The sequence below is a fragment of the Enterococcus sp. BWB1-3 genome (assembly GCF_016745275.1).
Classification (GTDB): domain Bacteria; phylum Bacillota; class Bacilli; order Lactobacillales; family Enterococcaceae; genus Enterococcus_L.
In genome coordinates, this window is the sequence record NZ_JADOEP010000011.1 from 1 (window position 1) to 57,671 (window position 57,671).

A 57,671-nucleotide genomic window follows, 5' to 3' on the forward strand; every position below is an offset into this window, starting at 1 on the left:
AATTGATCAAAACGCCCTACACATTTGGTTTGTCTTACTTTGTTCAGTTTTCAAAGGTCTACTTTGTCGCCTTGCAGCAACTTTTATATCTTATCAAATCGAGAAGCGCTTGTCAACTCTTTTGATAAAATTTTGAAAAGTTTTTTCTGCCTGCAACTTGTTGTTCTTGTTCCATAACAACTTCCTTAGTTTACCAACTTCTTTGTTATTTGTCAACAACTTTTTTGTTGGTATTTTAAGTTTTAGAAGCATCTTTTTTTAAATGCTTTGTTATCTTATCATGAAGAAACAACGTTCGTCAAGATAAAAATGAAAACTTTTTTCTGATATAATTTAGAACAATCAGAACATGTATTAATATATCAATTCTTCTATTAAAATGCAACTATTAATTTGCTTTTTTATGAGCTTTTTTTTGATAGCGAACGAATCGTTTGTTAAGAGTTTCAGCATTCGTTTTTTCTCTTACATTTTTCAATTTTTGTCTGATATTATTCGCTATGAAGCAGCAAATGGCGGTTACTTATATTCTAACAATTTCTGATCATTCATTTCTCTTTCCCTACTCTGCGTAATACTTATTAGGCTGCATGGAGTTTAAAAACGAAAAAGATCTGGAACAGCCGATTACTCAGCCTTGTTCCAGATCTTTTTTAGTTACATCTTTAACGATTGGAAGATAGATACGGAAAATGGTCCCCTGATGAAGTACACTTTCAGCATCAATACGTCCTTTGTAACTTTCCACTAATTGTTTTGCAATGGAAAGTCCTAATCCATTACCACCTTTATTTCTTGCCCTGGCTTTATCCACACGATAAAAACGATCAAATATCCTATTCAGTTCTTCCGGGCTGATCCCTTCACCAAAATCCTGTATGGCAATTTCAAATTCTCCAAATGTACGAGAAATAGAAAGATGAACTTCTTTTCTGTCTGTAGAATATTTTACTGCATTATCCAGTATGATTATCAGCAGCTGCTCAAAATGATTTCGATAAATCCCCAAGACAAGCTCATTTGAAAGATCATCATCTAAAGTCATTTGGAAATCGGGATAAAGAATTTTAAAATTATTGAATACCTGATAAACCACTTCTTTGGCATTGGATGTATGATTAGCATACAGAGTATCCACCTGTTCCACTCTGGACAGATCCAGCATTTCCTGCACAAGGCTCTTCATGCGAACAATTTCCTGAAGACTTGCATTGAGGGATTCATCAAGAATCTCAGGGTCCTCTTTCCCCCAGCGGTTCAGCATATTCAAATGTCCTTCAATAATCGCTACAGGTGTTCTCAGTTCATGAGAAACATCTTCCACAAACTGTTCCTGCTGTTCAATGTATCTGCGGATTCTATCCAGCATCTCATTAAAGATTCCCGCCAAATCTGCTAGTTCATCTTTTGAATTAATCGCAGGAACCTGAGCATCCGACTGAGGATTCTTTCTGACAATTTCCATTGTATCTCTTAACAGCTTCAACGGTTTCAAGAAATAAGAAGAAAGAAGAAATCCTAAAACACTACTCAAAATGAGAGAGACTGCTTCTAAAACAATTAGAGTAAACAGCAGCCGATTCTTTATCTCATAAAAAGAGGAAAGCTCATAGAATGCCTGAACATAACCGACATTTTCCCGTGCACTTTTGGATTGCACTGGTTGAATCATTAAAAAGCCGGTTTCATCTCCAATGGTCGTGATTTGCGCCTCCTGCTTTTCCTCACTTATCAACTCAGCATTTTTCGACTGTGTTTCAAAAAGCAAAACTCCATCTGTATTATAGATAGAAAGAAGAAGCGAAGGTGTTCCCAGTTCGGCAATCACACTATCCATTTCCAGAATGGAACCAACAGCTGTCCTTTGACTGTAGCCACTGGTTTGTTCAGCTGGTGTTGGAGTTTTAAGTGCCTCAAAAACCTTAGTAACCGTTAACTCATCATCAACATTGGACAAACGATTGGTAACCTCGACTACAATGCGTTCGACATTTTCCCGCTCTTTTTCTACAAATAACTTTACAGATGTTTTGTAAGTAATCACAGCAAATATCGTAAAAACGAAAAATATAAAGAAAGAACTTGCAAGGGCCCACTTCACAGTGAGAGAGGGTCCCTGCAGTTCTTTTTTTACAATATCTCTAAATCTTGTTCGTTTCACGAGCGCATCACATAACCTGTTCCCCGAACGGTTTGAATATAGCTTTCTTCCCCGGGAACATCAATTTTGTTGCGCAGATAGCGGATATAAACATCAACAACGTTTGTTTCAACTTCAGTTTCATATCCCCATACTTTATTCAAAAGAACATCCCTTGCCAACACTACATTCACATTTTCCATTAATGTAAGCAGCAATTCATATTCTCTTTTTGTTAGTTCAATCATTTCCGAGTTGCGTCGAACCACACGATTTTCTTTTTCGATTGTTAAATCACGATAAGTAATCGTTGTTTGTTTGGCAATATTTTTATCGCCTTCAATATCAATTCGTCGAAGCAATGCGCGTAAACGTGCCAGCAGCTCTTCGATGGCGAAAGGTTTCACGATATAGTCATCTGCTCCATGATCCAATCCAGAAACACGATCAATTACTGAATCCCGCGCAGTCATCATAATAATAGGAGTATTTTTTACTTGGCGCACACGACGACAAACTTCAAGACCATTTAATTCAGGCAACATCAAATCTAATAAAATGGCATCCCATTCATTGTTCAAAGCAGCCTCTAATCCTGTCCGTCCATTATAATGAACTTCAGTTCTATAACCTTCGTGTTTCAATTCGAGCTCAACAAAACGCGCTAAGTTTTTTTCATCTTCAATAATTAGAATATTGCTCATTGATTCATCATCCTTTCTCCTATCGTAGTCTTTTTCAACTTTCCCATTATACCGACTTTCCTTTTAAAAAGCCAGTAAAATTTGATTCTTGCTGTTCTGAGAAAGACTGTCTGTTTCAACTGAAACAGAGAGCTGCGGCTTATTATTAATAAATTGAACAGTTCAACACTAGTTGCAGTGTATAAAATTGCCATCTATTTTCTCAGCTTACTCTTCATGGTACCAGCTGTAGTGATAAATGCCTTCTTTATCTGTTCTTTCATAAGTGTGCGCTCCAAAGTAATCACGTTGAGCCTGAATTAAATTTGCAGGCAAGCGTTCTGAACGATACGAATCGTAATAAGCAATAGCAGATGAGAATGTTGGTACAGGTACACCGGCCTGAACAGCAATTGCAACTACGTCACGGACTGCCTGTTGATATTTTTGGGTAATTTCCACAAAGTAATCATCCAGCAGCAGATTTTCGATATCAGGATTTTTATCATAAGCATCTGTAATCTTTTGCAGGAACTGCGCACGAATAATACACCCTGCTCTCCAGATTTTTGCAATCTCTCCAAATGGAAGATCCCAATCATATTCTTTTGAAGCAACACGCAGCTGTGCAAATCCTTGAGCGTAACTCATGATTTTGCTGAAGTACAGCGCTTCACGAATCTTTTCAACTAATTCTTTTTTATTTCCTTGATAATTGTAAGTATCAGGCTTAGCCAATATACCAGATGCTTTCACACGTTCTTCTTTATAGGCAGAAATAAAACGGGCAAAAACAGATTCTGTAATCAATGGCAGCGGAACTCCCAGATCCAATGAGCTTTGGCTTGTCCATTTACCAGTACCTTTATTCCCTGCAGCATCAAGAATGACATCAACAATCGGTTTTCCAGTTCCTTCGTCATCTTTACGAGTTAAAATATCTGCAGTAATCTCAATCAGATAACTGTCAAGCTCACCTTTATTCCATTCCTTGAATGTTTCAGCCATTTCATCAACAGAAAGACCAAGAATATTTTGCATTAAATCATACGATTCAGCAATCAGCTGCATATCGCCATACTCAATCCCGTTATGAACCATTTTTACATAATGTCCGGCTCCGTTTGGTCCAATGTAAGTCACACAAGGCTCGCCATCCTCAGCTTTTGCAGAGATTTTTTCTAAAACAGGAGCAACCAGTTCGTAAGCCTCTTTTTGTCCGCCAGGCATGATTGAAGGTCCTTTCAATGCGCCTTCTTCTCCGCCTGAAACACCTGTCCCGATAAAATTAATGCCGGAATTCGCAAGCTCTTCATTTCTGCGAATTGTATCTTTGAAAAATGTATTTCCGCCATCGATCAGGATATCTCCTTTGTCTAAATGCGGCAGCAGTTCTTGAATAGTCGCATCTGTTGCAAAGCCAGCCTTGACCATCAACATAATACGTCGAGGTTTTTCAATCGAATCAACAAACTCTTCAATTGTATAGGTTGCTTTAAAATTCTTATCCGGGTGCTCTTCAACAACTTCTGTTGTTTTTGAACCTGTTCGGTTAAACAACGAAACTGAATATCCTCTGCTTTCAATATTTAAGGCCAGATTTTTTCCCATAACGGCCATTCCTACTACTCCAAATTGTTGTTTTGTCATCATACATCCTCCCAATTACTAAAAGACCTTGAAACTTCTTAAGAATCTATTTCATTATAGCTTAGTTTACCCTTAATGGAAACAAAATCGTTTGATTTTCATAGGTTCTTTCGCATTTTCTATTTCCTTTTCCTGAGAATAAATTGACTGCCGGCTTCTATTTTGACTGACACGCGGCAAAACAAAAAATCCCCTAGGCTCCATGGTTAGCCTGAGGGATTTTAACATTTTCAAAAAAATGTTTTATGCTTCTTTTGACATTACATCTTTACCATCGTAATGACCACATGCTGGACATACGTGATGGCTCTTTCTCATTTCTCCACAGTTTGAACATGCATTCAAACCTTTGATTGTCAATTTGTAATGTGTACGGCGCTTTGCCTTCTTAGCTTTAGAAGTTCTTCTAGCTGGTACTGCCATTGTTGTTCCACCTCCTTGTAAAAATCTGTGCATAAAGTATACACAATATATTCCAATCTTAACCGAACACTTTATTCCGAGTCATCATTTAACAACTCAGAAAGTTTGGCAAGACGAGGATCAATTGTTTCTGCTGCTTCGCTTTTACGCTGATGAATATAGTCTTCTTCAGAAATTACTTTCCAGTCGCTTCCTTTGGGCATCTCATTGCTGTTCTTCTCTTCTTCAGTTAAAATCTGAATCGGAATTGCCAGTAAGATATTGTCTTCAATTGATTCAAGCAAGTCGATTGTCGGCTTTTCCAAAACAATTATTTCTTCCTCTGGAACTGTTTCATCTCGATCAGCAAATTGTTCTTCTGTCATAAATATTTCCTGAACATCAAGTTCAAGAGCAAAATCAACTGGTTCAAGTGAACGGGAAGAGGGAAGAGTAAGTATGACAGAAAGCTTGTAATATAATAAGTAATCTGTCTTTTCTGCAACAATAGCGCCGGTTACTTCAACTGGACCGACATTCAATAGTTGTTTCTCTCTCTCCATCAATGATTTTTTTATATCAAAGGTTTCTGAAAATTCGTTTGGTTCTTTGTTATATTTATTAAGTTCTAATAAAGACCATTTCATTAATTATCACCTCTAAGCAACAAAAGCAATTATACAGGGGTATAAAGGGTTTGTCAATGAAATTTTCTTGACAGCTTTCGGTATCTTCAATTATTTTTTCTTTCTGCATTGAGAATTATTTAATGCTACACTATAGAAGAAGGAGGTTATTTATATGTCAATAGTAAGACTTGAAAAAGTAGGATTCACTCGGGATAAAAAAAGACTTTTAAATGACATCAGCTGGTCTATCCAAAAAGATCAGCATTGGGCCATTTTAGGACTAAACGGAGCCGGAAAAACACTGCTGCTCCAGATTATTTGCGGCTATCTCTGGCCTTCTGACGGAACAGTTGAAGTTCTAGGTCAGACGTTTGGTAAAAGCTCAATCCCAGACTTGCAAAGACGAATCGGCTGGATCAGCACAGCATTGCAATATCGAATTAGAGGGAATGAAACAGCAGAAAAAATTGTTTTATCTGGAAAATTTGCAAGTATTGGCATTTATCAAAAGTATACAGACAGTGAGCTGAATAGAGCCAAAGGTATATTGGCACAGGTAGGCGGAGAACACTTAATTGGGAAGAAGTATGATGTGTTATCTCAGGGAGAACGTCAGCTCATTCTAATTGCACGGGGGTTAATGACGGAGCCTGAGCTGCTTATTCTTGATGAGCCCTGTAATGGCCTGGATTTATTTGCAAGAGAAAAACTGCTGAAACAGATTGAAGGAATCGCTCAAAGTACAGTGAGCCCGACAATCGTTTATGTTACCCATCATACAGAGGAGATTTTACCCTGTTTTGAAAATCTGCTGCTTTTAAAAGATGGACAAATTACAGCCAAAGGTCAAAGAGAAAATTTATTTACTGAAGAAATTCTGACCAATTTTTATTCTGAATCAATCCAGCTGCTGCCGTTGAAGAAAGATCGATTTGCTGTATATCCAAAATAAATAACTAAAAAGTCTTTCTAGTTGAGGCTGTGACAAACATTCATGAGTGTTTGTCACAGTCCCATTTTTCCTTTAAGCAGGAGGAATATTCTACTGATTTATTTTGCAAAAATTTTTTACTGATAAGCAGCAGCAATCCAGAAGTTTCAAAAACTTTTTCCATATCAGCTGCCAATCTCTTTCAGCTTACTATCGTCAGTCACTCTCTCTTTTCGCCACTCCATTCAAACCTCTCTCATAAAAGACAACAAAAAAAGAACAGAAGCGAATTTGCCTCTGTTCTCAATTATTCTCGTTAGATTGCTGTTGTAGCTCCACGATAAACGATTCCGCGTCTCGGATCAACAGTGATCAATTCATCCGCAACAACAAGATTTGTCGCATCCGCTGCTCCAACAATTACAGGAATATCTTTAGCAATTGCCACAACTGCGGCATGAGAAGTCAAACCGCCTTCCTCAACAATCAGTGCAATAGCTTTATCAATAGCCGGCATATAATCTTTATCTGTTGTTTTCACAACGAGAATAGAGCCGTCTTTCATTTTAGCATGTGCTTCTTCTGCAGTTTTAGCAACAACAGCTTTAGCAATAACTGAATTTTCTCCGATTCCTTGTCCTTGAACAAGCTTTGATCCAATCATTTGAATTTTCATCAGATTTGTTGTTCCTTTTTCACCTACCGGAACACCAGCAGTAATAATGATCAAATCACCTTCACTTGCAAAGCCGTTTTCCTGAGAAATTTCAGCAGCAAGGTTGAACATTTCATCAGTACTTGATGGTCTTTCAGCAACTGTTGCGTAAACCCCCCATGAAAGAGATAGGCTGCGGGCTTTTTGTTCAGAGAATGTAATTGCAACAATATGCGCTCTTGGGCGATATTTAGAAATCATGCGGGCTGTATGTCCAGACTCAGTGGCAGCTACAATTGTTTGAATACCCAAGTTGCGGGCTGTATGTCCAACTGACTGACCAATTGCTTCTGTCATATCTGTTTTGCTGTATAGCTTCAATGCAAATGCATCCTGATCAACCAACGCTTCTTCTGTACGGACAGCAATACGCGACATTGTCTGAACAGCTTCCAAAGGATAATCTCCGGCAGCAGTTTCGCCTGAAAGCATTACTGCATCTGTTCCGTCATAAATTGCATTAGCCACGTCATTTGCTTCTGCACGAGTAGGACGAGGGTTACGCTGCATAGAATCAAGCATTTGAGTTGCTGTGATAACTGGTTTACCCAAAGCGTTACACTTTTTAATTAAATCTTTTTGTGCAACTGGTACATCTTCTGTTGGAATCTCAACCCCCAGATCACCACGAGCTACCATTAAACCATCAGAAACTTTCAGGATTTCATCAATATTGTCGATTCCTTCCTGATTTTCAATTTTAGGGATGATTTGAATGTGTGTTGCATTTTCTTCTTCAAGAATTTTAGTGATTTCCATTACGTCAGTTGCACGGCGAACAAAGCTTGCTGCAATAAAATCAACCCCTTGTTCGATCCCAAAGCGAATATCCGCAGCATCTTTTTCAGTAATTCCGGGAAGATTAACAGCCACACCAGGGACGTTAACCCCTTTTTTATTTTTCAGAACACCTTCATTTTTAACCACAGTCACGATTTCATCTGCAGCACGATCAATGTCTGTTACTTCCAAATCAATCAACCCATCATCTAACAGGATGTGTGAACCAATCTGTACATCGTTAATTAATTCCGGATAAGTAATAGAGAATTTTTCGCTTGTTCCCAAAACTTCTTTTGAAGAAATACGTGTAATATCACCAATTTTGAGCGTAATTGCACCATTTTCCATATCGTTCGTACGAATTTCAGGGCCTTTTGTATCTAACAAAATGGCCACTCTTTTTCCGGTAATTTTCATAGCCTCATGAATGTTTTTAATCCGGTTGCCGTGTTCTTCGAAATCTCCATGCGAGAAATTCAAACGACAGACATTCATTCCTGCATTCATTAGGTCTACCAGCATTTCAACAGATTCACTTGCTGGTCCAATCGTACATACGATTTTAGTTTTTTTCATTTACTAAACGCTCCTATTCGATTTTTTTATACAAAAGCTTAACAGCCTATATACAGTATTCCACCTTAATTAAAAGGAAATTTCTTTATTTAAATCATAAAGAGACAAATCAGGTTTATGTTTGTTATTTTCCAGAGTATCCACGATATCAGCTGCTACGACTTTATTGTCAATCATACCGACACACAGACCGCCTTTACCTTCTTTCAACAATTCAACAGCATAGCCGCCAAATTTACTTGCAAGAACACGATCACGCGCGCTTGGAGATCCCCCACGGACAACGTGACCTAAAATAGAGACACGTGTATGGAAATCGCCGAATGCTGAAAGTTTTTCAGCAAACTCATTTCCGCCCATAACACCTTCTGCAAGAATGATCAGGCAATGTTTTTTTCCGCGGTCGCGGCCGTCTCTGATACGCTGAGCCACTACGTTTAAATCAAAATCATGTTCAGGAATGATAATTTCATCTGCACCACCGGCTACACCAGACCAAAGCGCAATATCTCCGGCATCTCTGCCCATCACTTCAATAATGAATGTACGTACATGAGAAGTCGCTGTATCACGGATGCGGTCAATTGATTCCAGAACAGTGTTGATTGCAGTATCAAATCCGATTGTAAAATCTGTCCCCGGAATGTCATTGTCAATTGTTCCTGGAACTCCGATTGCCGGATAGCCCCGTTTTGTAAGAGCCATGGCACCATGATAAGAACCGTCTCCGCCAATCACAACAAGACCTTCAATACCGAATTTTTTCAATTGTTCAATCCCTTTCAACTGGCCTTCTTCGGTAGCAAACTCAGGATAGCGTGCAGAATAAAGGAATGTTCCGCCACGCTGAATTTTATCGCCTACATCTGAAATATCCAGACGACGAATATCTCCGGCAACCAATCCTGCAAATCCGTAATTGATTCCGTATACTTCAATCCCATCGTATATTCCTTTTCGCACTACTGCACGAATCGCAGCGTTCATTCCCGGAGCGTCTCCTCCGCTGGTTAAAATACCGATACGTTTCATTCGTTTTTTCACCTCATAATAAATTTATACTTTTGATAAACTAATCTTGTTTCATCTTTATTTATGCAAAAATACCACGTCATTCATTTTACCATTAATAGTGGAAAATGTCTTGACAAAGCGTTAAAAAATTCGGAAAAAATGAAAACAATTAGCATTTTTGCTGAAAGTCATTTGAAAACGACATTCGTTTCTCCCAGAAGCGCTTTAAATTGCTGTTGAACCTCTGTATTTTCTGTAATCCAGTAGTTATTATCCAAAATAATTTTCTTTTTCTGGTCTGCATAAAATAAAACAACGGGTATGCTCCCAGGGTAATGCTGAATAATTCTTCTGATCTCCTGAAGTGTCTTTTGAGCACCTTCCGATTCCTCAATTTTCAGATAACAGGTTTTTTCGCTGATCCCCTTTTCGATTGGAGCTGCTTCGGTAATTTCATTTACCAAAACCTGAAGTTCCTGATTATACGTACTTTTTTCCACTTTTCCCTCAACATAGTATACCTGATTTAGGTGAACAGTCTGTCTCAACGAACGGAAGACGGTTGGAAACAGCGTAAGAGAAATCGATCCGGTGCTGTCATCCCCCTCAACAAAAGCCATCTGCTCGCCTTTTTTAGTTCGTATGGTACGTACATTTTTTACATAAACCAGTATACGAACTGTTTGTTTTTCGACAACATCGCTGATCGGGATAATTTGCTTAAGCTTAGCCAACTTTGTAAATTCTTCGGTTGGGTGCCCGGAAAGATAGACCCCTAAGTATTGCTCTTCCTGAGCCAATTTATCCTCAAGTGAATAATCCTGAACCTCTTCTTCCTTCAACTCCAGTGTTTCAAATAAGTCTGAACTGCCTCCGCTGTATAGAATGTTCTGAATCTTGCTTTCCAGCTGCATATCCAACTGTCTGCGGTTTGGAGAAAGTTCATCAAATGCACCGATGGCAATAAGTGGTTCAATCGTTTCTTTTTTTCTCCATTTAGATGAGATACGGAACAGAAACTGATCAAAGCTCTGATAATGTCCATTCTCTTTCCGCTCGGCCAGGATATCCTGAATAAAATCTCTGCGAATTCCTTTCAGAGAGCTGAATCCAAACGTAATTTCATTCGCATCTTTGAGCAGAAAGCTATAGTGACTGTGATTAATAGATGGTGGAATGATCTTAATTTCATTTTTCTTTGCTTCACTGATATATTCTTTGATTTTGTTTGGATTGTGACGAACAGAATGGAGCAGTGCAGCATAAAAGGCGGCTGGATAATGAACTTTTAAATAGGCCATTTGAAAGCCGATAAAGGAGTAGGCAAACGCATGGGATCTGTTGAATCCGTAGTTTGCGAAACGTTCGATATAATCATAAATCATATTGGCTGTTTCTTCTGTATACCCCTGTGCCAATCCCCCCTGAACAAAATGGCGGCGTTCCTGATCCAGTATCTCTTTTTTCTTTTTGCTGATGGCTCTTCTGAGAATATCTGCCTGACCCAGACTAAAACCGGCCATTTTTGCTGCAACCTGCATAATCTGCTCCTGATAAACAATGACACCATACGTATTTTCTAAAATAGGCTGTAGAGAAGCATCCGGGTAGTCTATCGGCTCAAGCCCCTTTTTTCGCCTGATAAACAGATCAATATTTTGCATGGGGCCCGGGCGATACAATGCATTCACCGCAGCAATGTCTTCAATACTTGTTGGTCCCAGCTTTCGCAAAACATTTCGAATTCCAGCTGACTCAAATTGGAAAACCCCACTGGTCTCCCCTCTTTGAAACAGTTCTAACGACTTTTCGTCATCCAAAGGGATTTCGCTGAGCTTCAGCTCTTCTTTGTATACTCTTTTAACAGACTTTAACGTATCATCTATAATCGATAGATTTCTCAATCCCAGAAAATCCATCTTCAGCAAACCGATCTTCTCAACATCATTCATTGTGAACTGAGTTAAAAGAATATCATTGGTCCCTGTCTGAAGCGGCACCAGCTCCAGTAAATTTTGATCGGTAATCACCACTCCAGCCGCATGTGTGGACACATGTCGCGGAAGTCCTTCCAGCCGGACAGCTGTATCAAACAGCAGGCGGTTTGTATCAGAGCTTTCTACCAGTTCCACCAATTTTTTAGATTCCTGATAAGCCTGCTTCAAAGTAATTTTAAGTGTATTCGGCACTGCCTGCGACCAGCGATTTGATTCACTTTGTGATAAACCGAACACTCTGGCGGCATCTCTTAGAACCATCTTGGCCGCCATTGTACCAAATGTAGCGATTTGGGCCATATGAAAATGCCCATATTTTTTTTGTACATAAGCTAAAACCTGTTCCCGACGATTATCAGGAATATCCAAGTCAATATCAGGCATCGAGTATCGTTCCGGGTTTAGAAAACGTTCAAACAGCAGATTATACTGAATAGGATCAACATCTGTAATAGATAAGACATACGAAACAAGTGACCCCGCAGCAGAACCCCTGCCGGCTCCGGTGACAATTTTCTGCTGATGGGCAAAAGCCATCACGTCCCAGACAATCAGAAAATAGTCATCAAAGCCCATGTTATGAATGATCGTCAATTCTTTTTCCAGTCGTTCCTTATAGACTTCAGCAGCCTCCGGGACTCTATCTGGCAAACGCTCAAAACACAATTTTCTAAGATATTCTCCTGCTGATAACTCATTAGGTACTGGATAATGCGGCAGCAGCTTCTGATGCAAAGGGAGCTCAAACTGACAGCCTTCAGCAACTCGAACAGCATTGTCTACAGCTTCTGCACCCAGAAGCTCATTTAAGCGAATTTGCGTTTCTCCAGGCTTTCTCAGATAATAAGGTCCATCAATCTCTGTTTCCCTCAAATCAAGCTGCATAGCTGTGCCCGCTTCAATATGTTCCAGTACCCGCAGTGCAAAACCGTCTTCCCGGATTAGATATCTGGTTTCCTGAAGTGCAAGCAGAGAGTATTTTTGTTTTTTTATATAGTCGAATAACGGTGCATCTGTTGATGGATTGCACATAAAAGAAGCCCCGATAAAGAAAGAATCTTTGTCGGCCTTCCTTAAAAGTTCGGACATTTCCTTCTCAGTCTCTTCACTGCTTCGCCCAGGCAGATCATTAATAATTCCTTTGTCTGCAGGCATAATAACAAATAAATGACTTAAAAATTTTGAAAACTCTTCTACCTTCAGCTGACCGTTCTTCGTCATCCTAAGGCTGGAAATCTGCATCAAATTTTGATAGCCTGTGTGATCTTTTGCATAAAAAATCAGCTTTTTCGTCTGATCTGTCGTCTCGGGAGTATAGTCCAGTGTCATTCCTATAATCGGCTGAATCCCTTCCGACTGACAGGCTTCATAAAATTCAACTGCACCATGTAAAACATTTATATCAGCAATACCCAGTTGTTCATAGCCAAACTGTTTTGCCTTCTTAACGAATTCTGCTATTCTGATTGTACTGGAAAGTAATGAGTATGAAGTAATGGTGTATAATTGCGGAAACATAAGAACCCCTCCTTTAAAGCTGGATTTCCCTATCTCTGCTCAATTCTTTACAATAAAAAAAATTGTGCTAAACTATAGCTAGAAAAGAGGTGCTATCCATGCGTTACATCATTATATTATTTTGGTCCTTCTTGTTGGGACAAATCGTGGGATATATTGGCGGTGCCTTGAATAACGGCAGTTACGACTTTATGTGGACAACCATCATATCGCTTATCGCCGGTGTACTTATCATTTCGATCGGACATTTTGCTCTGCCTGAAGAAAAGAGTTCTCAAGCATAACGGCAACAGCAAAAACCAGCTACATTAATTGTAACTGGTTTTTTTTTGTTTTCAACTGTTTATATCCTTTTCCTTAAAATTTTTCTGAAGTTGAATGCAGACAGACAGATATTCCCAAATACAAAGCAGGCAGTCGTAATAAATACTGCACTGTAACTAAATCCATGCGCTACAGTGGAACCGATCATCGGTCCTAAAACCTGACCAAAGTTGCTGAACATCTGATTATAACTGTATATGCGGCTGACTCCCTCGAGCGGGGTCAGCTTGCCGATCAGCGTATTGATTGAAGGCATTAATGCCCCAGTCGAAAAGCCAAGCATAAAGCGCAAAGCACCCAGTTGAAAAGGAGTATTTACAAAAGCCATTGGTATGTAGCAGAAGAAAGACAGCAGCAAACCTGCCAGCAGAACCTTATGATTTCCTATTTTATCTCCGAGTTTTCCAAGCATCGGAGAAGAAATAATAGCAGAAACTCCGGCAACAGACACAATTAAGCCGCTGACAAAGAGAATATTCCCATGATCTCCGCTTAACGAACGAATGTAAAGAGTCAGAATCGGACTAATACTGGTCACACCAATTTGCAAAATAAGTGTTGTCACAAACAGCCCAACTAAAATAGACAAATGATCAATTCTGGAAAAAATTTCTTTTGTTGACATTAAGTCCTTTTTCTCTACCGGTTCAAAATCTTCTTTAACCATAAAAATGGTTAGTAGTGTTGTAATCAGCAGCATAAAGCCTGTAATGATAAAAACATTTTGCATACCAAACCACTGAGCTAAAGCTCCGCCAATCGAAGGTCCGATTAAATTTCCGGCAACTGCACCTGTGGAAAGTGTACCTAATGCCCAACCGCTTTTTTCTTTAGGTGCCTGCGAAGCGATCATCGCTGTTGCATTGGGAATATAGCCGGACAAAATCCCATTTAAAAAGCGCATAATCAACAGCCAGTAAACATTCGGAACAAAAGCCAGAGACCCCATCGTAAAGGTCATACCTGCTGCTGCACGAATCATCATAATCTTACGACCTTTTCTATCAGCCAAGTTTCCCCAAATTGGTGCAACAATAGCTGCTGCAAAGGCTGTTACAGAAATAGCCAATCCTGAAAAAAGCTCCACTTGGTCTTTAGGTGTTCCAAGCTGTTCTATGTATACTGGAATAAACGGCATAACCAAGCTAATACTTGCACCTGTGAAAAAGCTCCCCAGCCAGGCAACCATCAAATTTTTCTTCCAGTCTATTTTCATTTCTTTTTCACCACCATACATACAATAGGTTCTCTTTAACTATACTCCACTTTTATCAATCAAACAAAAACTTTATTTCAATTTTTTGAACTTACTCACAAACTGCTTTACTGGAATAGAAATTCTGCACCGTAAATTTCAGATTGTCTCACCATATGTACGTCTGTATGTCTTTCTTGGCTGCACTGTTACATTCTTCGGAGATAAATCAGGCTGGCTTTAAATGACAACAGAAAAAAAGCGGGACAGAAACAACTTCTTCAACAGCAAGCCGAAATTCATCAAAAATTTATGGAACAATTTTTATAAATTCCGGCTTGTTGCTTAAAACTGAGCACTTCTGTCCCGCCGGTTATTCGATTTTAAAGGGTCCTCCATGACATACCATTATCACAGATTCCTTTATTTTTCAGTTTTTATAATGTCGCTAAAATAATAAAATTGATGATAAACAGCGCATTGACAATCCAAATAATTGGTGAAACCTCGTTGATTTTTCCCTTTGCCACTTTTACAATGGCAAAAAACAGAAATCCCGCTGCAATACCATATGAAATGCTGTAGCAAAGTCCCATAAAGATTGAAGCAAAGAAGGCCGGAACAGCATCTTCAAGATCTGTCCATTCAATATCTTTAAATGAAGCAAGCATCATTACACCCACTAAGATCAGAGCAGGAGCAGTTGCCTGAGCCGGAACGATTGAAATTAATGGTGAAAACAGACTGCTTAGTGCAAATAGTGCAGCGACCACTACAGAGGTTAGTCCTGTACGACCTCCGGCACCAATTCCTGCAGCACTTTCAACATAGGTTGTAACATTTGATGTTCCAAAAACTGCCCCGATAGATGTAGCAACAGCATCAGCAAACAATGCTTTATCCATTTTTGTTATAAGTCCTTTGCTCTCTTCCAAAGCAATTTCATCTTCTTTAGAAAAGATTCCTGTACGGCGGCCGGTTCCAATGAATGTTCCAATCGTATCAAACGTATCAGATAAACTAAATGCGATAACTGTCATCAGCACTTGAGGAATCTTTGAGGAATCTGAAAACAGCGACTGCATGCCATCTGGTCCGAATGCGGCGCCAAACGTAGTTCCCAGATCAGAGATAGAACTTCCCAATGAGTTTCCCTGCCAGTCAATAGCAGAAATATCCACAACGCCCATAGGAATAGCTAAAATTGTCGTTACAATAATCCCCCATAAAATTGCCCCGCGAACATTCATCACAACCAATATAGTTGAAATAACCAGCCCAAGCACAGCAAGTATAATCTCTGGATTGTTAAAGTTTCCCAACGCCGGAACGATACTGTTTCCATTTACACCACCGTTTACAGGTTCTGCCTGAACAGTGAAATCCAGTAAACCAGCATTTTTTATCCCTACATAAGCAACAAAAATCCCAATCCCGCCGCCAATTGCGTGCTGCAGACTTTCTGGAATTGCACGAATAATCAGTTTACGAATTTTAGTTACTGTAATTAAAATATTAATAAGACCACAAATAAAAACCATCGCCAAAGCCTGCTGCCAAGTATAACCCAGACCAAAAACGACCGTAAATGTAAAGAACGCATTTAAGCCCATACCAGGTGCCTGCGCATAAGGGACATTAGCAAACAGTCCCATAATTAAAGTTCCAATAACTGAAGCAACAATGGTTGCTAGAAATACTGCCTGAAACGGCATCCCTGTTTGTGCTAAAATCGATGGATTTACAAATAAAATATAACTCATTGCGAAAAATGTTGTTACCCCTGCGACGACTTCTGTTGGAACAGTCGCCTTATTCTCTTTCAATTTAAAAAACTTATCCATGAACTTTCTATCTCCTCTTCAAAATAATTCATCTGTCTGTTAAGAAAAATAAAATAAATGCAAACTGTAATTCCTAACAAATACTTCTAAAGTATAGGAGATAATTAATATGTTTTCAATTAAATGTTAACTATAAACACAAAAAAACTTCGGATCGTTCGTTTTTTAAACGTTTTCAATTATGTCGATTTCATTTTTATAACATTTTGAACAGATAGAGAGGATAGGAAAATAAATTAAAAAGATGTTTTGATAAAGCTTTTCCGTGTGACGAGCAACCTAATGTACAAAAGAGCCATTTGCTTCTGGAACACTATTTATTCGGTTTTTAGGGGATGCGACCTAGTTTTGTCACATCCCCTTGAAATTTAATTTATTCCCATCAGTTATTATACGTTGCTTCTTTTTCTCAAAATATATAATGCGCTGCCAGTCAACAATACAGCTCCTGAAATCATTCCAACACTCGTAATTGTTTCACCAGTGTTCGGCAGAGATCCATCGGCTTCCGTTCCTTCGCTGCTGGTTTTTGTCGCGTCAGATTCAACAGTGTCTACAGTACTTAAGGAGTCCGTAGTCTGAATTGTTCCTCTCAAAACATCCAACGGAAATACAGCACTATATAGCTCTTCAATAACGACAACTGCTGTAATAACATCATTATCTTTAAGATTTAACGTCGAAATATCAATCTTAATACGACCTTCATTATCCGCTTTAGCTGTTATGTCACCCTCAGGCAGTATAGTTCTGTCCTTTGGAAGCACCCCGTTGAACAGAACAATCATTGCATTCGGTAATGTTACACCTTGAAGGTATTGATCTTTTTCATGCAAAGGATCAAAGAATGTCGCCTGACGAATAAATGCTTCTCTGTTTTCCGGTGTAACTGCCGGTTCCTCAATCAACTGTTTGCGTGATTCGATAGCCGCTGTGATTTGTTCCCCTGCTGCTTCTTTTGATTCAATATAGCCGATAAAGGTTTCTGTATCCGGCTGCATTGCATCTACCAATTTAGCCTGAGTAAAGCCGGCAAACCCGTCCCCGCCGCCAAGAAGGAAATCATTAATTACGACACGGTAAGTCTGATCTTTTTCAATTAATTTCCCTGCTGAATCCTTCATCTGCCAAACTTTATACGGCTGTTCCGCATTTTCATTTTTTACAAAGGTATACGATAAGCCGGAGATTTGAAGGAAGTATTTTTCCTCTTCGTCATACTGCTCATTTAAAACCTGTTCAATTTGACTGCCGGTCATTTCAACAATCTGCATAATATTTCCAAATGGCTGAACCGCTTGAGCAGCTCCCCAAGTGATTTCCCCATTTGATCCAACTGCAAGGTCAGCACGAATTCCGCCATTGTTTGTCATGGCAAAATCAACGTCAATTCCATTGGTTTTGGCCATAGCCAGCTGACCATCTGTAATCAGATTTCCAAGCGGAGATTCTTTATATTCATTAACCTCTCTGGTAATCGCTTCCGCAGTTTTGGCTGTTCCAATTTTTCTGCTTGTTACTTCGGAAACACGACGGTCTGCATCTGCAACAATTGCGGCTACTTTTTCGTCAGGTTTTGGAGCATTATCTCCTTCCGGTGAAACCGGAACAATTTCTGCAGATGGAGCTGCTTCAAAGTCTTGAGCTTTCACATCGATAACTCCCTGAATATCAGCATATCCTTTCCCTTGTGAAGTTGATTGGACTACACGTGTATCTCCAATCAGCCCATTTGTATAGACATGATTATGACCGGCTAAAAAGACATCCACACTATTTTCAGGATAAAGTTCATTTACTTTTTTCATGATATTTGCCGCTTCACCTGAAACGGTTCCTTCTTTGCTGGTTGATGGAACATGAGCCAGTACAACAATGGCATTGACGCCTTTTTCTTTTAGCTCACTCGCATAATAGGCGATTGTTTCTGCTTCATCAAGAAAATCATATTCCTGATAGTGTTCTTTTAAGACCAGATTAGGAATCTCAGTTGTTACGACACCAATAAAACCAATCTTGACTTTCTCGCTTGTTCCAATTTCCTTTACTGTATAGGGCTGCCAGTTAAACGGAATATCCTCCGTATCTTTTTTGACAACATTTCCAACGACTATTTCTGTTTTGGATGCTTCCCGTGAATAGCTGCTCAAAATTCCATATGGGTCTTCTTTGGGATTCATTCCTTTCATAATACGGTCAAATTCCGCCAAGCCTTCATCAAATTCATGATTTCCAAGCGTTCCTATGGTGAAATTCATTTCATTCAGTACTTTGATGGTCGGCTCATCCTGAAGCAACCCGGAATTTGCAGGACTTGCACCTACCATATCCCCAGATTGTACTCGCAATGTCTGAGCTCCCGAATTTGCTTGGGCAAATGTGCTTTCTGCCTGATTCAGGTAACTAGCCAAAAGAGCTGCAGTTCCTGCGTTGCTGACTTTATTCCCGGCATCATCATAGTATGAACCTGTTGTACTTAACGCCCCATGAAAATCATTGATGCCCAAAAGCTGAACCGGAATTTTTTCTGTTATTTCAGCTGTCTGATTTTCTACAGCAGATACTTGATTACCGTTAAACAAGAAGCCTCCTGTTCCAGTTGCTGCAACAGCAGCAAGCAACAGGCACAAGCCCCTATTTCCCTTTGTCATTTATTGTTCCTCCTTATTAATTCTCACCCTTCAGATTATCAATTATTCAAATAAGTGTCAATAACAATTTACAATTCTTCCAGAACAAAACGAGGAGAATCCTTTTCATGAATGATGGCAGATTTATTCGAGAACTTTTAAAGGTATTCCTTTTTTCTCTTTAAAGCCTTGCCATTTTATCTCTATATGCTAGACTAAGAAAAAGAAAATTGTCCAAGGAGGAACTTTTTTGAAGAAATTAATCGCCATCGATTTAGATGGAACAACACTTAACGCTCAATCTCTGATCAGTAACAAGACAGAACATATATTAAAAAAAGCGATTGCCCAAGGTCACTATGTCAGTATTGCTACAGGTCGTCCCTATCGCTTGAGCCATCAATTTTATCAGCAGCTCAATTTAGATACTCCCATGGTTAACTTTAACGGCGGACTCGTTCATATACCAGATAAAGTATGGGATAGAGAGCGGGCTTCCAGTGTCCATCGTGATATTGTTTTTGATATCCTCTCTCAGAAGAGTGCACTGAATCTTGATTTTGTTGCCGCTGAGAATAAAGAAACCTTCTTTATTGACAGCTTTGATTATTTTGACTCTGCTTTTTTTGCAGCTGAACCAAATGAAAAAAATCTGCTGACCGTTCAAAATATGACAACTAACCCTACTTCATTGATGATCTGTCCGGCAAAGGATCGTGTTGATCAGGTTTCTGAAGTCTTAACAAAGGAATATGGAAAAATTCTGGATATTCGTACATGGGGCGGCGCCATGCCTATTCTTGAAATTGTGGCGAAAGGAATCCAAAAAGCAAAAGGCGTGGCTGAAGTAGCAGATTTTCTGAGCATTCAGCAAAAAGATGTTATTGCGTTTGGTGATGAGCATAATGATGAAGAAATGATCGAATATGCCGGGTGGGGCGTTGCCATGAATAATGCCGCTGACAGAATCAAAGAAGTTTCCAATGATATAACCGATAAAACAAATGATGAAGACGGTTTGGCTGATTATCTGGAAAAATACTTGAATTTAAATTAACTTGATTCTAAAAAGAAGCTGTAAAGCAATCGCTTCCCGACAAAACTGTCTTGGAGCTGCTTGCTTTACAGCTTCTTTTTCTTTCTTCACGTTCTAATCTCTGTTGCTTTCCTTACACATCCGCACATCAATCTCATTCTTCATTTGAGGAGAAGACAGCCCTTTTACATATAACAACGTCAACCAGCTTTCTGCCCCATCTAAAAACCCATTAAGCATTGCGTTCGTTCATCGAAATCAATAGGTTCCACAAGGTAAATAACCAATTCCGTCACATCCCGAACAGCCATCTCAGGGACCTCCAGATTTCTTTGAACCTTTTTCAACACTTCTTTAAACTGTTCTTCAGCTTTTTCAGAAAGTATGCTGTTTTTGTTATTCCAACCTGTACTGACAGTGTCAACCATCCTAAATCTCCAGAACATTCAATTTGACGAATACAAGCTTCCAATAGTTGATGCACCGCTTCCAGGTTTCTTTTTTGTTTCATACGTGTTTTCCCTTATCTTTTGTCCGATGATTCTTAAACTGCTTTCAATCTATGTTGAAACAAAAAAAGTGCATACTTTAAATAGTATTGCTGACCTGAAATATATCTGATTAAACTTAAAAGAATCTTCTTAAAATATCAATCAAGTACGTAACAAGTCGAAATAAAATATACACTGTAAAGAGGTTTACCAAAATAAGACGTAGTAAATTCGTAGAGCTTGCTTTAATATTTCTCCACATAAATGGACGCAGGAAACGAGGAACCCGGGAAACTTTATTCATTTTAAGTCGATAGTCCGTGCTATAGGTCAATTCAAGCATATTGTAATATAACACTTGAAACGGCTGTTTGGTGAATAACGTTTTTGTAAAACCAACTAATAACGTCAAATCTCTGTTATTTGAAGGAAGATTGCGGGAGCCCTGTTTGTTAATTCTAATTTTTTCGCTATCATTCACTAAGATATTATATGTAAATTCATCTTCTTCAATTTTTTTAATTTGAACGTTCGCCTGATTTTCTAACAAAAATTGCTCATAGAGCTGATTGAAAGCTAGTCGTTGTTTGATAAAGAAAAAGAATCCAGCACCAAACAGAAGAATGAGTAAGAGATTAACTACCAAACTATCTGGATAGAAAAACGTGTAAATACTTAAGATCGGCAAAGGAACAGCCATCAAAATGATCCGCTTCAAATAATAGCTGCGATACATTCCTTCCATTGTTCGCTTGTAATAACTAAAATCCAGTTCAACATATTCCATAAAATTGCTCCTTTAATTTGCTGCAGCTGACCAAGGAACCAACCTAACCTTATACACTACAACAGTTTATAAATAAAAAAGAATTGTTCTCACTAAAATACTAAGAAGCAAACTCTTTCTAATTATTATAACCCAAGTAAAGGCTGATTTCGATAATAAACTTTTTTTGAATTTACCTCAAATTTTAGAAACGAATACAGAAAATCATTGAACTAACAGTATTTCGAAGTGTATTTCATTTGTTTAGAAAACAGCTGCCGTAACTACTGATATAATAGGATTTTTAGCGACTAATGGGTAAATTCAAATAATCTTTTCATTCAAATGATAGATTCCTTGTACTTCTTCCCCAACTCCTCTTTGTCAGGCGTTTCAGTTTGTACTTTAATTGTTGTATGGAAAGCTGGTGAGGTCTCGCTTGATGACTCCTGCTTTACGGGGTAAAAAAAAACAACTCCTAATAACTTAAACTTTGGGTCTGTTGATTTTGTGATTTTTCACTATTGCAATCAATCCTATTCATCCACACCAACAGCTCCTTTGCTCCACTTTATTGCTTCCTTCAGATTTTTCTGCTCTAACATCTGAACCATTAGCTTTCCTACATACATTATGTTATTTTTTTGTAGATTCGGTATCTAATTCCACATTTTTTGTTAGCGTTTTCTCCTCTCTACTTGAGATTTTTCTAACAATAAATTCATTCACCCCTTCGCTTATATTAACTTTCACCGCCCCTCTTCATTACTATGGCTTCTACTTATGCGATTATTCGTCACAGTCTTTCTATATACCAAGTAATCACAGGTAAAAAAAATTGGGCTGACTTCTCACGTTCAGTTATTTATCACTAAAAGAGTTTGGGGCAAATACATGAGACCTGCCCGGTTAAGGTGCAACCTCTTCCTTTCCATCTATTTGTCAAACTGGAGATTTGCTTTAGACTTCCTTCTGATCCTGTATCACCATAGACCCCCTTGTCCTCAGCCAGGCTTTTCCCACTACTCGGACATGCTGTGGACTTGCCCCCATTAAAGCTTGCCATGCTAGGCAAACCAAAAAAGCAGAATTCTTCTTATAAAGAATTCTGCTAAACATTGGCATAATAACGTTTTTATTATTCTCCAGCGTTTGCGTCTTTGAGACCGTATTTCTTGTTGAAACGGTCCACACGTCCATCCGCTTGAGTGAATTTTTGACGTCCAGTATAGAATGGATGAGAATCAGATGTGATTTCCACACGAATCAATGGATATGTGTTGCCATCTTCCCATTCAACTGTTTCTTGAGAGGCTTTTGTAGAACCTGACAAAAATTTAAAACCTGTTGTTGAATCCATGAAAACTACTGGATGATAATCTGGATGAATCTCTTGTTTCATAATCTTTTTCGCTCCTTCGCCCTGAGCCATTTGCTGAATCAGAGTTTATTTTGTCAAAATACAACAGTACAATAATAGCACGTTTCAATTTTGGTTGCAATCATCTTTTCAAATTTCTTTTTGGACCTGGTTTACTGAACGAAACATCATGAAATGCTTCAAAAAACTCAGTATTACTCTTTGTTCTTTTCAAAAACTTGATAAACTGCTCTGTATAATCAAGCGAGTCCCCAGTCATGTTATTTCTAAGCTTCCAAATCTCTTCAAGGTGTTTGCTGTTCATCAGCAGCTCTTCTTTTCTGGTTCCTGATTTCTTAATATCGATCGCAGGGAAAATACGCCGCTCTGCAAGATCTCTTGAAAGATGAAGTTCCATATTTCCAGTTCCTTTAAATTCTTCATAAATCATATCATCCATTCGGCTTCCGGTATCAACCAGAGCTGTTGCCAAAATTGTCAGACTGCCGCCCTCTTCAATATTTCTGGCAGCTCCAAAGAATCGTTTTGGTTTATAAAAAGCAGCAGGATCAATTCCCCCGCTTAATGTGCGGCCGCTTGGTGGAATAACCAGATTATAAGCTCTGGCAAGACGAGTGATACTATCCATCAAAATCACTACATCCCGTTTATCCTCAACCAGACGCATTGCTCGATCCAACACCAGTTCGGTTACTCGTGTATGATTTTGGGGCTGCTGGTCAAATGTAGAGGAAACAACATCTCCTTTGACACTGCGTTCCAGATCAGTCACTTCTTCCGGACGTTCGTCAATTAATAGAAGGATCAATTCCACTTCCGGATGATTTTCTGTAATTCCATTGGCAATCTCCTTCAGAACACTAGTTTTACCTGCTTTTGGAGGAGCAACGATCAGCCCTCGCTGACCAAAGCCGACTGGAGAAAAAATATCAATCATTCGAGTAGAAACTCTTCCCGGTGTTGTTTCAAGCTGAATTTGCTTTTCCGGATATAAAGGTGTCAGTGCAGGAAAATGCGGACGCTGCTTTGCTTCTTCCGGATCTTTGCCATTCACACTCTCTACGTGCATCAACCCGTAATAACGTTCTGATTCTTTAGGCGGGCGAGCTTTACCTGCAACCTTATCTCCATTCCTCAGACCGAATCGCCGAATTTGGGAGGAAGAAATATAAATATCTTCTGCACTTGGTCCATAATTGATTGGACGCAAAAAACCATAGCCATCCTGAGAAACAATATCTAGAATCCCTTCCATAAAGAAGAAACCCTGCTTCTCAGCTTGAGCACGAATTACTGCCAAAGAAAGCTCTTTTTTATTCATCTGACTGTAGTAAGGAATTTTAAACTCTTTTGCATAAGCGTAAATATCCTTCAGCGTACTGTTTTCCAGTTCCGCCATCGTCAAATAGTCACTCATTGACTCACCTCAAATTCTTTTTCCGTTTCTATCATCTGAATATCTGCACCAAGACCTGTCAGTTTTTCAATAATGTGATCATAACCGCGTAAAATATATTCAACATTATAAATTGTTGTGGTTCCTTCAGCCATCAGTCCTGCTGCGACCAGGCATGCGCCTGCTCTCAAATCAGATGCAGTAACTTCCGCACCATGAAGCTTTGCAGGTCCGTTTAAAAGAATCATATTGCCTTCAACAGAAGCATTAGCGCCCATTCTTGCAAGTTCAGGAATATGCTTGGTTCGTTGAGAATAGATTGTGTCCACTACCTGACCGGTTCCATGTGCTTTTAACAGAAGCGGTGTCAGAGGCTGTTGTAAATCCGTTGCAAATCCTGGATAAGGATACGTTTTTACATTAATCATTTTTAAGTCATCAGAAGGATGTACCTCTATCATATCTTCTTCGATAGTCATTTTGACGCCCATCTCCTGAAGTTTGGCGATAAAACTCTCCAAATGTTCATAGATCACATTTCGAACTTTTACTCCCTGCCCCATTGCTGCTGCAATAGACAAGTACGTCCCGGCTTCAATCCGATCTGGAATAATGGAATGGCGGCAGCCATGCAATTCCTCTACCCCTTCAATTCGAATGATGTCTGTGCCGGCTCCACGGATTTCAGCACCCATGTTATTCAACAATGTTGCTACATCAATAATTTCAGGCTCTCGTGCAGCATTTTCAATGATTGTTTTACCTTTTGCTTTGACCGCAGCCAGCATAACATTAATAGTTGCTCCGATAGAAACCATATCCATAAAAATTCTGGTTCCGGTAAGCTCCTCATCTGTACGTAAATACATCGCACCATGTTCATTGGTAACTGCCGCACCTAATGCTTCAAAGCCTTTCACATGAAGATCGATTGGACGAGGACCTAAATAGCAGCCTCCCGGAAGACCAACGACTCCTTCACCAAATTTTCCCAATAGAGATCCCATAAAATAATAGGAAGCCCGCAAGCTGTTTATTTTGCCTGTAGGCATTGGGACTGAAACAATCTCAGTTGGATCAATCACCAGCGTATTGTCTTTAAATGTCGTTTTGGCACCCATGATTTCAAGAATCTCAATCAGCGAATGAACATCTTGAATATCCGGCACGCCGTCTAAAGTAACAGGTGAATCAGCCAAAATTGCTGCTGGAATTAAAGCTACTGCACTATTCTTTGCGCCGCTTACCCAGACTTCACCTTTTAAAGGTCGATTACCATTAATTACTATTTTTTTCATCTATTTATCTCACCTAACTATGTCAGAAACTGAGCTATTTTTTAATATACCCAAACTATTCTAACACAAGACACTTCAATAAAAAAGAAATCTTTTCAAGAATAACAAAACAGCTGCCAATTGAGCTTAAAAATCTCCATCAACAAATCTGAACTCTATATTGATTCTGCTGCTGTTTTTCTTTGAGCATCATTCCCAAAATTTTTAATGTTAATTAAAAAAACTGTCCCAGCTTATTTCACTTGGACAGTTTTTTATTGCTCCTTAGAATCAGGAATTATGCTTTGTTGTCAGAACCGAACCATTCAATACGTTGTTCAACCAGTTCAGTAATTGCTTTTGTACCAGGTGCCAATAATTTACGAGGGTCAAAGCCTTTACCTTCAAGGTCTTTGCCTTCTTCAATATATTTACGCGTCGCAGCAGCAAATACTTCTTGTGCTTCTGTATTTACATTAATTTTAGAAACACCCATTGAAATGGCTTTTTGAATTTGATCTAAAGGAATACCAGATCCTCCATGCAATACTAATGGAATGTCGCCAACAGCGTCCGCAATAGCTTGCAGGTGATCAAAAGCCAGACCAGACCAGTTGTCTGGATAAGCACCGTGAATATTGCCAATTCCGCAAGCCAGGTAGTCAATGCCGGTTGCAACCATTTGTTTACATTCTTCTATATCAGCTAATTCGCCGGAACCAATGATCCCGTCTTCTTCTCCGCCGATAGAACCAACTTCACATTCTACAGAAACGCCTTTAGCATGAGCTTTCGCTACAACGTCTTTTGCTTTTTCGATGTTTTCCTCAAATGGAAGATGAGATCCGTCAAACATAACTGAAGTATAGCCGACTTCGATACATTCCAGTGCATCTTCATATTCACCGTGGTCTAAGTGAAGTGCTACAGGTACAGTAATACCCATTGAATCAACTAAATCTTTTACTAGGTCGTAACATACTTGATAACCGCCCATGTATTTTGCAGCTCCCATAGAAGTCTGGATTAATACTGGTGCTTTTTTAGCTTCAGCAGCTTCAAGAATCGCTTTTGTCCATTCCAAGTTATTTGTGTTGAATCCTCCAACACCGTAGCCGCTTTTACGTGCTGCTTTAAGAAATTCTGTTCCTGATACTAATGGCATAAAAAATTCCTCCTAAGTTTAAAAACCATATTTGTTAAGGCTATCCTTAACCAACAGATTCATTTTATCACTATTTTTGGTACTTTTCTACTAAAATTACCTCTTTCAGAAAATTTTATACAGGCTTTCACAAAGTAGTCTGTATGGGAAATGCTCCGACGTAAATTCTCCGGTTTCTTCACACCAATCAATCCCCTCTAAACTATTACAGCTTGTTCAGTTTTTGATCGTATAAAACTTTAAGTCGTGCTCTGCAGGATAGGTTGAAGAAATAGGCCTTTCCATACAATAATTTTATTTTCAAACGATCTATGAAGAACTGTTCAGTTACGCTTTTTTGATGCTTTTGATAAATTTTCAGCTGCCGCTAATAACAATTTTATTTGATCCGATGCTTTTTCAATTCAGGAAAGTTTCCGGTTGATTTAAATGCTCTTTGTTCCTCTTCATTGGCAAAACGCCCCAGTACTGTCTGGGTCGGAACTATATTCACAAATGCATTTTCATCATACATCTGCACTACCTGTTCCAATTCATATAGTTCATAGCGTGTGATGACCATCATAATCATCTTTCCTTCAGCTTTTGAATACCCTCCTATTGATGGCAGCAAGGTCATCCCTCTGGCAATTTGTTCTGCAATCCCCTGAATAACAGAATCAGGGTTTGTCGTGACAATCATTGCTGTTACTTTTTGGTGACTGGTATGCAGCGTATCAATCACTTGGGTCATGCAGTAAATGGAAATGATCGTATAAAGCGCACTCTCCCAGTTAAACAGAAATCCGGCTATAGCGACAATGATACTGTTTAAAGCAAAAATATAGTTGCCGACTGTTCTCCCTGTTGTTTTAGACAAAACCAGAGAAACAACATCCATCCCGCCAGTGGTAAAACCCATTTTCAATGAAAAGCCTGCACCGATTCCAAGCAGAACTCCGCCCACAATTGCATTCATTAGCGGATTGTCTGTTACTGTATATACAGGTACAACCATTGTAAGCAATGAAATGCAGGCAACATTCACAAAGCTGAAAATTGTCGCTTCCTTTCCAAGCTTCCAAAAGCCTAAAATAAAAATTGGCAGATTGAGAAGTAAAATAAAAATACCTGTATCTATGGTGACTGAAAAATTACTGTATAGCAGTGTCGCTAAAATTTGAGCAATTCCGTTCATTCCAGCTGAAAAAACTTTTGCAGGAATCAAAAACAAATTCAAGCCCATTGCTCCTGTCAGCCCGGTTAGGAAAATGACTATAACTCTTTTCATAAATTCTGATTTCTTTCGTGAAGCAAGAACGTTTCCCATCTACTCTACTCCTTTACTTTCAATTATTTTATATTCATCTTAACCAGATTAGCTGTTTTTTATTCTTAAGAACAAAATTGCGCATACTGAATAAGCTAAACTCTGTCATTTCAAAGGTCTCTATGTTTCCAGCCAAACCTTCCGGAAAATAATTTCTCTGATAAAGAATAACAGGTTATGGGAAGAAAAAAAAGGATTTCTCTCTGATTTTTCGGATAAGCTCTTGTCTGTTCCTGCCATCATTGATACTATTAGTAAAACAACAGTATACAGGGGGTTACAAAATGGCAGCAAAGGATGCAAGTTTTGATGTAGTTTCTGAAATGAATATGGAAGAAGTTAAAAATGCAATGCAAATCGCATTGAAAGAAATTAAAAATCGCTTTGATTTTAAAGATTCACTCGTTGATATTAAACTTGAAAATGGGCGGCTGGTCGTTGTTGCTGATGATGACTATAAGGTTGAACAAGTAAAAGATGTATTGTTCAGCAAATTAGTGAAACGGGAAGTACCTATCAAAAACATTCAGTTTTCTGATAGTGAAAAATCTCTTGGCGGAACAGCACGTCAATATGGCGAGCTGATCAGCGGGATCGATAAAGAAAATGGAAAAAAGATTAACAATGAAATAAAAAAATCCGGATTGAAAGTTAAGTCTCAGTATCAGGAAGATAAAATTCGGGTGACAGGGAAAAGCCGTGATGACCTTCAACAAGTTATTACATTGCTGAGAAAACTGGATCTGCCGCTGGAACTGCAATTTACAAACTATCGATAATATCAAACAGCCTCATGAAAACAAAAACAGCGTTTTCCTGAGGCTGTTTTTTACAGTCAGTTTAATAAATTTTTTCTAACACTTTTTTTGTAGGCAGCTGCCAACGCTTTTCCAAGTACACGCGTTTGCATCAATAATCAAACAAGGTCCTTCAATTCCTAGTGGCTCTGCCATTTAGAAATTGTTGAAATCGAAACGAAGTGTAGTGTAATGTAGTGAGACTTGTAAATACAAGGCTTTTCTACTGTTGCAGGAACAGCTAGCAGAATGGTATGCAGACGACATCCTTTGAAGGTGCAGACATTCAAGCTTTAAACGGAGTCTGCTCCCCTTTGATCCAGCAGAATGCTGGACGAACGACAACCGCTGTTGATTTATATTGGCGCACATCCAGTAGTCGCAACTGCTGGACATGCGCCACGTTTCTTGAATTAGAAGTATAACTTAGTTTTAATTTGGGCGACACACGAAAGTCCTCAGACAGGTTCTGAATTCTATTTGAAACATCTATTGCATTACAAGGCAGCTTCTTGTTCCAGTATCACCCCAAATAAATCTTCTGCTATAACTCCTTTAAAATACTCTCTATTCTTTAGGGATGATCGACCAGATTAATCCCAGCACTGCAGTAAATAAAATAATCAAAAAGAGCCACATTCAATCACCTCATTTTACAAAAGGAATCAACACCAGCAAAGAGGAAAAAAGCAGTAGAATTAAAAAAAGTAAAGACATAGAGAGAAACCGTTCCTGCAATTTCAACGATTTCCGTTAGAATCAAGCTAGTTGTGAAAGCAGTCAGTGCTGAATTCATCAGATTAAGGACCAGACCAAAAGAGCCTGTACTCTCTTTCCACCAGCCTGCTAAAAAAAGTAGCAATTGCAGCCACCCCCAGCATACTTTAACGCTGAGAATACAGCACCCTATCCGTAATAATGATAAATTTTTTGAAAAATAAGCCAATACCTGTATAGAAGAAGAGTATTTTTTTCTGGGCTATCCTTTCCTACTGGCTAAAATAGATACTATCACTGACAGAGCATTTACTAGAGCCTTTTCCAGACATTTGATTAATGGTCTCCATTAAAACACAAAGCTGGAGAATCATCGCCCTCAATAAGAAGAATTTTTCTATTCATCTGCTCACCAAGCTGTCAAACAACTGAAACTACCTTTTCTCTTGGTCTGTAACTGGAAATAACGATCATCGCTGTTATCTGATCACCTGCTTTTATTTTAGTAAAGTAAGAATAACAAGAGGAACTTAAAAAGAGCTTAAACAACAAAAGAGTTTTATCCATTTATTTCTCTGATCTCCAACTTTTCCCAGAATACAAAAAAGTGTCCGAAGCTTTTAATTTCGAACACTTTTTAGTAAAAATACCTGTTATTCTCCTTCCAAATAGGCGCGCAGTCCTTTACTGTCCTTATCACTGTTCAAGCCCACTATCAGTCGAATTCGAGCTTTTTGTCCATTTAACCCTCTGGCAAAAATCACTCCGTGTCTCTTCAGCTCGACCCCGCCGCCTTCATAAGCATAGATATCTTCCGCAATGCCATTGGAACACCGTGAAACCAAAACAACCGGTATTCCTCTATCCAGAATGACTTGCAGATTTGTCAGAACAGCTGGCGGAAGGTTGCCGGCTCCCAATGCTTCAATAACCAGTCCAGCGAGGCTTTCTGTATTAAGCAGTTTAAAAATCTCTCCGTTCATCCCTGCGTAAGCTTTCACTAAAAATACTTCTCCATCAATATTCTGAATATCACAGACCTCTTCCGGCATAACTTCTTTTATATAAAAGGTCTTTCCCTTCGTCAGCATACCAATAGGTCCAAATGTCGGTGTACGAAATGTTGCCACATTTGTTGTATGCGTTTTTGTCACATACTTTGCCATATGGATTTCATCATTCATTACAACCAGTACTCCTTTTCCTAAGGAGTCATCTGAAGCAGCCGTCCATACTGCACTCATGAAATTGTACAGCCCGTCGCTGCCAATTTCATTACTGGATCGCATGGCACCGGTTAAGACGACAGATATTTTTTTGGGCACAGTCAATTCCAAAAAATAGGCAGTCTCCTCCAACGTATCTGTTCCATGTGTAATAACCACTCCGTCAATCCCTTCTTCAATTGCATCAAGAATACGTTCTTTTAATAAGAACATTTCACTTAATGTTATTTGCGGAGAAGGAAGGTTGAACATTTCTTCTACAATCAATTCTATTTCTTCGGAAAACAGTTCGTTTTGATTCAGCAAAGGATTTTTCTCATTTAAAACGACCCCTCCTCCAATATCTTTTGACATCGAAATAGTTCCTCCTGTATGTAAAGCAAGTATCCGTTTCATTCTTTTACTCCTTTTTCAAACTTCTCTTTTGGCTGCCAAAACTGTTCGATCTGTCTTTCCAAATGAGCCAGCGTTGGTTGAACCTGCGCACGATACCAATGAGGCGGCATCAGCCGCTGATAATCCGGACTTGCAAACCGCTGATCCAGCAGCAAGACAACTCCGCTATCTGCCGCATCTCGAATCACACGACCAGCTGCCTGTAATACTTTGTTCATCCCCGGAATTTGATAAGCATACTGAAAGCCCAATCCCTGTTCATCAAAATAATGCTTAATCAGCTCCTGCTCTTCATTAATTTGAGGCAGACCAACACTGATAATAGCTGTCCCGATCAGCCGGTCTCCCTTTAAGTCGATCCCTTCAGAGAAGACGCCTCCCAAAACACAGAAACCAATTAACGTTTCTTTCGGTTTTTCTGTAAATTGTTCCAGGAATCGTTCTCTTTCTTTTTCCTCCATTTCAGTCTGTTGAATCAGCAGCTTAATATCGGGGTTCTTTTCATTAAAAGCGTCATAAACCATATCCAGGTATGCATAAGAAGGAAAGAAAAAGAGATAATTTCCTTTCTTCTGCTGAATCATGGCCGTTAGACTTTGAATTAACGTATTCAAGCTGTTTTGTCTTTCTCTATAGGTTGTCCGAATATAATTGGCAATCAGCAGCAGTTGATTTTCTTCCGGAAACGGATTAGGAATCCTGTAGGTCAGACTCTCATCTGTTCCCCCCAGAATTTCTTTATAATAACTCAGCGGTGTAAAGCTGGCTGAAAATAAAATTCCGGTATGCGCCATACTCAATTTTTGATCCAGAAGATAGGATGGATCAAGACAGAACTGCTTAATTATAATTGTATGGTTTTTCTTTTGAATATACGTACAATAATGATCGTCATAAAATTCGCTGATTTTCAAATAGTTCAACATGGAAAAATAGATTTCCAACACCTGATTTAATTCCGGCAGCTCCTGATTTTGCGGCAGCCATTCGCCAATTTTTTCCGTCAGTCGAAAAAGCTGTTTGTTCAGGCTGTCAATCGGAGCCGGCTGGGAAATAAACTCTTTTTCTTCACTTTTACAATATTCATCCAATTGATTAAGCTCATCGATAACTTGATTAATTGTACGAGTTAAAGACTTCTGCTTCTTCCCTAACAGTTTCTTCAGCACAGACACCTGAAATTTGGATAACTCTGCTGAATACATTTCTCTGGACCGATTCACTAGATTATGTGCTTCATCAATCAGAAAAACGTACTCTTTTTTTACACCCTCATCAAAAAAACGGCGAAGATAAACGACTGGATCAAATACATAATTATAATCACAAATTACTAAATCACACCAAAGACTGATATCCAGTGATAACTCATAAGGACAAAGCTGGTGTTTTTGTGCATATTTTTCAATAATAGGTCGTGTGAACTGATCCTCACTGTGAAGAATATCCCATAAGCCTTCATTCAAGCGGTCATAATAGCCAGCTGCAAAAGGACAGTGCTCGGGAGTGCAGTTTCTTTCTGACAGAAAACAAATTTTATCTTTCGCTGTAATCGTGATACTTTTGATCTTCAGTTCTTTTTGTTTCATCCCTTCAACTGCATCTTCCGCCACCTGACGAGTAATTGTTTTTGCCGTTAAGTAAAAAATCTTCTCTGCTTTCTTTTCTCCCATTGCTTTCAATGAGGGAAAAAGTGTGGAAATCGTTTTACCCGTACCTGTGGGAGCTTCCACAAATAAACGCTTTTCACTAAGAATGGTCTTATAAACACCAACAGCCAATTCACGCTGGCCTTTGCGATATTCACCATAAGGGAAAGAAAGATTTTTTAGTGATTCATTCCGAATTACCCGCCAGTTTTCATTAAAAATCAACCACTTTTCATATTCAGCCAAGAGCATATCCAAAAACTTGCCAAGCTCTGTTTGTGTATAAATTTTTTGAGTTTTCGTTATTTCCTCAGTTGTTGTTTGATAATAGGTCAGCTGCAGGACAACCTCAGTTAGTTCCTCCTGCTGACTGTATATTGCACCATAGCACTTTACCTGATTCCAATACATATCAAGCTGTTCTTCATACAAATCTTCAAAAGCCGCTTCGGAAGTTTTTATCTCGTCTATTACTATTTCTTCTTCTTCGTTTTTAAAGAGACCATCCATACGCCCTTCTACAAAATATGATGTATTATTTAATCGAATCTCTTTCGAAATTTTTATTTCTTTTTGATAGTTTTTCCCTGCTTCTTTTTGTATCTTTCTATGAATACGCGCTCCTTCCTGAGCGGTATGACTGCTGGTCTTTCGTGCATCTATGCTTCCTTTACGCAAAATAAATTCAACCAGTTTACGAATCGGAATCTTTTCTGAATCAAACACTTTCCATCACCTCGTAATCTCTCTTATTATAAAACATACGTTCGTAAATAGAAAGGATAACTAAAGAAAATAAAAAAAATCTAAGAGGAGCCTATCAGAGTCCTTCTCAGATTCTATAATTGTATCAATTATGTTTAATAAAAATTATTCGACCAGATTTTCCCTTACCTTCTTTGGCAATTTCGCTGCAGTCAGTTCGTAGGATTTTTTCATTAATCCAAGATACTCTTTCTCAGAAAATGTGCTGTCTTTAAGGATAATTGAGTTCCAGTGTGTTTTGTTTGCATAGTATCCCGGAACCACAAACGTATACTGTTCTCTTAACAGTTCATTTTCTTCTGGCAGACCTTTAAAGGTGAAGATTTCATCACCTTCTTTGTTTGTACCCATTAATGCAAAAAACTTTCCGGCAATATCAAAATAATCACATCCCCAGCTTTCCCGGTAATACACACTGGCACCCGGCAGTTTTCCAGCTTCTTTTTTGATTACTTCTTTCAGCTCTTCCATTTTTCGTTTCGCCTCCTTCATTCATTAAAAAAGGAGCTGGGAGATTCTTTCCCAACCCCATAAATATTGATTTAGTCTCTTGAAAAAATTCGCAGGAATGCCAAAAACAAATTAATGAAATTAAGATACAGCTGTAAAGCCATAAATACAGCAATCCCATTTCCAGCTGTTCCATTTGTTTCAAAGTAGATATTGCGGATTCGCTGATTGTCATATGCGGTTAATCCGGAAAAGACCAGCACAATTATGATTGATACTGCGTAATCCATTCCGCTGCTTTGGAAAATGAACGCATTCAACAGAACAGCGATAATAATTCCAAACAATGCGGCATATAATGCTCTACCCATTCCTGACAGATCTTTCTTCGTCAACACACCGACCAAAGCCATACAGCCAAATGTAGATGCCGCACTGACAAAAGCCGAAACGACTGTTGCCGGAGTATACATTGCAACAGTAACTGCGAGAGTCAGTCCGTTAATCATTGAATAAACAATGAACCCGCCAATTGCCAATGTTGGATTTTTCTGTGCTTTGGCAGCCAAAAAGAGGACCAAAGCAATCTCTACAATCCACATCCCCGTAAAGGCAAGTGGATACTTATAAAAAATCGTGAAAATTTGGTAAGCATAAACTTCTAAAACAATGTAAGAAATGATGGCACTGATTCCGATTCCCATTGCCAAAAAGCCATAAACTTTTGCATAAAAATTATTTAGTCCATCTTGGATTTTCGTTGTTTCAAACTGATTCATTTCTGACCCCTTCTTTCTCTTCTGGTTCCTCTAAATCTACATGTTTTGGCGGCTGTACTAATACAACAGCATCCAATACTCTGTTTTCCTCTTCGTTAACTGCCTCAATTGAGATTGTAACAACATCTTTCATCTTGTCAATTTTGATTACTTCAAATTGAAACGTCAGTGTTTCATAGTGAAAAACTGGTTCCAGAAAGTTAATGGAAAAATTGACGACGTGAGAGCCCGGTCCAGGCAAATGCTTTGAAATGGCACTTGTTATGATGCCCATCAACATGATCGATGGTACGATCGGCTTTTGATATTCAGTTTGTTTGGCATAATCATGTTGGATATAAAGAGGGTTTGCATCATTCGTTAAGCCTAAATAAAGCAGCAGATCCTTGTCTTCGATTGATTCCGTCAAAGACAACGAATCACCTTCCTCAATATCTTCGATGGTTTTGCCTAATTTTCTCGGTTTTCCGATGTTCAAATTAGTACACCTCCATTAATGATAAGATTATTGTACCAAAAACACTGCAAAAGGCAAGTAGGGGGAAACGGGAAGCAACACATTTGGGTGCATACTTAGATAGTGGGAGACCGCTAATCCGCATTTTGGAGATGCATCATTTAGTTGTAAAAGCGTTTCGGACAACCATTTTTCTTCCTCTTTTCACTTCCTGAAAAATGCTTGATATCCCTTTCGCTTACATTTTTAAACATTTTTTCTCAGCAAAAAAAGATTTGGAATTTCTCTCATCCAAACCTTTTTCTGCATTCATTTTTTAATGACTGAAAAAATCTAATACAACCTGTTCAACTCAGCCATTTAAAAGATTTTCACCATTTGATTCAATGACCTGTTTGTACCAATAGAAAGATTTTTTTCTGCTTCTTTCCAGCGAGCCATTTCCTTCATCGTCACGGTCTACATAGATAAAGCCATAGCGTTTGCTCATTTCACCAGTTCCAGCACTGATAACATCAATACAGCCCCATGGAGTGAAGCCGATTAAGTCTACCCCATCATCAATGGCTTTCTCCATTTCAATAATGTGGCGCTTGAAGTAATCAATACGATAGTCATCATTAATCGAACCGTCTGTTTCAACGCTATCAAAAGCACCTAATCCATTTTCAACGACCATCAGCGGAACTTCATAACGTGAATAAATCTGATTTAGTGTGTAGCGCAATCCAACAGGATCGATTTGCCACCCCCAGTCGCTTGTTTCCAGATATTCGTTAGACACTCCGCCGAAAAGATTTCCACCCGTTTTATCATCACGATTGTCAATATCATCAGTCACACAAGTCGTCATATAATAGCTGAATGTGTAATAATCCACCGTTCCAGCGGCTAACAGCTCTTCATCTTCTTTTGTGATATCAATCTGAATGTCATTTTTTTCAAAATAGCGCTTAATAAAATATGGATATTTCCCTTTAACCTGAACATCACCGCAGAAGTAATTGAATTTATCATTAATTTGCTGTGTTTTCAGAACATCTTCCGGACGACAAGTTTTTGGATACATGGTTATATATGCCAGCATGCAGCCAATTTTAAACTCGGGATTAATCTTATGACCGGCAACTACTGCACGTGCTGAAGCAAGAAAAACATTATGCAGTGCCTGATACTGTTCTGTTTCCGTATACTCACGATTGAACAGACCATTAATCCGTTTTCCATGCTCCATTGTTCCAAAGTTAATCTCGTTAAAAGTCAGCCAGTATTTCACTTTGTCTTTGTAGCGTTCAAAAAGAGTGGTCGCATAGTTTTCATAAAAGTCGATTGTTCGTTTATCCAGAAAACCATCATATGTTTTTCCTAAATGAAAGGGCAGCTCAAAATGCGAAATAGTCACAAGTGGTTCGATCCCATATTTTGCCAGCTCATCAAATACATCATCATAAAATTGTAAACCTGCTTCATTTGGTGTCTCTTCATCGCCGTTGGGGAAAATCCGTGTCCATGCGATTGACATGCGATAAACTTTATAACCCATTTCTGCAAATAGTGCAATATCCTCTTTGTACCGATGATAAAAATCGATCCCTGTATGACTTGGATAATAATATTTATCTGTATCAATTACCGGATCAAATGAACGATGTATGCCGGAAGTACGACTTCCAGCTCTATTATGATCACTGATGGAATCTCCTTTACCGTCTACATTCCATGCCCCTTCACATTGATTGGCAGCTGTTGCACCGCCCCATAAAAAATCTTTTGGAAAACTCATCATTTATCTCCTTTGCTGATTAATATCATTTTTTAAAACAGAAGGGGCCTGTGACATAAGTATGTCTGAGACCAGACCCCTAAAGCCGAATAAACGGTACTCTAGTCTTTGTATGATCCGAGCATTCGTAAGAAGCGTAGGAACCATTTGCTACTGCGATGACTCGACGTATGGGGAAGCTTTGTCACAGCCTACTTTGCTGATAAAATTTTCCGACCGCTGTCGTTAATTCATCGTTTGCTGTATTAGCTTATCAGTTTGAGATGACAGCAGTAATCAGTACCTCGCCTTTTTTCACTGATGATTTGGAAGATGCTATCACATCCGCATAATCTGGTGTATTTGTAACTATAATTGGTACCTGTGTACTGTAACCGGCTTCCTCAATCGCTTTAATATCAAAAGTCACCAGCTTATCACCTTTTTTCACTTTTGCATGTTGTTCAACAAACGCTTCAAATCCTTCTCCTTCAAGCTGCACAGTGTCAATACCTATGTGAATCAGCACCTCTGTTCCATTGTCTGAAATTAAACCAATGGCATGTTTTGTAGGGAACAGCGTCATTACTGTTCCGTCAAATGGTGCAACAACCTCACCAACAGTTGGTTCAATCACAACACCTTTCCCCATAATACCTTCTGAGAACGCAGCATCTCTAGCTTCACAAAGAGGAAGAACATTTCCTTCCAGTGGTGAATCAACTTCTTCTTTACCCAATTGCTTTTTTTGACCGATAGCCGCCTTTTTTGCCTCTTCTTTTGACAGAGCTGCCGTAGGCTCATCATCTTTAAATCCTAATACCCAAGCCAGTGCAAAACCAGCTGCAACAGCAATTGCATCTAAAATCATACTATAAACTGCAAATTTGACCGGTATATCTAAAGATTCCAAGCCCACCCATTTGATATGCTTGAATACCCAAGCCCATTGCAATTGCTCCAGTAACAGCACCGACAGCACAAGAAGCCCAGAAAGGTTTCTTTTTCGGTAAAGTAATACCATAAATTGCCGGTTCAGTTACTCCGAAAATTCCTGAAATGAAAGCAGGTATAGATAGTTCCTTCAATTTTGCATTTTTTGTTTTCAGCATTACTGCAAGAACAGCCCCTGTCTGGGCAAAAGATACACTTCCTGATGCAGTTAACAGGGCAGTTGGTTCACCTTGAGATAGGGCAATAATAACAAAGGGAATCAGTGCCCAGTGCATACCGAACATTACGAGAATCTGCCAAGAGAATCCAAGGATTGCTCCAAAAATAATTGGATTGAAATCTTGAACAGCAAGCAGCCCATTTCCCAAGCCATCAGCAACCACGTTCATGATCGGTCCAATAATTAAGAAGGTCAATGGGATTGTGATTAATGCTGTAAAGAATGGCACCAGAAATAGTTTTACTACATCTGGAATGATCTTCCTCAGCTGCTTCTCAAGCAGCGCAGCAAATGCTGTTGACGCAATGATCGGCATAACGGTTGAACCGTAACCAGCAGCTGGGATCGAGAATGGAATTCCAAAGAAATTCAGACCTCCGCTTTCAGCAAATGTCGCTGTTGCAGAACCGTCAATAAAGCCAGTATAAACTAAACTTGAAGCGATCATCATTCCAAGGAATGGAGAACCGCCAAATTTTTTCATTGCTGTATATCCGATAAAGATCGGTAGAAACAGGAACAAGCCGTCTCCCATAGCATTAATAACAGCGTATGTTGAGCTTGCTGAAAACTCAGCACCTAAAGCAAATGCCAAAACTGCATTCACACCTTTCAGCATACCTGCTGCAGATAATGGTGCAAGAATTGGCTGAAAAATGCCTGAAATCATGTCTACAAATCGATCGAATAAGTTCCCTTTAGGTCCATCATCAACTACCGGCTCCAATACGCCCAAAACACTGTCTACGTCTTTACGAACATCCGGAACGTGATTCCCAATAACTACTTGGTATTGTCCGCCCGCCTGCATAACAGTAACAACCCCATCCATATTTTTCAATACTTCTGTATTTGCTTTACTTTCATCTTTCAATTTAAAACGAAGGCGTGTAATACAGTTTGTTAATGAATTAACGTTTTCCTTGCCTCCAACTTCTCACACGATATTTTTTGCTAACTCCTCATATTTACCCATTTTCTTTCCTCCAAATTTATGTTTATTATTTTTATTCAGAGGTCTCGCCAACTCAATGTCACGATCCAGATCCTTTCCACAGGTATACTGTCATTCTGCGCTCCTTTCTTCCTTTTTTATCTTAAGGAATTTACTTCCTCAGTCACAGTTTTTTTCAATGATTCTGGCTAAATGTATTGTGATATAAACTTGCTCATCCTTTGAAATATCATAATCACGACGGGTTTTTAACAATTCAGAAACTTTCTTCGTTGCTTCAAAAGCCTCCGGGTATTGTTTACTGACCAGAGAAAACAGCTCATTCTCAATCTGATTTTCTTCCTGATCTACTGGGTTATCGCGTAATACACGTTCTGAAAAAAATTTTAAGTGTGTAATAAACCGTTGAAAATAAATATCATTTTCAACAAAATTAATACGCAAGGTATATTTTATGACCGTCAATATTTCTTCAATCAGTTGTGTAAGACTGACTGCATCATCATGATTACTGTCAATTTCAGCATTTGTAATATGCAACGCTAAAAACCCTGCTTCATCGTCGCTTAGCTCTGCATTTAACTGATAGTTGACTGTTCGAATGGTCTCTCTGGCAATCTCCAATTCCTCTGGGAAAAAGCGCTTAATATCCCAAAGCAGAAAATTCTTTACTTGGATATTTTTCCTGCTGCGCTGGATAGATGAATGCAAGTGATCGGCAATTGCAATAAATGATGTTTCATTCAATTCTTTATTCAAAATTTTTTTAGCATTTGAAATTGTTTTGTAAGAAATATCTATTATTTCTTCAGGTATTTCTGAGAATAATTTTTTAATTTGTTCTGTCTCCACCTGATTTTTCAGCTCAAATACTTTTTCAATTTTTGAGTTGTCCACTTCAGTACCAAGCTTCTTTTGAAATCCTAAACCATTTCCTGTTAATATCACTTCTTCATTATCCTCATTCAAAACAATCACAACGTTATTATTTAGAATTCTTAGAATTTTCAAAACAACCTACCCCCATTTGTTTGTAACCCAAACCTGAACATAGAAAAAGACCTAAACATTATCCTTTGCAGGTATTGTTTAGGTCTAGCTTAACTTAATAATAACTATCCATTTATTAAGCCAAATATACACCATTAAGAAAACGCCGTCAACGAATTTTTAAGTTTTTCAAATGAAAAACTAATGGTGATTTAAACAAGCCCAATGATGTATAAAAACTTCCCAGCTATTGTTATAAGACTGGAGCGTGTCTAAGACTATCGAGAAGCGAAATAAAGAGTTGCTCCTACGCTTCTTCGAATGCTCGTCGCATAAAAACTTGCTCCTACACTTCTTCGAATGCTCGTCGCATAAAAACTTGCTCCTACACTTCTCTGAATGCTCGTCGCATGTCTCAGAGGTATACAAGACATAATAACGCTTTTCCAAGTAGACGCGTTTGTATGGAGAATCGAACAAAGTCCTTCAATTCTTAATGGCTCTGCCATTTAGAAATTGTTGAGATCGAAACGAAGTCCTTCAATTCTTAGTGGCTTTGCCATTTAGAAATTGATGAGATCGAAACGAAGTGTAGTGTAGTTTAGTGAGTCTTATAGATACAAATTTTTTTGTAGTAGAAAGTTCGTTAGTGGAATAGTATATGTAGTTTCAACAGATATCCCTTAAATGAAATTGGCTCATTTTAGTATATTCATTTTTCTACAGACAATGGTTGGAAAAATAAGACTTATCCTCGTACGCATACCAGCAATCTCTTAGACGGGGCATACCTGTTTATTCATTTATTTCATCAGAGCTTTGCATACCATCCTTCTAGCTTAACACTAGGTAAGAAGGACTGGCGATATATTTTATAAACGAGTCTTTATAATGATGATTTTCATGAAAATAGTACAAAGATTTTTTGCTATTATTTTCAGTCAGGTCCTAAATATAAATTATGAAAGTCCAGATAATAGCAGGCAGGCTCAATTCTATTGAACAGATTTTTTTATTAAAAAATTATATACTATAAAACAAACCAAAAATTTATAGAAATCCTTCGAATTATTTATTCTCATAAAAAAGTATTTTAAATCAGCATACTTTCTAAGTTTCCAGAAATCAATAATGATCATCCCCGTCTTCTGAAACTATTACTGCCCCTCTTTTAGAAATCTAAAATAAAAAAACTGTAAAGAGTCGTCGGATAAACGAACAGTTCTCTACAGTTTAAAATTGACTTTATTCATAGATTTCAAAATTACAGTACATTTCTAGTTGTATTGCTTAAAAGTGTTTCATAAGCTTGTTCGAATTTTTGTACGTCTCCGGCTCCCATGAAAACAACTACTGCTTCTTCATAATCAAGCAATGGAGAGACATTGTCTTCCTGAATAACCTGACCGCCCTTTTTAATTCGATTACCCAGATCTTCAATCTTAACATTTCCCTGCTCTTCTCTGGCAGAGCCAAAGATGTCACACAGGAAAACATAATCAGCCAAATCCAGAGCTTCTGCAAATTCATCCATCAATGCAATGGTCCTGGTAAAGGTATGAGGCTGAAAAACAGCAACAATTTCTCTATCCGGATATTTTTGACGGGCACCATCGATGGTTGCTTTTATTTCAGTTGGATGATGCGCATAATCATCCACAATGACAACTTTTCCAACCTTTTTTTCAGTAAAGCGGCGTTTCACACCTTTAAAAGTCAGCATTTCTTCAGCAACTTTTTCCATATTCAGACCTTCAAAATAAGCAACAGCAATCACACCCAAGGCATTCATAATGTTATGCTCGCCAAAAGCAGGAAGATCAAAGTGCCCGACAAATTCCTTGCCATGGTAAACATCAAAAACGGAACCAGTTGTTGTCCGTTCAATATTTTTAGCCTGAATATCATCCTCTTCATTCATGCCATAGTAATAGATAGGAACATCCGCTTCAAGCTTACGAAGATACTTATCATCACCATACGCAAAAATTCCTTTTTTAACCTGATTTGCCATTTTTTGAAATGCTGAAAATACATCATCAATACTCTTGTAATAATCTGGATGATCAAAATCAATATTCGTCATTATTACATAGTCAGGAGAGTATGCTAAAAAGTGCCGACGATATTCGCAGGCTTCAAATGCAAAAAATTCTGCATCGGGAACACCATGACCTGTGCCGTCGCCAATCAGGTAGCTGGTTGGCTTGATGCCGCTCAATATATGAGAAAGCAATCCTGTTGTACCGGTTTTACCATGAGAGCCAGTTACAGCGATACTTGTATAAGGCTGGATGAATTTCCCAATAAAGTCGTGGTAGCGAATAATTTCTGCTCCAAGCTCTTTTGCACGCACCAGTTCTTCATGTGAATCAGGAAACGCATTTCCGGCAATTACTGTCATATCTTTTGTGATATTCTCTGCATCAAATACCAGCAGGGGAATTCCTGCTTTTTCCAAGTCCCGTTGTGTAAAGAAGTACTCCTCCACATCAGAGCCTTGAACCTTATATCCCTTTTCAAATAAAACAAGGGCAAGAGAGCTCATTCCAGAGCCTTTAATTCCCACAAAATGATACAGTTGATTTTCACGATTTTCCATTATGATCCTCTTCTCTTAATCTCTATATGTAAATTGACTTTTATTTATTAAAATTATGCTAAAATTGTACGTTTCTCATTATCATATAAAACAGAAAAATAATCAACTAAAAAATAATTCACAATAACCAGTAATATTCTAACAAATAAATAGAGCTGGATTGGAAGTTCCTTTTCTGACAGCGGGACAGATAGATTAAAAGCGCAGACCATTGGATGGTCGTACGCTTTTTTCATCTATCGTATTTAACTGAAATATTTTGTATTTTCCATTTCAGCATGGGAATCTTCAATAATGCCGCTTAACGATTTATCAAGTATCCCCTTTTTCTGTTCCTGTTCTGCTTCAGAAACCTTTTGACCATACGCCGTCTGATTCTTTGCCTGTTCTTTAGCTGATTTCAGCTCTGAACGTGAACGCGGCAAATTTTCTTCCCCTTTTAGATCAAAACGCTTCATGTTCGGACGAATTTGCTGATACTGGCGTCGCGTCAGCGGAATTTCCGGTGTTTCCTTTGGAACATTAAACTTCTGAACAGACGGATCATTTTCCTTTTTTTCTTTAAACTGGGTATCCTCATGATCCATCAGCAGATAGGATTTAGGTTCTTTCCGCATGGCGGCCAGCAATTCTTGATCAGATATAATTGCTTCTTCTGCTGGCTGATCTGGAATAACAGATGCAGGAACATAGGTAGGAACAAAGTAGGTTTGATCCTGTTTTTTCGGCTCGCCAAATGAAGTGACTTTTCTGGTAGTGGTTCGTTTATTGAACGCAGCCGTTTCAAAGTTTTCCTTACTCTTCTTATGCATGTTTCCAAATAAGTTTGGTTTCTTCTGACGTTCCGCTGCTCTGCTGCGGTTTATTGTATAATCAGGAAGATTCAACTTATGCTTTTTTAATTCCTCGATTTGTTCTTTGGTATGCGCTGGCTTCAAATCAGATCTGCCTGCAGCTTGGGACGGATTTGTTTTTGGCTTGTTCTGTGTCGCTGCATCCATCTCTGCATACATCGTTGTATTTCCATCACTGCTTTGAAGCATAGACGATTCGTCTTTGAATAAATAGCGCTTTGTTTCAGGGGTTATCTTTACGCCAACTTCATCATCAAAAGCTGGAAATCGAGAATATCTTCTTGTTACCTGTGCCGGGTTTCCCATTTACGTCATTCCTTTATTTTTGCTTTCGGCTAATTCTACCATAAACAAACTATTTTCTAAACTGCTTCCTTCATTTTTACAATCAAAATCTTTAAAATACAAGAAACTATTAACTGATTTGTAAAAATTTGAGAGGGCTTCCGCCTTTGCTTGTTTATTCAACAGGAAATATCACAAAAGAGACTGATGATTAATTTCTGCTGTCATAAACCTTTTTAATCTAATCACTCAAAACAGGTTTAAATGATACAAAGTAACTATTGTTTCTGATCAAATTTTCACTACACTAAGGAACGGAGCATCTAAATCGCTCCTGTTTAAAATTCTAGCACTCGTTTTCATTTTACTCAACCATTAACTGCCAACAACATACTATCCTTTCAGCTTACTTGCTTTTGACTGCTCTCTCAGGTTTTTCAACTATATACATAAATAGCCCTGCCGGCTAAAACGACTGAAAAGAACGTCTACCCGACAAGACTCTGTAAATTAATGTTTATGGATATAATCTGTTCAACAACCGTGGGAATGGGATAGCTTCACGCACATGTTCTATTCCTGATATCCATGTTACTGTTCGTTCCAGTCCTAAACCAAAGCCGGCATGAGGAACCGAGCCGTATCGGCGTAAATCAAGGTACCATGAATACTCTTTTTCATCCAGTCCATGCTGACGAATCTGCTCCAGCAGAAATTCATAATCTGTTGCTCTCTCTGAACCGCCGATAATTTCTCCGTAGCCTTCCGGTGCAATCATATCTGCACAGATAACCACATCATCTCTAGTTGGATGAGGTTTCATGTAGAAAGGCTTAATTGCTTTTGGATAGTTCAAAATAAAGACAGGCTGTTCAAATGAGTTCGCAATAAAAGTTTCATGCGGTGACCCGAAATCGTCTCCCCATTCAATATCTTCGAAACCATTTTTCTTCAAAAGCTCGACTGCATCATCATAAGTAATTCTAGGGAAAGGCAGACTTGTATATTTTTTCAGCAATTCTTTGTCTCTTTCCAATACATCCAGCGCATATTCACAGTTGTCCAACACACTTTGTACGAGAAAAGCAACATATTTTTCCTGAACTTCAAGGCTCTCCTCCTGATGCATGAAGGCCATCTCAGGCTCTATCATCCAAAACTCAATCAAATGACGACGAGTCTTCGATTTTTCAGCCCGAAAAGTAGGCCCGAAAGAAAAAACTTTTCCAAATGCCATCGCTGCTGCTTCCATGTATAACTGTCCACTCTGTGATAAATAAGCCTCTTCATCAAAGTAATTCGTATGGAATAGCTCGGTTGTACCTTCCGGCGCGCTGCCGGTAAGAATTGGCGGATCAATTTTGACAAAACCGTTTGAGTTGAAGAATTCATAAGTTGCACGAATCAGCTCATTACGAATCTGCATAATCGCATGCTGTTTGGAAGAACGCAGCCACAGATGACGATGATCCATCAGAAAATCCGTTCCGTGTTCTTTTGGTGTAATTGGATACTCATGACTTTCGCCAACAACTTCAATTGCCGAGATGCCAATTTCATAACCGAATTTCGAGCGCGTATCTTCTCTGATTTCTCCGGTGATTACTACCGCTGTTTCCTGATTCAATCCTTTGGCAAGCTGAAAGACCTCTTCACCCACCTCGTTTTTTACAACAATTCCCTGAAAATATGCTGTACCGTCCCGAAGCTGCAAAAAGGCAATTTTCCCGCTTGACCGTTTATTTGCTACCCATGCACCAATTTTAACTGTTTCTCCTACATGGCTTTTTGAATCAATAATTTGAATTTGTTCCACCGTTGTCTCTCCCATTCCTTCAATTTTACCTATCCCGAATTAAGTCGTTTCTATTTGTTGGCGTTGCTTTTTCTCTCAATAAAGGCTGCAATGCGTGCGACAGCCTGCTCTAACGCAGCAAGATCTGCTGCATAACTCATTCTAACATATCCAGGCATCCCAAAGCCTTCTCCTGTCACAAGTGCAACATATTCCTCCTCAAGAAGAGCATCAACCCATTCAGTCGCCGTTTCACAGCCGCAAAGAGCCAATGTCTCCTCAATATTAGGGAACAGATAGAAGGCACCTTGAGGTTTAGTTAATTTAAAGCCCGGCAGTTCAGCAACTTTAGGATAAATTATATTCAGACGTTCTTCAAACGACTGACGCATCGTTTCCACTGTATCTTGATCACCCAGTAAAGCTTCAACTGCCGCATACTGGCTGACAGCTGTCGGATTACTGGTTGATTGTGATGCAATCTTATTCATCGCAGAAATCAGCTGCTCATCAGCAACAGTATACCCAATCCGCCAGCCTGTCATAGCATATGACTTGGATACGCCATTAACAATAATCGTTTGTCGGCGAATTTCTTCTGAAATGCTGGCAATCGGAGTAAAAATATTTCCGTTATATACTAAACGGCCATAAATATCATCTGAGATAATAAAAATATTGTGCTTAACAGCCCAGTTCCCAATGTCAAGGAGCTCCTCTTTGGAATAGATTGCTCCTGTAGGGTTAGATGGAGAATTTAAGATCATGATTCTGGTTTTATCTGTCCGTGCAGTTTCCAATTGGGTAACAGTCACTTTAAAATTATCATCCTGCTGACAAGTGATGAAAACAGGAGTCCCTTCTGCCAGCTTTACTTGCTCCCCATAGCTTACCCAATAAGGTACTGGAATAATGACCTCGTCGCCAGCATCCAACAGTGCCTGAAACAAAAGGTACAGGGAAAATTTAGCCCCGTCAGTAATAATCACATTTTTCACTTCATAAGAAAGACCATAGTTTTTCTGAATATTTTCTGTAACTGCAGCTCTCAACTCAGGAATTCCTGCTGATGCTGTATAATAACCGGCTTTACCATTGGTAATCGCCTGAACAGCTGCTTTCTGGATATTCTCAGGTGTGGCAAAATCCGGCTCCCCCACACTTAGATTTAGAACATCTTTCCCCTGCTGTTTAAGAGCTTTTGCCTTAGCAGATGCAGCTAAAGTCACTGAAGACTCCAATTGTTGTACCCTTTTTGACAGTCTCATTCGCCCACTCCTCATTTTTTTATTTTTCTTTCTGACTGTTATATCTTAAAAGCCCCGCTACTCTAATTTTACCGTTAGATATTTTGAATAACGTTGACTTCTTTTCCTTCCTTAAATGTAATCAGGTAATAGTTCAACGGTCCTTCCTCTGACTTTGCGACGATTTCCCAAACTACCTCTCCATCAAACAAGCCAAGGTTTGCTTTTTGTATCTCTTCTTCTTTGTAACTTTGGGCGACCATCTGTTTTGCCTGATCTTCGCTGATTCCATCCTCCTGATTAAGGACGGTAACATTCCCGCTCTTTTCAGGAACAATTACAATAATTTCTTTGCCTGACGCATCTTTTCCTGTTACTGTGAAATAAGTTTCCTTGCGGTTAAACCAGTAAAAGTTATCAACAGTTTCAAGTTCCGTATATTCCTCAGCAATCTTCACTGCCTCACGTTTTGCCTGAGCCATCGGGTGCGTCGCCCGAATATAGAAAATACTGAGCATCACAATGACTGTCAGTAAGATTGCAACCAATACCAACAGAATGATTACTCGTTTTTGCTCTTTTAATTCTTCAGATGCCACAATCAGGTTCTTCCTTTCAAAACTTGCTGTTTTTCATTATAGCAGAAAACAAAATTATTTTGATAATTGACAGGAAAATTATTCTCTTTCTTTAAAAAAATTTCGAATGTCCTTCAAGGTATCTTCCATGGACAGCGTCTTTACCGGAAGCTGCTTCGGCAAAGCTTTCAGTATTCTCTTCCCATATTTCGTCTGAATCAGGCGGCGATCCAGTACAAGCAGCACACCGATGTCTTTTTCAGAACGAATTAACCGCCCCAGAGCCTGTCTTAATCTCATTGCTGCTTTAGGCAATGCTTCTGAAGTGAAAGAGTTCACCCCTTTTGATTCCAAAAACTCATATTCCGCTTTAACTAAAGGACGTTTCGGATTTTCAAACGGCAAACGCGTCACAATCAGCAATTGAAGAGAATCTCCCGGAAGATCCACTCCTTCCCAGAAACTGTCCGCACCGAGCAAGATGCTGTTTTTACTTTGATAGAAACGTTTCAACAGCTTTTCTCTTGTACCGCTGATGCCCTGTGCCATCACTTCCCTGCCCTGGTTCATCATAACTGTATGCAGATGCGTATACGTCCTCTTTAGAACGTCATGAGAAGTAAATAAAACCAAAATAGGCTTATCCTCTTGAACGGCCACTTCTTTCACTGTTTTTGAAATATATTCAGCCAGCTCTGCAGCAGATGTTTCTTTAATATCCATTGGAAATTCTGGAACAATCAACTGAGCAGACTCTTCATAGTTATAAGGATCAGGAAGCACTTTTACTGAGAAATGCTCCAATCCTAATTTATCAGGAAGGTAGTGATGATTCTTTCCAAATGCGAGTGTTCCGCCTGTATAAAGAATATGCTCATATTCCCCGTACCAACCGGCTTTTTGTATCATTCCTGCACTGAGATCATTTACTGAAATCGTTACATTGCCATTTTTATCTATTTTGTATTCTTTTACCCAATGCGGTGACCAGTCATTGACAAAAATATCAAAGCAATCTGCTGTTTCAGATACATCTGAAAACAGTTGAAACATATCTGTTAGTTTCATTCGATCAGCTATTGAAAAACGATCTATCTGCTGTTCTATTTCTGCTTGACTCGTTTGCTGGATTTCTGCTAAATCCGTAAATCGGGTTTCTAATCTTCGGATGAGTCGTTCTCCTTCAAGCGATAACTGATCAAACTGCAGCTTTTCAATCACCTGCTCCTGTCCTCCGTCATTTCTATTCACCTGAAGGAGCTGTTCTATTTCAAAACAGAAATCCTCAAAATCCTCTAAAACATCTGCAAGTGTCCGACGATAAATCTCTGTATACCTTCGCACATCTGGCAGCTCTTCAAACAGCTGACTTAACTGATCAAACAACTGGCCTTCTTCCTGAGCCTGATTTACTTGCTTTTGAAAGGGATAAAAAAGAATTTTTTGCAGTGCAGCCCGCTTAACAACATCCGGTAAATGATGTGCCTCATCAATAATCAGAGAGGAGGCTCTAGGAAGCAGGGGCGATGCTCTAAATGATTCCTGCATCAGGTAAGCGTGATTCACAATCAGCAAATTGCTGTGTGCAGCCTTGTCATATAAAAAGCGAACAAAATCCTCCTTGTACAGCGGATCTTCTACTTTAAGCATATCCAGCCCTCTATGAACAACATCTTTCCAAAAAATATGATTAAAATTAATTAGCTGCAGCTCATCCAAATCACCCGTGGTTGTTTCCAACAGCCAGACAAGTACTCTCATCTGAAATAAAGCATACTGCTTTTGCTTAACTGGATGATTTAAAGTTTCTTTAAACCGCTGAAGATCAAGATAATGCCGATGACTTTTTAAGATTGTTGCCTGCAGCTTTTTGGGAGAAAAGCGATTGACAAATGCCACATCTTTTTCCAGCAGCTGATTCTGAAGCATAATGGATACCGTACTGACGATAACAGGATTTTCCGTTGAAGCAAAGTAGCTGGCAGGAAATAAATAACCGAAAGTTTTACCTATACCAGTTGCCGCTTCAATGAAGAGGTTCTTTTCCTCACCATCTGTAAAATGTCTGTAAACATCATTCATCATTCTGCTTTGTTCTTTTCTATAGACAAGACGATCAGCAAAAACCTTTTCTTTTTGCTTCTTTGTTTCCGGATATCCTGCTGTTTTATACAGAGGTGTTTCAATATAATTCAGCTCTTTTTTCTTCAAGACAATTCCTGAAATGACCCGCCATTTTTCATTCAACGGTTTTGTATCAGCCTTCATTTGTTCAAACAAGTATCGAAGATAGATTCCTGTGTCCATGCCCAGCTGATCACTCAGAGACAAAATTGCTTCCATTGTAACGAGCGGAAGTCGTCTGATTTTAGCTTCAATCAACAGAAAAAGTTCTGCCGTAACCTGAGCATCACTATCAGCCTGATGAGGATTATCGTGAATTAACCCTTTGCTTTCTGACAAATCACCCAAGCGAAAACTTTTTTCTGTCGGAAAAAAAATCTGAGCCAATTCCACTGTATCTATTCCTGGAATAGTTAATTCCGGTGAGCCGCATCGTTGAAGCTCCTTATTTAAAAATGAATAGTCAAAATAAATATTATGTGCAACAAAAATTGTTTCAGCCAGCAAATGATGGATCGTCAATGCAATATCTTCAAAGTAAGGCGCCTTTCGTACCTGACTGTTGCTGATTCCTGTCAAATGCTGAATCTGAGGCGAGATACTCCGTCCCGGATTTACATCGGTGGAAAAACGGGAAACAATTTCTCCATTTTCAATCAGGACACAGCCAAATTGAATGATCCGATCCACTGTCGGGTCCGTACCAGTCGTTTCAATATCTACGACCGCATACATCGGACTTTTTTTCATACCTTCTCCACCTTTCTGCTGTCTTCAAAATTATACTATAAATCGCTGCTTTTTCACTATGATTTATGCTAAAGGAAGTCAAAATATGAAAAGACTTTTTCCTGCGTATAAACGATTTGATAAAGTGATTTCTTCGGTCGCAGCCTGAAAACACCTGATCACTCATTCAAACGATAAAACCAGAAAAGATTAAATTAGCTTTGGTGCTCCTTCATTTCAACCGTAATCAATCGTGTTGCACCAAAATAAAAATGAGAGTTCTGAGCCTTGCATTAAGCTCGTCCTCTCATTCATTCTTACATTATTTATAATCTTCTTTGGAAATCTGACTTAACTTCTGCATATATTGATCCATTAAAACATAACCTTCCAACCGTCTAAGCTTATCAACGGAACAGTTAACTTTTCTGCCGAAAAATGACCGCTTGCTGGCGATTTTCTTCATTTCAAATAGAAAATCATCCATACCGGCGACAAGATTGGCACTGCTCAGCCGATTGCAGATCAAGATATCTTCTTTGCGCTGTTTCAGTACTTGTCCCCAAGAATAATTCAAATATTCAGCTTGAGAAATCTGCTGCTGCAGTTCGAACTGATCTACACGGCGTTTTTGATCACGCTGCTTTTTCTTTCCGAGAACATTCATTCGCTTATTCATAAAACGCAGATAAATATCATCTTCCAGACTTTCCATCTCACTGACAGAAAAATTTGGTATTTTTTTTGGAGCAGGAACTGAGCAGCTGTTTTTCATCAATCTGGAAAATCTTGGCCAGTTACTCGGAGTCCGCTTGCGGGAGTCCTTTTGATGCAAGATCAGTTTTGAAAGCAATTGACCTCTGATTTCTTCTTCAGACAGCTGAGGCTCTGTTTCCTCAGCTTCTGATTGTTCAGCAGTGCTGGCCTTTTTCAAATCTTCAGCTTTCAAAACTTGATTTTCCTGATTTTTCCGGCGCAGTTTTTCTGTCGGAGATTCATTTTCGTTCTTATTGTCTTTGGCTGCCTTTTCTTGGGAGATTATATCCTCTTCGGCTGACCGGGTATTTCCTTGGGCCGTTTCTCGTGCCCTCCCCAACTTGAACTTTTTTTCAGCTTCCGTCGTTTCCTCCTGTTCATCAGGTTCGAAAGTGACATGCTGAATTTCAATTGTAACATCGTCCTCTTCAGAATACTCGCCTTCAACAGTCGGTGCTTCTGCAACCCTTGTAACAGGTTTCTTCTCAGCTTTCTCTTCAGGCACTGATTCCGGATTGTTTTCAATAATCGGCTGTGCTCGTTTTAGATGAATGGTATGTATATTTCTTGAAATAACAGGCTGAGATTTTGCTTCCAAACGTGCCTGACCAATGGTCTCACTAAGCTCCCCGATCATTTTACGTAAACGGAACATCTCATTTGATGCTTCCATTATTTGCTTCAGTACAGTGTTTAATTCGGCAGGATTAGCATTTTCGTATCCTTTATAAACAAGAGAACGCTCCTCTTTTTGAACAACAACCTCCGCCAGCCACTGCTTTAAGCCCGTTCTGGCATCTCTGGTCAGCGGTTCAAAACTGCCCATCAATAATGTATAGTACATCATTTCAGTTTCAACATACATATAGATTTTTTTGACGACCAGTTTATTAAAGTCCTTTGTTACATCCCAGCTATCGCAGATTGCATCAAAATATGCTTCCCCTTCTGCCAGATTTTGATAATCTTTAGCCAGATTCATTTCACGGATTAAATAAAAATTATAAGGTGTCTCAACATTATCCGCATAAATTTCTCTGCCTAAAAATTCTGGATCAACACTTTTACAAAGGAATACGGACTTTTTAACAGGTTCTGGTTTTCTATTCCGTTTACTAATTTTTCTCACTTCCTCAAATATTCTGCCTTTATATTTTATGATCTTTAAAAGATAATAAAATACACACTATCTTCTTAATTATACCGTTAATAAATAGAAATTGCTCTCACATTTTTAGTTAAAACAATTTATTTGTGAGTCAATCCTATTGATTTTACCACTTTCTCAAAAAAACAGCAAAAAACCATGTAAATTTTATGTGAATACCCCAAAAAAGCATTTCGTACTTTTTTCAATCCTATCATTCATAGTATCTCGCTTAGAAATGAACACAACATTTCCTGCATTTCAAGGAAGCCGCTGCAAAAAAAGGCTGAGCATCTCTTCAAACACTCAACCTTTTGTATAAAAAGCATTTAGACAAGTCAGAACTTCCCCCTGATTCATTTTGTGCTTCCATGCTATTGGATAAATTTCTAAACGCTTTTCCAAGCAGACACGTTTGTATCAAGAATCGAACAAGGCAAGACTTGCAGAGACAAGATTTTTCTGTAGTAGGAAGTCTTTGTCCCGCCGTTTATTCAGGTCAGATACGAAGAGAGTTTGAAACTTCATTTCTGTCCTACTCCTGTGCGGGCTCCACGCTTCTTGGACTAGAAGCATAGATTAGTTTTAATTCGATCAATACACCAGCAATTAGCGGGACTCACATAATTATAACTGACCTTTCAATTGTCGAATGGTTTGCGAAATTGATTTCGCTTGTGTAACCGCTGAAATGACTGCAGCACCGCCGACCTCTGTCTGAAGAATCTCGGCTATATTCTTTATATTGATTCCTCCAATTGCAACAGTAGGCTTTGATGCCTTATTTACCAGCTCGCTCAGCTTTTCAACACCAATCGGAGGTTTTGCATCTTCTTTTGAAATAGTGCCGAAAACCGGACCAATCCCATAATAAGACAGTCCTTTCAACTGATTGGCTGAATTAATTTCCTTTTCATCATAACAGGACAGACCAACAATCTTTTCTTTAAAAAGCGGCAATACCTCCAGGATATGTTGGTCTTCCTGCCCGACATGAATACCATCAGCTTCGATTTCAAGAGCCAATTCAACATCATCATTCACAATAAAGGGAGTCTGATATTTGCGGCACAAATTCTGACAGATACGTGCCATTTGCTTTCGATCCTCAAATTTTTGAAGACTGCCTTTCCCCTTTTCCCTGTATTGAAAACATGTAATTCCTGACTGCAGCGCTTCTTCCAATACCTCCGGCAAACTCCCTATTGGAATATCCTGAGTGCCGGCAATCCAATAAACTTCTAAATAGCTTTTATTTTTCTTCATTTATTTTTACCTTTCGATACGCCCAATGATTAGTAGGTCCATTTCCTTTGCCCACATCTATACCATCTGTAATTGCTGCTTGGATAAATGCTTTTCCGATTCGAACCGCTTCTTCTACCGATTTTCCCTTTGCAAGCTCAGCTGTGATACAAGCAGAAAAGGTGCAGCCCGTGCCATGCGTATTTTTAGTGTCTATTCGTTCAGCCGTCAGCCACTCAATCTTACCGGAAGACAGTAGAAGCATGTCAGATGATTCTTTATCGGCAAGATGATGTCCACCTTTGACTACGACATTTTTTGCTCCAAGAGATTGGATTAATTTTCCCGCTGCAGCCATGTCTTCTTGACTGGTGATCGTCATTTTACTAATTGCTTCTGCTTCCGGAATATTTGGTGTAATTATTTCGGCCAACGGCAACAGCAGTTCAATCAGGGCTTGAACTGCGTCTTCTTTCAGCAATGCATGCCCCCCCTTAGCAATCATCACAGGGTCAATCACTAGCGGACCAAAGTCAGCTATCTGTAAAAATTGAGCAACACATCGAATTATTTCTTCTGTGAACAGCATACCTGTTTTAACTGCATCAATTGAAAAATCTTCTTGTATCACGTTCAGCTGATCAATAATTGCAGCTGTTGAAATGTCGTAGACTGCCTTGACTCCCTGAGTATTCTGAATGGGCAAAGCCGTCAGGACAGAAGTACCAAAAACAAATCTTTCCTGAAACGTTTTTAAATCTGCCTGCATCCCGGCTCCGCCACCGCTGTCAAATCCTGCAATTGTCAACGCCTGTATTGTTTTGTTCATCCGTCAATCCTCCTGATTCTGGCTGATTTTTCGACTTTTTCCTGATTCAGTAAAGAAAGTTCATCAAGCAGCTCCTGTCTAAATGTTCCTACTGCAAGTCTCTTAAGTTTTCCGGCAACTGATTCACCTGCCAGTGCATAGCTGCAATTGGCCAGCACAACGGATTCAAGCGATGTTTCTGTATCAACAGCTAAAAACGCTCCGCAAATAGAAGACAGTAAACAGCCGGCACCTGTCATTGAAGTAAAATAAGGAGTTCCATTTTCAACAAGATAAACAATCCGTCCATCTGTGACAACGTCTTTTTCCCCGCTGACAGATACAAATGTCTGATATTTATTCGCAACCTTCTTCGCTGCAGCAATGATATCTGCAGAGCCGGCTCCCGCATCTACACCTTTACTGGTCCAATCACTCTCTGCCAATGCAGCAATCTCTCCTGCATTTCCACGAATCAGTGTTGGACTAATGCTTGTCAACAGATGTGCAACCGCTTCTTTTCGATACAAAGTTGCACCCACTCCTACAGGATCAAGCACAACTGGTTTGTTCAGCTGATTGGCTTTTTCACCAACAGTAATCATAGCCTCCAATTGCACCTGTGAAAGGGTCCCAGTATTTAAAACCGTTGCATCCGCTATTATTGCCACCTCAATCATTTCTTCAAGCGCTGAGGACATAAATGGTGAGGCACCCAATGCCAAAAGACCATTCGCTGAATCATTTGCAACGACGATATTGGTAATATTATGAATCAAAGGATTTTGCTTTCTGATTTCATCAATTAAATAATATGGATACATGAAGATTCCTCCCACTGTTCCTGTTCATAGGCCATGCCCCAGAACTTCCATTCCTGATAGCTGCTAACTAAAAAACTTTGAAGCATCAAGTTTCTTTCTGATTCTGAGACATTTTCAGCGAGGAAATCAGTCAGCCTTCTTTGGCGGTCAACTGCTTCCTGATATCCTGTACTGTCATACGTTTCAATCCATTGTTGATAAAGGGGCTTCGGGGAACCGTTTTCAATCAGCATTTCTCCAATTTCCTGATACAGCCAGTAACAGGGAAGCAGTGCTGCAGCAGTTCTCGCTGCACTGCCCGAAGCCAGTTCCTTATACATATGTGCAGTATAATAATATGCAGTTGGTGCAATCGGTGTGGCTTGTATCTCTTTTTCATCAATTCTCAGCTCTTTGAAAAAACTTTCTCGTACAGCAAGCTCTGCTTCATCCAAGCCTGCGACACCGGCAAGAAATGATTTCTTTATGTCTTTGTCCTCTGAAAGCTCTGCAGCAGCTTGATGAATATTAGAGAACTGCTCCAGATAATACCTATCCTGAATCAGGTAATAACGAAATATTTCCGGTGAAAGTGTCCCTTCTTTCAACTCCTTTAAAAACGGATGCTGCTTACTTTTATTCCACAACTCATCTGCCTGTTCCCTTACTTCCTCTGTAAAACTCATCTTGTTCCTCCTCAATTTTTTTGAGAAGAAAGCCAAAAAAACAGAAAAACCCTTCAGAATGTACGAAACCATCTTGAAGAGTCTAAAATATCTTATTCTATTTCTCAGACTACTTCCCTACGCAAGTATCAACTCACAGGTTCAAAGGGTCCGTTCACATGAACGTCTCAGTCATAAAGACACCCCCAGCATATCTAAAATTATAACATAGAAAGAAAAGAAGAAACAATGAAAAAAACAATCTTCGCAAAATAAACCTGTAAAACGATTTACTCAGCAGCAGCAAGCGAAAAGAAAAAGTCTGCAGCCTGTATTGTTGAATTTAGGTAAAAAGCCAGAAACGGCATGATTGCATGCTCCACCAGACCGCTTCCTAAATCTTGTCAAAATATAGCAGTCAATTCAATAAAATCCAAATCTAAACTTCTTTATCATTACTCACAAATACAGTATCTCAAGCAGTATAACTCTTTTATCAGAATCACTCCGGATCATTTAGAAGGTTCTTCCTTACGTACCGCAACAATTTCTTTTTTGATCTCTTTTCTCTTTTCAATCATCACATAAACCATTCCTATCAGAAAGGGCAAAACAAAGCTGCCGAATCGATACAAGAGCAGAGAAGAAACAGCATCTACTGTCCCTACCAAAGGTTTAAACAGCAACAGATAGACAAATTCAAATGAGCCAATTCCAGCAGGTGTTGGAATGACACCAGCCAGAACAATCGCAAAACTAGTATAAGACAATGTCAGCAGCAAGTCGAGGGAAGAATGATGCTCAACCAAAGCTACATAAGGAATAACCAGCCAGATCAGAACTTTTCCCACATTCCACATGAATATACGAATCATTGCAGAGTGGTCTTTGATCACTGTCTGGACGGTATCCCTCAGTGAATAAATCTGGATATTCCATTGGTCTACCCAATCCCTAAGCTTAGGTCGCTTGATATGCTTATCCGCCCAAACCGTTAAAAATACTTGCAGTCTGATACTGATTGAAAGAGCTAAAATAACAACAACAATCAAAAAGCTGAAAATTAAACTAGCTAAAATAAATGGAATCATCATGGGGGCATTCGAATAAAGAAGCGGAAACTGAAAAATAAGACCTAAGACAGCTAAAAAGATTACAGCCAGTTTATACATAATCATATGCAGAGCTGTAATACCAATAGCCTGAGAGGTTGCCAGAGCCTTTTTCCGGTAATAAAGCACTTCTGAAACAAGCGTTCCTGTACCAAAAGAAACAATCCGATAAAAAGCAACATAACAGGAAGCAAAGAAGCCGTCCTTTGTTGTAAAATCAGGCTGAAAGCTGTAGACAATTTCTTTAATCGATCGACCTTCTACAATTTGATAGAACACCCCCAGCCCAACAACAGCCAGTAGGGTAAAAACACTTGTTTTCAGCAGTTGTGCAAAAATACTGCTTAATGAATTATCTATTACATAAAAAACGATTCCAATCATAACCAGCATCAAAATCACATTAAAAATGATTTTCAGCATAGGTTTGTTTTTCATGACTTCCTCCTTTAAGAAAAATAGCTGAAATACAGATAAAGAATGCCGCAGAAAACGAAGCTTCCCAATATGAAAGCAGCATAAAATTTTAATTTTCTTGATTTATGACGAAAGATCTGCTGCCCGATTAATCCCGCCGGCCCACCGCCAATGATTCCGGCTGTGAGTATTCTGTGTTCTGGAATTCGCCAGCCGCCTTTTTTGGCCTGACTCTTGTCGTAATACATAATAAAGAAAACATAGAGATTAATAATTATCAAATAAATCCATAAAAAAACATTTACTGACAGTAACATACACTTGCCTCACTTTCATACAAAATAGTTGGTTTACAGCTGCTTATTTAAATTTGCGACCCAGTCAGGTACTCAATATCTGGAAGCTCATTCACTTTTCTCACTATAATTTTTGACAGATAAGACATCAGTTTAAGTATATTAACTCTTGGCAAAATAATTAAGTGGAACACCTTATGTCCTCGGCGCTTGAAGAAATGATTGGGGTGACAAGCATT

At 38.9% G+C, this 57,671-nt stretch carries 43 protein-coding genes, 1 pseudogene and 1 riboswitch; of the genes and pseudogenes, 4 read left to right on the top strand and 40 right to left on the bottom strand.

Annotated features, from left to right (window positions below; translation table 11 throughout):
- Positions 1-631: 631 nt before the first annotated feature.
- From IW492_RS09185 to IW492_RS09205, 5 genes are all read right to left on the bottom strand, one after another.
- Positions 632-2,161 carry a sensor histidine kinase gene (locus tag IW492_RS09185; RefSeq protein ID WP_229442165.1) on the bottom strand — a complete coding sequence of 510 codons (1,530 nt, stop codon included), beginning with the start codon at positions 2,159-2,161 and terminating at the stop codon, positions 632-634.
- Positions 2,158-2,844 carry a response regulator transcription factor gene (locus tag IW492_RS09190; protein WP_202067322.1) on the bottom strand — a complete coding sequence of 229 codons (687 nt, stop codon included), beginning with the start codon at positions 2,842-2,844 and terminating at the stop codon, positions 2,158-2,160. Before IW492_RS09190 ends, IW492_RS09185 begins: the two co-directional genes overlap by 4 nt.
- 207 nt (positions 2,845-3,051) lie before the next feature.
- Positions 3,052-4,473 carry an NADP-dependent phosphogluconate dehydrogenase gene (gndA, locus tag IW492_RS09195; RefSeq protein WP_202067323.1) on the bottom strand — a complete coding sequence of 474 codons (1,422 nt, stop codon included), beginning with the start codon at positions 4,471-4,473 and terminating at the stop codon, positions 3,052-3,054.
- A gap of 243 nt (positions 4,474-4,716) precedes the next feature.
- A complete protein-coding gene (gene rpmF, locus IW492_RS09200) occupies positions 4,717-4,896 on the bottom strand; it encodes a 50S ribosomal protein L32 (protein ID WP_202059633.1) in 180 nt (59 codons plus the stop codon).
- Between the two features lie 71 nt (positions 4,897-4,967).
- A complete protein-coding gene (locus IW492_RS09205) occupies positions 4,968-5,522 on the bottom strand; it encodes a YceD family protein (RefSeq protein WP_202067324.1) in 555 nt (184 codons plus the stop codon).
- Between the two features lie 154 nt (positions 5,523-5,676).
- Here IW492_RS09205 and IW492_RS09210 point away from each other — a divergent pair, with 154 nt between their 5' ends.
- Positions 5,677-6,456, top strand: a complete 780-nt coding sequence (locus IW492_RS09210) for an ABC transporter ATP-binding protein (RefSeq protein WP_202067325.1) — start codon at positions 5,677-5,679, stop codon at positions 6,454-6,456.
- A 295-nt stretch (positions 6,457-6,751) separates the two neighbouring features.
- Here IW492_RS09210 and pyk read toward each other — a convergent pair whose 3' ends face one another.
- The 3 genes from pyk to dnaE form a co-directional block, all read right to left on the bottom strand.
- Positions 6,752-8,509 (bottom strand): pyruvate kinase, encoded by a 1,758-nt coding sequence (gene pyk / locus IW492_RS09215; RefSeq protein ID WP_202067326.1) that lies wholly within the window; start codon positions 8,507-8,509, stop codon positions 6,752-6,754.
- Between the two features lie 69 nt (positions 8,510-8,578).
- Positions 8,579-9,541, bottom strand: a complete 963-nt coding sequence (pfkA, locus tag IW492_RS09220; protein ID WP_202067327.1) for a 6-phosphofructokinase — start codon at positions 9,539-9,541, stop codon at positions 8,579-8,581.
- A 170-nt stretch (positions 9,542-9,711) separates the two neighbouring features.
- The gene (dnaE, locus tag IW492_RS09225) at positions 9,712-13,038 is read right to left on the bottom strand and encodes a DNA polymerase III subunit alpha (RefSeq protein ID WP_202067328.1); all 3,327 of its coding nucleotides are present in this window, start codon (positions 13,036-13,038) and stop codon (positions 9,712-9,714) included.
- A gap of 98 nt (positions 13,039-13,136) precedes the next feature.
- On the opposite strand from dnaE, the gene IW492_RS09230 reads away from it, so the two are divergent.
- Entirely contained in the window at positions 13,137-13,322 is a 186-nt protein-coding gene (locus IW492_RS09230; protein WP_202067329.1) for a YjzD family protein, read from the top strand.
- Positions 13,323-13,381: 59 nt separating this feature from the next.
- On the opposite strand, the gene IW492_RS09235 is transcribed toward IW492_RS09230, so the two are convergent.
- From IW492_RS09235 to IW492_RS09245, 3 genes are all read right to left on the bottom strand, one after another.
- Positions 13,382-14,578, bottom strand: coding sequence for a multidrug efflux MFS transporter (locus IW492_RS09235; protein WP_202067408.1), 1,197 nt, complete (start codon positions 14,576-14,578; stop codon positions 13,382-13,384).
- Positions 14,579-14,994: 416 nt separating this feature from the next.
- Positions 14,995-16,401: an NCS2 family permease gene (locus IW492_RS09240; protein WP_202067330.1), complete on the bottom strand. Its 1,407-nt coding sequence runs from the start codon at positions 16,399-16,401 to the stop codon at positions 14,995-14,997.
- 389 nt (positions 16,402-16,790) lie between these two features.
- On the bottom strand, positions 16,791-19,052 hold the full coding sequence (locus tag IW492_RS09245) for a bifunctional metallophosphatase/5'-nucleotidase (RefSeq protein ID WP_202067331.1): 2,262 nt from the start codon (positions 19,050-19,052) through the stop codon (positions 16,791-16,793).
- 229 nt (positions 19,053-19,281) lie between these two features.
- Here IW492_RS09245 and IW492_RS09250 point away from each other — a divergent pair, with 229 nt between their 5' ends.
- The gene (locus tag IW492_RS09250; protein WP_202067332.1) at positions 19,282-20,088 is read left to right on the top strand and encodes a Cof-type HAD-IIB family hydrolase; all 807 of its coding nucleotides are present in this window, start codon (positions 19,282-19,284) and stop codon (positions 20,086-20,088) included.
- 200 nt (positions 20,089-20,288) lie between these two features.
- Here the strand turns inward: IW492_RS09250 and IW492_RS09255 are convergent, their stop codons facing one another.
- The 7 genes from IW492_RS09255 to IW492_RS09285 form a co-directional block, all read right to left on the bottom strand.
- The gene (locus IW492_RS09255) at positions 20,289-20,495 is read right to left on the bottom strand and encodes a hypothetical protein (protein WP_202067333.1); all 207 of its coding nucleotides are present in this window, start codon (positions 20,493-20,495) and stop codon (positions 20,289-20,291) included.
- 199 nt (positions 20,496-20,694) lie between these two features.
- On the bottom strand, positions 20,695-21,345 hold the full coding sequence (locus tag IW492_RS09260) for a hypothetical protein (protein WP_202067334.1): 651 nt from the start codon (positions 21,343-21,345) through the stop codon (positions 20,695-20,697).
- Positions 21,346-22,462: 1,117 nt separating this feature from the next.
- Positions 22,463-22,726 (bottom strand): type B 50S ribosomal protein L31, encoded by a 264-nt coding sequence (locus IW492_RS09265; protein WP_202067335.1) that lies wholly within the window; start codon positions 22,724-22,726, stop codon positions 22,463-22,465.
- Between the two features lie 100 nt (positions 22,727-22,826).
- Positions 22,827-24,122 (bottom strand): transcription termination factor Rho, encoded by a 1,296-nt coding sequence (rho, locus tag IW492_RS09270; protein WP_202067336.1) that lies wholly within the window; start codon positions 24,120-24,122, stop codon positions 22,827-22,829.
- Positions 24,119-25,399 (bottom strand): UDP-N-acetylglucosamine 1-carboxyvinyltransferase, encoded by a 1,281-nt coding sequence (locus tag IW492_RS09275; RefSeq protein ID WP_202067337.1) that lies wholly within the window; start codon positions 25,397-25,399, stop codon positions 24,119-24,121. The genes rho and IW492_RS09275 overlap by 4 nt, the downstream gene beginning before the upstream one ends.
- Before the next feature lie 277 nt (positions 25,400-25,676).
- A complete protein-coding gene (locus IW492_RS09280) occupies positions 25,677-26,543 on the bottom strand; it encodes a class II fructose-bisphosphate aldolase (RefSeq protein ID WP_202067338.1) in 867 nt (288 codons plus the stop codon).
- A 379-nt stretch (positions 26,544-26,922) separates the two neighbouring features.
- The gene (locus IW492_RS09285) at positions 26,923-27,813 is read right to left on the bottom strand and encodes a YitT family protein (RefSeq protein WP_420705935.1); all 891 of its coding nucleotides are present in this window, start codon (positions 27,811-27,813) and stop codon (positions 26,923-26,925) included.
- A gap of 323 nt (positions 27,814-28,136) precedes the next feature.
- Between IW492_RS09285 and IW492_RS09290 the strand changes: the two genes are divergently transcribed.
- Positions 28,137-28,631 carry a YajQ family cyclic di-GMP-binding protein gene (locus IW492_RS09290; RefSeq protein ID WP_202067340.1) on the top strand — a complete coding sequence of 165 codons (495 nt, stop codon included), beginning with the start codon at positions 28,137-28,139 and terminating at the stop codon, positions 28,629-28,631.
- Between the two features lie 661 nt (positions 28,632-29,292).
- Here the strand turns inward: IW492_RS09290 and IW492_RS09295 are convergent.
- The 22 genes and pseudogenes from IW492_RS09295 to IW492_RS09400 form a co-directional block, all read right to left on the bottom strand.
- The gene (locus IW492_RS09295; protein WP_202067341.1) at positions 29,293-29,511 is read right to left on the bottom strand and encodes a hypothetical protein; all 219 of its coding nucleotides are present in this window, start codon (positions 29,509-29,511) and stop codon (positions 29,293-29,295) included.
- Positions 29,512-30,019: 508 nt separating this feature from the next.
- The gene (locus IW492_RS09300) at positions 30,020-30,988 is read right to left on the bottom strand and encodes an asparaginase (RefSeq protein ID WP_202067342.1); all 969 of its coding nucleotides are present in this window, start codon (positions 30,986-30,988) and stop codon (positions 30,020-30,022) included.
- Positions 30,985-33,363, bottom strand: a complete 2,379-nt coding sequence (locus IW492_RS09305; RefSeq protein WP_202067343.1) for an ATP-dependent DNA helicase — start codon at positions 33,361-33,363, stop codon at positions 30,985-30,987. The genes IW492_RS09300 and IW492_RS09305 overlap by 4 nt, the downstream gene beginning before the upstream one ends.
- Before the next feature lie 144 nt (positions 33,364-33,507).
- Positions 33,508-33,873, bottom strand: coding sequence for an MmcQ/YjbR family DNA-binding protein (locus tag IW492_RS09310; RefSeq protein ID WP_202067344.1), 366 nt, complete (start codon positions 33,871-33,873; stop codon positions 33,508-33,510).
- A 71-nt stretch (positions 33,874-33,944) separates the two neighbouring features.
- Positions 33,945-34,631 (bottom strand): Bax inhibitor-1/YccA family protein, encoded by a 687-nt coding sequence (locus tag IW492_RS09315; protein WP_202067345.1) that lies wholly within the window; start codon positions 34,629-34,631, stop codon positions 33,945-33,947.
- On the bottom strand, positions 34,618-35,109 hold the full coding sequence (locus IW492_RS09320; protein ID WP_202067346.1) for a MaoC/PaaZ C-terminal domain-containing protein: 492 nt from the start codon (positions 35,107-35,109) through the stop codon (positions 34,618-34,620). The genes IW492_RS09315 and IW492_RS09320 overlap by 14 nt, the downstream gene beginning before the upstream one ends.
- Before the next feature lie 331 nt (positions 35,110-35,440).
- On the bottom strand, positions 35,441-36,871 hold the full coding sequence (locus IW492_RS09325; RefSeq protein ID WP_330927766.1) for a glycoside hydrolase family 1 protein: 1,431 nt from the start codon (positions 36,869-36,871) through the stop codon (positions 35,441-35,443).
- 253 nt (positions 36,872-37,124) lie between these two features.
- Positions 37,125-39,000: pseudogene (locus IW492_RS09330) on the bottom strand (beta-glucoside-specific PTS transporter subunit IIABC).
- Positions 39,001-39,138: 138 nt separating this feature from the next.
- Positions 39,139-39,990: a BglG family transcription antiterminator LicT gene (gene licT, locus IW492_RS09335; protein WP_202067348.1), complete on the bottom strand. Its 852-nt coding sequence runs from the start codon at positions 39,988-39,990 to the stop codon at positions 39,139-39,141.
- A gap of 1,243 nt (positions 39,991-41,233) precedes the next feature.
- Entirely contained in the window at positions 41,234-42,571 is a 1,338-nt protein-coding gene (gene murC, locus IW492_RS09340; protein WP_202067349.1) for a UDP-N-acetylmuramate--L-alanine ligase, read from the bottom strand.
- 245 nt (positions 42,572-42,816) lie between these two features.
- A complete protein-coding gene (locus IW492_RS09345) occupies positions 42,817-43,731 on the bottom strand; it encodes a hypothetical protein (RefSeq protein ID WP_202067350.1) in 915 nt (304 codons plus the stop codon).
- Positions 43,732-44,227: 496 nt separating this feature from the next.
- The gene (asnS, locus tag IW492_RS09350) at positions 44,228-45,526 is read right to left on the bottom strand and encodes an asparagine--tRNA ligase (protein WP_202067351.1); all 1,299 of its coding nucleotides are present in this window, start codon (positions 45,524-45,526) and stop codon (positions 44,228-44,230) included.
- A gap of 50 nt (positions 45,527-45,576) precedes the next feature.
- The gene (locus tag IW492_RS09355) at positions 45,577-46,773 is read right to left on the bottom strand and encodes a pyridoxal phosphate-dependent aminotransferase (RefSeq protein ID WP_202067352.1); all 1,197 of its coding nucleotides are present in this window, start codon (positions 46,771-46,773) and stop codon (positions 45,577-45,579) included.
- A gap of 74 nt (positions 46,774-46,847) precedes the next feature.
- Positions 46,848-47,351 carry a cell wall elongation regulator TseB-like domain-containing protein gene (locus IW492_RS09360; protein ID WP_420705991.1) on the bottom strand — a complete coding sequence of 168 codons (504 nt, stop codon included), beginning with the start codon at positions 47,349-47,351 and terminating at the stop codon, positions 46,848-46,850.
- A gap of 78 nt (positions 47,352-47,429) precedes the next feature.
- A complete protein-coding gene (locus IW492_RS09365) occupies positions 47,430-50,204 on the bottom strand; it encodes a helicase C-terminal domain-containing protein (protein ID WP_202067353.1) in 2,775 nt (924 codons plus the stop codon).
- Positions 50,205-50,505: 301 nt separating this feature from the next.
- Positions 50,506-52,068 (bottom strand): hypothetical protein, encoded by a 1,563-nt coding sequence (locus IW492_RS09370; RefSeq protein ID WP_202067354.1) that lies wholly within the window; start codon positions 52,066-52,068, stop codon positions 50,506-50,508.
- A 645-nt stretch (positions 52,069-52,713) separates the two neighbouring features.
- Positions 52,714-53,352 carry a thiamine phosphate synthase gene (thiE, locus tag IW492_RS09375; protein ID WP_202067355.1) on the bottom strand — a complete coding sequence of 213 codons (639 nt, stop codon included), beginning with the start codon at positions 53,350-53,352 and terminating at the stop codon, positions 52,714-52,716.
- A complete protein-coding gene (gene thiD / locus IW492_RS09380) occupies positions 53,339-54,160 on the bottom strand; it encodes a bifunctional hydroxymethylpyrimidine kinase/phosphomethylpyrimidine kinase (RefSeq protein ID WP_202067356.1) in 822 nt (273 codons plus the stop codon). The genes thiE and thiD overlap by 14 nt, the downstream gene beginning before the upstream one ends.
- Positions 54,157-54,963 carry a hydroxyethylthiazole kinase gene (thiM, locus tag IW492_RS09385; protein ID WP_202067357.1) on the bottom strand — a complete coding sequence of 269 codons (807 nt, stop codon included), beginning with the start codon at positions 54,961-54,963 and terminating at the stop codon, positions 54,157-54,159. Before thiM ends, thiD begins: the two co-directional genes overlap by 4 nt.
- Positions 54,945-55,628: a thiaminase II gene (gene tenA, locus IW492_RS09390; RefSeq protein WP_202067358.1), complete on the bottom strand. Its 684-nt coding sequence runs from the start codon at positions 55,626-55,628 to the stop codon at positions 54,945-54,947. The genes thiM and tenA overlap by 19 nt, the downstream gene beginning before the upstream one ends.
- A gap of 97 nt (positions 55,629-55,725) precedes the next feature.
- Positions 55,726-55,825, bottom strand: a riboswitch (TPP riboswitch).
- 294 nt (positions 55,826-56,119) lie between these two features.
- Positions 56,120-57,157, bottom strand: a complete 1,038-nt coding sequence (locus IW492_RS09395; RefSeq protein ID WP_202067359.1) for a lysylphosphatidylglycerol synthase transmembrane domain-containing protein — start codon at positions 57,155-57,157, stop codon at positions 56,120-56,122.
- A gap of 11 nt (positions 57,158-57,168) precedes the next feature.
- Positions 57,169-57,453, bottom strand: a complete 285-nt coding sequence (locus IW492_RS09400) for a DUF1294 domain-containing protein (protein WP_202067360.1) — start codon at positions 57,451-57,453, stop codon at positions 57,169-57,171.
- Between the last annotated feature and the right edge of the window lie 218 nt (positions 57,454-57,671).

Coding starts and splice junctions, on each gene's coding strand:
- IW492_RS09190 (WP_202067322.1), bottom strand. CDS start 2,844: ATGAGCAATATTCTAATTATTGAAGATGAAAAAAACTTAGCGCGTTTT.
- gndA (WP_202067323.1), bottom strand. CDS start 4,473: ATGACAAAACAACAATTTGGAGTAGTAGGAATGGCCGTTATGGGAAAA.
- rpmF (WP_202059633.1), bottom strand. CDS start 4,896: ATGGCAGTACCAGCTAGAAGAACTTCTAAAGCTAAGAAGGCAAAGCGC.
- IW492_RS09205 (WP_202067324.1), bottom strand. CDS start 5,522: ATGAAATGGTCTTTATTAGAACTTAATAAATATAACAAAGAACCAAAC.
- IW492_RS09210 (WP_202067325.1), top strand. CDS start 5,677: ATGTCAATAGTAAGACTTGAAAAAGTAGGATTCACTCGGGATAAAAAA.
- pyk (WP_202067326.1), bottom strand. CDS start 8,509: ATGAAAAAAACTAAAATCGTATGTACGATTGGACCAGCAAGTGAATCT.
- pfkA (WP_202067327.1), bottom strand. CDS start 9,541: ATGAAACGTATCGGTATTTTAACCAGCGGAGGAGACGCTCCGGGAATG.
- dnaE (WP_202067328.1), bottom strand. CDS start 13,038: ATGTTTCCGCAATTATACACCATTACTTCATACTCATTACTTTCCAGT.
- IW492_RS09230 (WP_202067329.1), top strand. CDS start 13,137: ATGCGTTACATCATTATATTATTTTGGTCCTTCTTGTTGGGACAAATC.
- IW492_RS09235 (WP_202067408.1), bottom strand. CDS start 14,578: ATGAAAATAGACTGGAAGAAAAATTTGATGGTTGCCTGGCTGGGGAGC.
- IW492_RS09240 (WP_202067330.1), bottom strand. CDS start 16,401: ATGGATAAGTTTTTTAAATTGAAAGAGAATAAGGCGACTGTTCCAACA.
- IW492_RS09245 (WP_202067331.1), bottom strand. CDS start 19,052: ATGACAAAGGGAAATAGGGGCTTGTGCCTGTTGCTTGCTGCTGTTGCA.
- IW492_RS09255 (WP_202067333.1), bottom strand. CDS start 20,495: ATGGTTGACACTGTCAGTACAGGTTGGAATAACAAAAACAGCATACTT.
- IW492_RS09260 (WP_202067334.1), bottom strand. CDS start 21,345: ATGGAATATGTTGAACTGGATTTTAGTTATTACAAGCGAACAATGGAA.
- IW492_RS09265 (WP_202067335.1), bottom strand. CDS start 22,726: ATGAAACAAGAGATTCATCCAGATTATCATCCAGTAGTTTTCATGGAT.
- rho (WP_202067336.1), bottom strand. CDS start 24,122: ATGAGTGACTATTTGACGATGGCGGAACTGGAAAACAGTACGCTGAAG.
- IW492_RS09275 (WP_202067337.1), bottom strand. CDS start 25,399: ATGAAAAAAATAGTAATTAATGGTAATCGACCTTTAAAAGGTGAAGTC.
- IW492_RS09280 (WP_202067338.1), bottom strand. CDS start 26,543: ATGCCATTAGTATCAGGAACAGAATTTCTTAAAGCAGCACGTAAAAGC.
- IW492_RS09285 (WP_420705935.1), bottom strand. CDS start 27,813: ATGAAAAGAGTTATAGTCATTTTCCTAACCGGGCTGACAGGAGCAATG.
- IW492_RS09290 (WP_202067340.1), top strand. CDS start 28,137: ATGGCAGCAAAGGATGCAAGTTTTGATGTAGTTTCTGAAATGAATATG.
- IW492_RS09300 (WP_202067342.1), bottom strand. CDS start 30,988: ATGAAACGGATACTTGCTTTACATACAGGAGGAACTATTTCGATGTCA.
- IW492_RS09310 (WP_202067344.1), bottom strand. CDS start 33,873: ATGGAAGAGCTGAAAGAAGTAATCAAAAAAGAAGCTGGAAAACTGCCG.
- IW492_RS09315 (WP_202067345.1), bottom strand. CDS start 34,631: ATGAATCAGTTTGAAACAACGAAAATCCAAGATGGACTAAATAATTTT.
- IW492_RS09325 (WP_330927766.1), bottom strand. CDS start 36,871: ATGAGTTTTCCAAAAGATTTTTTATGGGGCGGTGCAACAGCTGCCAAT.
- murC (WP_202067349.1), bottom strand. CDS start 42,571: ATGGAAAATCGTGAAAATCAACTGTATCATTTTGTGGGAATTAAAGGC.
- IW492_RS09345 (WP_202067350.1), bottom strand. CDS start 43,731: ATGGGAAACCCGGCACAGGTAACAAGAAGATATTCTCGATTTCCAGCT.
- IW492_RS09355 (WP_202067352.1), bottom strand. CDS start 46,773: ATGAGACTGTCAAAAAGGGTACAACAATTGGAGTCTTCAGTGACTTTA.
- IW492_RS09365 (WP_202067353.1), bottom strand. CDS start 50,204: ATGAAAAAAAGTCCGATGTATGCGGTCGTAGATATTGAAACGACTGGT.
- thiE (WP_202067355.1), bottom strand. CDS start 53,352: ATGAAGAAAAATAAAAGCTATTTAGAAGTTTATTGGATTGCCGGCACT.
- thiD (WP_202067356.1), bottom strand. CDS start 54,160: ATGAACAAAACAATACAGGCGTTGACAATTGCAGGATTTGACAGCGGT.
- thiM (WP_202067357.1), bottom strand. CDS start 54,963: ATGTATCCATATTATTTAATTGATGAAATCAGAAAGCAAAATCCTTTG.
- tenA (WP_202067358.1), bottom strand. CDS start 55,628: ATGAGTTTTACAGAGGAAGTAAGGGAACAGGCAGATGAGTTGTGGAAT.
- IW492_RS09395 (WP_202067359.1), bottom strand. CDS start 57,157: ATGAAAAACAAACCTATGCTGAAAATCATTTTTAATGTGATTTTGATG.
- IW492_RS09400 (WP_202067360.1), bottom strand. CDS start 57,453: ATGTTACTGTCAGTAAATGTTTTTTTATGGATTTATTTGATAATTATT.